The sequence below is a fragment of the Sphingomonas sp. Leaf412 genome (genome assembly GCF_001425405.1).
Taxonomy (GTDB): Bacteria; Pseudomonadota; Alphaproteobacteria; order Sphingomonadales; family Sphingomonadaceae; genus Sphingomonas.
This window is the reverse complement of record NZ_LMQP01000001.1, coordinates 325,652-381,903: the sequence shown is the minus strand read 5'-3', so window position 1 is coordinate 381,903 and position 56,252 is coordinate 325,652. Positions and strand designations below refer to the sequence as shown.

At 71.0% G+C, this 56,252-nt stretch carries 53 protein-coding genes and 1 tRNA gene (1 of these 54 cut by a window edge); 19 read left to right on the top strand and 35 right to left on the bottom strand.

Annotated features, from left to right (window positions below; all coding sequences use genetic code 11):
* Positions 1-1,134, top strand: the 3' portion of a protein-coding gene (gene pepN, locus ASG29_RS01695) for an aminopeptidase N (RefSeq protein ID WP_055979259.1). Its footprint begins 1,467 nt before the window's first position; the window shows 1,134 of its 2,601 coding nt (coding positions 1,468-2,601); its start codon lies off the left edge, out of view; its stop codon occupies positions 1,132-1,134.
* Between the two features lie 104 nt (positions 1,135-1,238).
* Here pepN and ASG29_RS01690 read toward each other — a convergent pair.
* The 16 genes from ASG29_RS01690 to hisG all read right to left on the bottom strand — a co-directional run bounded on the left by ASG29_RS01690 (position 1,239) and on the right by hisG (position 15,254).
* A tRNA-Phe gene (locus tag ASG29_RS01690) sits at positions 1,239-1,313 on the bottom strand.
* A 30-nt stretch (positions 1,314-1,343) separates the two neighbouring features.
* Positions 1,344-1,514 carry a DNA gyrase inhibitor YacG gene (locus tag ASG29_RS16255; RefSeq protein WP_082515550.1) on the bottom strand — a complete coding sequence of 57 codons (171 nt, stop codon included), beginning with the start codon at positions 1,512-1,514 and terminating at the stop codon, positions 1,344-1,346.
* On the bottom strand, positions 1,511-2,437 hold the full coding sequence (locus tag ASG29_RS01685; RefSeq protein ID WP_055979256.1) for a ribonuclease E/G: 927 nt from the start codon (positions 2,435-2,437) through the stop codon (positions 1,511-1,513). Before ASG29_RS01685 ends, ASG29_RS16255 begins: the two co-directional genes overlap by 4 nt.
* Positions 2,434-3,012, bottom strand: a complete 579-nt coding sequence (locus ASG29_RS01680; protein ID WP_055979253.1) for a Maf family protein — start codon at positions 3,010-3,012, stop codon at positions 2,434-2,436. Before ASG29_RS01680 ends, ASG29_RS01685 begins: the two co-directional genes overlap by 4 nt.
* Complete coding sequence (gene infA, locus ASG29_RS01675) at positions 3,012-3,257, bottom strand: translation initiation factor IF-1 (protein ID WP_022685627.1); 246 nt, start codon at positions 3,255-3,257, stop codon at positions 3,012-3,014. The genes ASG29_RS01680 and infA overlap by 1 nt, the downstream gene beginning before the upstream one ends.
* A gap of 65 nt (positions 3,258-3,322) precedes the next feature.
* On the bottom strand, positions 3,323-4,555 hold the full coding sequence (locus ASG29_RS01670; RefSeq protein ID WP_082515614.1) for a dicarboxylate/amino acid:cation symporter: 1,233 nt from the start codon (positions 4,553-4,555) through the stop codon (positions 3,323-3,325).
* A 134-nt stretch (positions 4,556-4,689) separates the two neighbouring features.
* Positions 4,690-6,426, bottom strand: a complete 1,737-nt coding sequence (locus ASG29_RS01665; protein ID WP_055979247.1) for a DNA methyltransferase — start codon at positions 6,424-6,426, stop codon at positions 4,690-4,692.
* Positions 6,427-6,545: 119 nt separating this feature from the next.
* Positions 6,546-7,199, bottom strand: coding sequence for a PEPxxWA-CTERM sorting domain-containing protein (locus ASG29_RS17335; RefSeq protein WP_055979245.1), 654 nt, complete (start codon positions 7,197-7,199; stop codon positions 6,546-6,548).
* Positions 7,200-7,374: 175 nt separating this feature from the next.
* Entirely contained in the window at positions 7,375-9,561 is a 2,187-nt protein-coding gene (locus ASG29_RS01655) for a sodium-translocating pyrophosphatase (protein ID WP_055979242.1), read from the bottom strand.
* Between the two features lie 83 nt (positions 9,562-9,644).
* Positions 9,645-10,541: a thiamine-phosphate kinase gene (gene thiL / locus ASG29_RS01650; RefSeq protein WP_055979239.1), complete on the bottom strand. Its 897-nt coding sequence runs from the start codon at positions 10,539-10,541 to the stop codon at positions 9,645-9,647.
* A gap of 97 nt (positions 10,542-10,638) precedes the next feature.
* Positions 10,639-11,022, bottom strand: a complete 384-nt coding sequence (locus ASG29_RS01645; RefSeq protein ID WP_055979236.1) for a GGDEF domain-containing protein — start codon at positions 11,020-11,022, stop codon at positions 10,639-10,641.
* Positions 11,019-12,401 carry an MASE1 domain-containing protein gene (locus tag ASG29_RS01640; protein ID WP_055979231.1) on the bottom strand — a complete coding sequence of 461 codons (1,383 nt, stop codon included), beginning with the start codon at positions 12,399-12,401 and terminating at the stop codon, positions 11,019-11,021. Before ASG29_RS01640 ends, ASG29_RS01645 begins: the two co-directional genes overlap by 4 nt.
* A gap of 58 nt (positions 12,402-12,459) precedes the next feature.
* A complete protein-coding gene (locus ASG29_RS01635; RefSeq protein ID WP_055979229.1) occupies positions 12,460-12,651 on the bottom strand; it encodes a DUF4169 family protein in 192 nt (63 codons plus the stop codon).
* Between the two features lie 2 nt (positions 12,652-12,653).
* Positions 12,654-13,121 carry a transcription antitermination factor NusB gene (nusB, locus tag ASG29_RS01630; protein WP_055979227.1) on the bottom strand — a complete coding sequence of 156 codons (468 nt, stop codon included), beginning with the start codon at positions 13,119-13,121 and terminating at the stop codon, positions 12,654-12,656.
* Positions 13,122-13,222: 101 nt separating this feature from the next.
* A complete protein-coding gene (hisD, locus tag ASG29_RS01625; RefSeq protein WP_055979224.1) occupies positions 13,223-14,524 on the bottom strand; it encodes a histidinol dehydrogenase in 1,302 nt (433 codons plus the stop codon).
* Positions 14,525-14,606: 82 nt separating this feature from the next.
* Entirely contained in the window at positions 14,607-15,254 is a 648-nt protein-coding gene (gene hisG / locus ASG29_RS01620) for an ATP phosphoribosyltransferase (protein ID WP_055979221.1), read from the bottom strand.
* A 62-nt stretch (positions 15,255-15,316) separates the two neighbouring features.
* Here hisG and ASG29_RS01615 point away from each other — a divergent pair, with 62 nt between their 5' ends.
* From ASG29_RS01615 to ASG29_RS01595, 5 genes are all read left to right on the top strand, one after another.
* On the top strand, positions 15,317-16,387 hold the full coding sequence (locus ASG29_RS01615) for a DUF2332 domain-containing protein (protein ID WP_055979218.1): 1,071 nt from the start codon (positions 15,317-15,319) through the stop codon (positions 16,385-16,387).
* Positions 16,388-16,478: 91 nt separating this feature from the next.
* Positions 16,479-17,129: a GntR family transcriptional regulator gene (locus ASG29_RS01610; RefSeq protein ID WP_055979215.1), complete on the top strand. Its 651-nt coding sequence runs from the start codon at positions 16,479-16,481 to the stop codon at positions 17,127-17,129.
* An 18-nt stretch (positions 17,130-17,147) separates the two neighbouring features.
* Complete coding sequence (locus ASG29_RS01605; RefSeq protein ID WP_055979212.1) at positions 17,148-18,914, top strand: DUF885 domain-containing protein; 1,767 nt, start codon at positions 17,148-17,150, stop codon at positions 18,912-18,914.
* Positions 18,915-19,110: 196 nt separating this feature from the next.
* Positions 19,111-20,421 carry a sugar MFS transporter gene (locus ASG29_RS01600; protein ID WP_055979209.1) on the top strand — a complete coding sequence of 437 codons (1,311 nt, stop codon included), beginning with the start codon at positions 19,111-19,113 and terminating at the stop codon, positions 20,419-20,421.
* Between the two features lie 88 nt (positions 20,422-20,509).
* Complete coding sequence (locus ASG29_RS01595) at positions 20,510-22,051, top strand: aldehyde dehydrogenase (NADP(+)) (RefSeq protein WP_055980681.1); 1,542 nt, start codon at positions 20,510-20,512, stop codon at positions 22,049-22,051.
* Positions 22,052-22,106: 55 nt separating this feature from the next.
* Here ASG29_RS01595 and ASG29_RS01590 read toward each other — a convergent pair whose 3' ends face one another.
* The 7 genes from ASG29_RS01590 to ASG29_RS01560 all read right to left on the bottom strand — a co-directional run bounded on the left by ASG29_RS01590 (position 22,107) and on the right by ASG29_RS01560 (position 28,784).
* Positions 22,107-23,477 (bottom strand): cytochrome P450, encoded by a 1,371-nt coding sequence (locus tag ASG29_RS01590; RefSeq protein ID WP_055979206.1) that lies wholly within the window; start codon positions 23,475-23,477, stop codon positions 22,107-22,109.
* A 299-nt stretch (positions 23,478-23,776) separates the two neighbouring features.
* Positions 23,777-24,190 carry a 6,7-dimethyl-8-ribityllumazine synthase gene (ribH, locus tag ASG29_RS01585; RefSeq protein WP_055979202.1) on the bottom strand — a complete coding sequence of 138 codons (414 nt, stop codon included), beginning with the start codon at positions 24,188-24,190 and terminating at the stop codon, positions 23,777-23,779.
* 129 nt (positions 24,191-24,319) lie between these two features.
* Positions 24,320-25,456: a 3,4-dihydroxy-2-butanone-4-phosphate synthase gene (gene ribB, locus ASG29_RS01580; RefSeq protein ID WP_055979200.1), complete on the bottom strand. Its 1,137-nt coding sequence runs from the start codon at positions 25,454-25,456 to the stop codon at positions 24,320-24,322.
* A complete protein-coding gene (locus ASG29_RS01575) occupies positions 25,443-26,066 on the bottom strand; it encodes a riboflavin synthase (RefSeq protein WP_055979197.1) in 624 nt (207 codons plus the stop codon). Before ASG29_RS01575 ends, ribB begins: the two co-directional genes overlap by 14 nt.
* Positions 26,066-27,058 carry a bifunctional diaminohydroxyphosphoribosylaminopyrimidine deaminase/5-amino-6-(5-phosphoribosylamino)uracil reductase RibD gene (ribD, locus tag ASG29_RS01570; RefSeq protein ID WP_055979194.1) on the bottom strand — a complete coding sequence of 331 codons (993 nt, stop codon included), beginning with the start codon at positions 27,056-27,058 and terminating at the stop codon, positions 26,066-26,068. The genes ASG29_RS01575 and ribD overlap by 1 nt, the downstream gene beginning before the upstream one ends.
* A 29-nt stretch (positions 27,059-27,087) precedes the next feature.
* Positions 27,088-27,438, bottom strand: coding sequence for a hypothetical protein (locus tag ASG29_RS01565; protein WP_055980678.1), 351 nt, complete (start codon positions 27,436-27,438; stop codon positions 27,088-27,090).
* A gap of 5 nt (positions 27,439-27,443) precedes the next feature.
* On the bottom strand, positions 27,444-28,784 hold the full coding sequence (locus tag ASG29_RS01560; protein ID WP_055979191.1) for a glutamate--tRNA ligase: 1,341 nt from the start codon (positions 28,782-28,784) through the stop codon (positions 27,444-27,446).
* Between the two features lie 74 nt (positions 28,785-28,858).
* Between ASG29_RS01560 and ASG29_RS01555 the strand changes: the two genes are divergently transcribed.
* Positions 28,859-29,794, top strand: coding sequence for a ribose-phosphate pyrophosphokinase (locus ASG29_RS01555; RefSeq protein ID WP_055979187.1), 936 nt, complete (start codon positions 28,859-28,861; stop codon positions 29,792-29,794).
* Positions 29,795-29,954: 160 nt separating this feature from the next.
* Here the strand turns inward: ASG29_RS01555 and ASG29_RS01550 are convergent, their stop codons facing one another.
* Both ASG29_RS01550 and ASG29_RS01545 read right to left on the bottom strand, forming a co-directional pair.
* Entirely contained in the window at positions 29,955-30,281 is a 327-nt protein-coding gene (locus ASG29_RS01550) for a pilus assembly protein PilZ (RefSeq protein ID WP_055979184.1), read from the bottom strand.
* A 24-nt stretch (positions 30,282-30,305) separates the two neighbouring features.
* A complete protein-coding gene (locus ASG29_RS01545; protein WP_082515613.1) occupies positions 30,306-30,821 on the bottom strand; it encodes a sterol desaturase family protein in 516 nt (171 codons plus the stop codon).
* 49 nt (positions 30,822-30,870) lie between these two features.
* Here ASG29_RS01545 and ASG29_RS01540 point away from each other — a divergent pair, with 49 nt between their 5' ends.
* From ASG29_RS01540 to ASG29_RS01530, 3 genes are all read left to right on the top strand, one after another.
* Positions 30,871-32,451 (top strand): lysine--tRNA ligase, encoded by a 1,581-nt coding sequence (locus ASG29_RS01540; protein ID WP_055979178.1) that lies wholly within the window; start codon positions 30,871-30,873, stop codon positions 32,449-32,451.
* A gap of 82 nt (positions 32,452-32,533) precedes the next feature.
* Positions 32,534-33,730 (top strand): Na+/H+ antiporter NhaA, encoded by a 1,197-nt coding sequence (gene nhaA, locus ASG29_RS01535; RefSeq protein WP_055979175.1) that lies wholly within the window; start codon positions 32,534-32,536, stop codon positions 33,728-33,730.
* Positions 33,727-34,731, top strand: coding sequence for a histone deacetylase family protein (locus ASG29_RS01530; protein WP_055979171.1), 1,005 nt, complete (start codon positions 33,727-33,729; stop codon positions 34,729-34,731). Before nhaA ends, ASG29_RS01530 begins: the two co-directional genes overlap by 4 nt.
* Before the next feature lie 108 nt (positions 34,732-34,839).
* Here ASG29_RS01530 and ASG29_RS01525 read toward each other — a convergent pair whose 3' ends face one another.
* From ASG29_RS01525 to ASG29_RS01520, 3 genes are all read right to left on the bottom strand, one after another.
* A complete protein-coding gene (locus ASG29_RS01525) occupies positions 34,840-36,072 on the bottom strand; it encodes a dipeptidase (RefSeq protein ID WP_200932337.1) in 1,233 nt (410 codons plus the stop codon).
* A gap of 389 nt (positions 36,073-36,461) precedes the next feature.
* On the bottom strand, positions 36,462-36,611 hold the full coding sequence (locus ASG29_RS16570) for a hypothetical protein (protein ID WP_156457830.1): 150 nt from the start codon (positions 36,609-36,611) through the stop codon (positions 36,462-36,464).
* Between the two features lie 44 nt (positions 36,612-36,655).
* The gene (locus tag ASG29_RS01520; RefSeq protein WP_055979166.1) at positions 36,656-37,306 is read right to left on the bottom strand and encodes a peptidylprolyl isomerase; all 651 of its coding nucleotides are present in this window, start codon (positions 37,304-37,306) and stop codon (positions 36,656-36,658) included.
* A gap of 69 nt (positions 37,307-37,375) precedes the next feature.
* On the opposite strand from ASG29_RS01520, the gene ASG29_RS01515 reads away from it, so the two are divergent.
* Both ASG29_RS01515 and ASG29_RS16565 read left to right on the top strand, forming a co-directional pair.
* Positions 37,376-38,899 (top strand): carboxylesterase/lipase family protein, encoded by a 1,524-nt coding sequence (locus tag ASG29_RS01515; protein ID WP_156457829.1) that lies wholly within the window; start codon positions 37,376-37,378, stop codon positions 38,897-38,899.
* Entirely contained in the window at positions 38,896-39,387 is a 492-nt protein-coding gene (locus ASG29_RS16565) for a YybH family protein (protein WP_235532725.1), read from the top strand. The genes ASG29_RS01515 and ASG29_RS16565 overlap by 4 nt, the downstream gene beginning before the upstream one ends.
* Here the strand turns inward: ASG29_RS16565 and ASG29_RS01505 are convergent.
* The 6 genes from ASG29_RS01505 to sucC form a co-directional block, all read right to left on the bottom strand.
* The gene (locus ASG29_RS01505) at positions 39,341-40,441 is read right to left on the bottom strand and encodes an alpha/beta fold hydrolase (RefSeq protein WP_055979159.1); all 1,101 of its coding nucleotides are present in this window, start codon (positions 40,439-40,441) and stop codon (positions 39,341-39,343) included. The two genes, ASG29_RS16565 and ASG29_RS01505, sit on opposite strands and share 47 nt — an antisense overlap.
* 46 nt (positions 40,442-40,487) lie before the next feature.
* The gene (locus ASG29_RS01500) at positions 40,488-41,039 is read right to left on the bottom strand and encodes a phytanoyl-CoA dioxygenase family protein (protein ID WP_321163173.1); all 552 of its coding nucleotides are present in this window, start codon (positions 41,037-41,039) and stop codon (positions 40,488-40,490) included.
* A gap of 213 nt (positions 41,040-41,252) precedes the next feature.
* Positions 41,253-42,182, bottom strand: coding sequence for an electron transfer flavoprotein subunit alpha/FixB family protein (locus tag ASG29_RS01495; protein WP_055979156.1), 930 nt, complete (start codon positions 42,180-42,182; stop codon positions 41,253-41,255).
* Positions 42,183-42,304: 122 nt separating this feature from the next.
* Positions 42,305-43,051 (bottom strand): electron transfer flavoprotein subunit beta/FixA family protein, encoded by a 747-nt coding sequence (locus ASG29_RS01490; protein ID WP_055979154.1) that lies wholly within the window; start codon positions 43,049-43,051, stop codon positions 42,305-42,307.
* A gap of 45 nt (positions 43,052-43,096) precedes the next feature.
* On the bottom strand, positions 43,097-43,339 hold the full coding sequence (locus tag ASG29_RS01485) for a hypothetical protein (protein WP_055979151.1): 243 nt from the start codon (positions 43,337-43,339) through the stop codon (positions 43,097-43,099).
* A gap of 9 nt (positions 43,340-43,348) precedes the next feature.
* The gene (gene sucC / locus ASG29_RS01480; RefSeq protein WP_055979147.1) at positions 43,349-44,548 is read right to left on the bottom strand and encodes an ADP-forming succinate--CoA ligase subunit beta; all 1,200 of its coding nucleotides are present in this window, start codon (positions 44,546-44,548) and stop codon (positions 43,349-43,351) included.
* A gap of 106 nt (positions 44,549-44,654) precedes the next feature.
* Here sucC and ASG29_RS01475 point away from each other — a divergent pair, with 106 nt between their 5' ends.
* From ASG29_RS01475 to ASG29_RS01455, 5 genes are all read left to right on the top strand, one after another.
* The gene (locus ASG29_RS01475) at positions 44,655-45,806 is read left to right on the top strand and encodes an AAA family ATPase (RefSeq protein ID WP_055979144.1); all 1,152 of its coding nucleotides are present in this window, start codon (positions 44,655-44,657) and stop codon (positions 45,804-45,806) included.
* Entirely contained in the window at positions 45,791-48,571 is a 2,781-nt protein-coding gene (locus ASG29_RS01470; RefSeq protein ID WP_082515547.1) for an ATP-dependent DNA helicase, read from the top strand. Before ASG29_RS01475 ends, ASG29_RS01470 begins: the two co-directional genes overlap by 16 nt.
* On the top strand, positions 48,568-49,047 hold the full coding sequence (locus tag ASG29_RS01465) for an NUDIX hydrolase (RefSeq protein WP_055979141.1): 480 nt from the start codon (positions 48,568-48,570) through the stop codon (positions 49,045-49,047). The genes ASG29_RS01470 and ASG29_RS01465 overlap by 4 nt, the downstream gene beginning before the upstream one ends.
* On the top strand, positions 49,029-49,931 hold the full coding sequence (locus ASG29_RS01460; RefSeq protein ID WP_055979138.1) for a pirin family protein: 903 nt from the start codon (positions 49,029-49,031) through the stop codon (positions 49,929-49,931). The genes ASG29_RS01465 and ASG29_RS01460 overlap by 19 nt, the downstream gene beginning before the upstream one ends.
* A 92-nt stretch (positions 49,932-50,023) precedes the next feature.
* Positions 50,024-51,670, top strand: a complete 1,647-nt coding sequence (locus ASG29_RS01455) for an ATP-binding protein (RefSeq protein ID WP_055979135.1) — start codon at positions 50,024-50,026, stop codon at positions 51,668-51,670.
* A gap of 139 nt (positions 51,671-51,809) precedes the next feature.
* Here the strand turns inward: ASG29_RS01455 and ASG29_RS01450 are convergent, their stop codons facing one another.
* Positions 51,810-53,288, bottom strand: a complete 1,479-nt coding sequence (locus ASG29_RS01450; protein ID WP_055979133.1) for a M23 family metallopeptidase — start codon at positions 53,286-53,288, stop codon at positions 51,810-51,812.
* 214 nt (positions 53,289-53,502) lie between these two features.
* On the opposite strand from ASG29_RS01450, the gene ASG29_RS01445 reads away from it, so the two are divergent.
* Together ASG29_RS01445 and ASG29_RS01440 are read left to right on the top strand one after the other, a co-directional pair.
* The gene (locus ASG29_RS01445) at positions 53,503-55,974 is read left to right on the top strand and encodes a helicase-related protein (RefSeq protein WP_055979130.1); all 2,472 of its coding nucleotides are present in this window, start codon (positions 53,503-53,505) and stop codon (positions 55,972-55,974) included.
* Positions 55,971-56,225, top strand: coding sequence for an RNA-binding S4 domain-containing protein (locus ASG29_RS01440; protein WP_055979127.1), 255 nt, complete (start codon positions 55,971-55,973; stop codon positions 56,223-56,225). The genes ASG29_RS01445 and ASG29_RS01440 overlap by 4 nt, the downstream gene beginning before the upstream one ends.
* Positions 56,226-56,252 lie beyond the last annotated feature (27 nt).

Below are 56,252 nucleotides of genomic sequence, written 5' to 3'. Positions count from 1 at the left end.
CTGCCGCTGAAGGTCCGGTTGTTCGGGGCGGAGACGGGCAGGCCGCTGTCGGACGAGCAACTGGTGCTGCTGACCGAACCCAGCATGCGCGTGACGTTCGAGACCGTGACGGAGCGGCCGGTCGTCTCGCTCAACCGCGGGTTCAGCGCGCCCGTGGTGATCGAAAGCGACCGCAGCGCCGCGGACCTCGCCTTCCTGGCGCGGCACGACGACGATCCGTTCGCGCGCTACGAAGCGATGCAGCAACTGATGCTCGATACCCTGGTCGCCGCCGCGGTGGAGGGCGCAGCGGATCACGAGGGCGTGATCGCGGCGGTGGCGGATACGCTGGACGATCCGGGGCTGGACCCCGCCTTCGTCGCGGAGGCGGTGCTGCTGCCGTCGGAGGCGTTCGTCGGCGACCAATTGTCCGTCGTGGATCCCGATGCGGTGTTCCGCGCGCGCGAATCGCTGCGCCGCGACCTGGGTCGCCGGCTGGAGGACCGCTGGCGCCTGTCCCTGACGGCAGAGGCGGGCGCACCGTACGCCTACACCCCGCAGGCGAAGGGGGCGCGGCGATTGCGCAACGTCGCGCTCGGTTACGTCGCGGCGTCGCAGGCGGTGGATGCGGCGGCGCTGGCCTATGCGCAGTTCGCGGGCGCGGACAACATGACCGACCGGCAGGGAGCGCTGACCGCGCTGGTCGGCGGCACGTCGGACGAGCGCGAGACCGCGCTGGACGTGTTCTACAATCGCTACGCGGGCAACGGCCTCGTGCTCGACAAGTGGTTCCAGACGCAGGCGCTGTCGTCGCGCGACGATACCGCGGCGCTGGTGGCGCAGCTGGCGCGGCATCCCGATTTCAGTCTGGCGAACCCCAATCGCGCGCGCGCGCTGGTCGGGGCATTCGGGGTGAACCAGCGCGCGTTCCACGTGGCGGGCGGCGCGGGCTATCGCTGGCTGGTGGACCAGTTGCTGGCGCTGGACGCGCTCAACCCGCAGACCGCGGCGAAGCTGCTGCCCCCGCTCGGCCGCTGGCGCCGCTTCACCCCGGATCGCGCCGCGCTGATGCGCGCGGAGCTGGAACGGATCGTGGCGCGGCCGGGGATTTCGAAGGATTTGTTCGAGCAGGCGTCGAAGAGCCTGGAGGGATAGGGGCCGGCCTCGCCGTGGAAGTATCGCGATCCGTCCGTCGTCGTCCGACGGGCTCCCCGGCTCTCGTCGCGGAGGCATCAGGACGAAACGGTGATAAAGGGGTGTGGTGCCCAGGGGCGGAGTCGAACCACCGACACGACGATTTTCAGTCGTCTGCTCTACCACTGAGCTACCCGGGCGCACCGCGCGAACGCGATGGAGCGGCGTCCTTAGTCGGCGTTTTCGGGCCTGTCCAGCGCTTCCGTGTCGATCGACGGGCCGGGCAGGCGATAGCCCTCGCCGAGCCAGGCGAGCAGGTCGCGGTCGCGGCAGCGCGGGCTGCAAAAGGGGGCGTGGGGGGCGGCGACGGGGCCGTCGCAGATCGGGCAGCTGGCGGTCATGAGTCGAACATAGGCATCCGGCCCGTGCGTTGCACGAGGGCGTCGCACCAGTCCGGCGTCCCCTCGATCCGCGCGCGGACGGCGGGGGAAAGGCGGTGGCGGTTGGGCGCGCCGGCGGGGACGCGCGCGATCATGCGCAGCGCGGCACGCGCCATGGCGGCGACGGTGTCCGCGCGCAGCAGTTCGGGCAGCGACGCGCGCGGGCGCGGGCGGACGATCTGCAAGAAGCCGAAGCCGTTGACCGCGGTCCGCTCGAACGGTGCGGCCAGCGCGGCGTCGAGCGCGGCGGCGACCGCCTGTCGCGGCGCCTTTCCCGCCAGCGTCGGGAAATCGATGCCGATCGAGCCGCCGATCCCGTGGCGGCGGATCGCGTGCGCCACCGCGGTGGCGGCGCGGACCGACAGCGTTTCCAGGTCCCCGTCGCCGTCGACATCGAACAAGGTCATCGCGGGCGTCGGGGTCATCCGCAACGCGCCGCCGGGAAAGGCGATCTCGCCCGTCGTCGCCTCCTCCAGCACCTCGGACCAGCCCGCGCGTTCGAGCGAATCGGGCTCGTGCGCGGCGGGGAAGCGGACCGGATGGCCGGTCGCGGCGATGCGCGCGAGGAGGTCGGGCCCGGGGCACGGCACGCCATCGCACGGGCGCGCCTTCGCGCGCTTGGCGCGGCCGGGCTCCGGGATCGCTTCCCGCGTCACCACCACGGTCAGCCGTGCGCCGAGCGTCAGGCCGGGCGGGGGCCGATCGAGCGCGGCTTCGCTGCCGTCGTCGAGCGTGGCGATGGTCCGATCGGTCAGCCGCGCCATGGCGACTGTGCCGACGCGCAGGGTGCCGGGAAGCTCGATCCGCGCCGCGACGATGCGATCGTCCCGTACCAGCGCGGCGCGCGCCTCACCGATGCCGTCCTCGTACAGCCAGTGGATCACAGCACGCCGGCGGTCGCCAGCAAGGCGCGCGTCTCGAACAGCGGCAGGCCGATGACGCCCGAATGGCTGCCCGCTAGGAAGCGCACCCACGCCTCCGCCCGCCCCTGGATCGCGTAGCCGCCCGCCTTGCCCAGCCCTTCGCCGCAGGCGACATAGGCGTCGATGTCGCGCGCGGTCAGCGGCCTGAAGGCGACGATCGTGTCGGCGAGGCGGGTGCGGACGATGCCGTCGGGGGCGACGACGCACACCGCCGACAATGCATGGTGGCGGCGGCCCGACAGCGACGCCAGCAGGTCGCGCTGCGTCGCCTCGTCGTCCGCGGGGGGCAGGATGCGCCGCCCGAGCGCGATGGTGGTGTCGCCCGCGATCACCGCCTCGCCGTCGCGGCGCGCGACCGCCGCGGCCTTTTCCCGCGCCAGCCGCAGCGCATAGGCGCGCGGCAGTTCGCGCGGGTGCGGCGTCTCGTCGATGTCGGGGCTGTCGATCCGCGCGGGCACGACGCCGATCCGCGCGAGCAGATCGAGGCGGCGGGGCGAGGAGGAAGCGAGGACGAGCGGAACGGCCGCTCGATCCATTACGACGGTCCGGGGCCGCCGCGGCCGGGCATGAAGCGATAGGTGATGCGACCCTTGGTCAGGTCGTAGGGGGTCAGTTCGACCAGAACCTCGTCGCCCACGAGCACGCGGATGCGGTTCTTGCGCATCTTGCCCGCGGTGTGGCCGAGGATTTCGTGATCGTTCTCGAGCCGGACGCGGAACATGGCGTTGGGCAGCAGCTCGACCACCTGGCCGCGCATCTCGAGGAGTTCTTCTTTCGCCAAACGGGTTCTCTTTCGGGTTGGATGGCGCGCCCTTAGCCGAAGGGCGGGGAAAAGTGAAGCTGGCGCTATTCCTCCGCGCGGCCCGCGACCATCGTCGCGATGGCAAGGTCGCCCGACACGTTCAGCGTCGTGCGGCACATGTCGAGGAAGCGGTCGACGCCCAGCACGATGCCGATCGCGGCGGGGGGAACGCCCACCATGCCCAGGATCAGCGCGATGACGGGAAGCGAACCGGCGGGCACGCCCGCGGTGCCGATGCCGCCCAGGATGCAGACGCCCATGACCGTCGCCTGCTGCCACAAGCTGAGGTCGACGCCGAAGAATTGCGCGAGGAACAGGACGGTCACGCCTTCGAACATCGCGGTCCCGTTCTGGTTCGCGGTCGCGCCGATCGTGAGGACGAAGCGCGCGACCTGGCGCGGCAGTTTCAGCGTCCGTTCGGCGACGTCCAGCGACGTCGGCAACGTGGCGTTGGAGGACGACGTGGAGAAGGCCATGACCATCGCGGGCTGGATCGCGCGGAAGAAGGCGAGCGGGTTGCGTCCCGTCGCGAGCCAGATCGACGCGGAATAGACCACGACCAGCTGGAACAGCAGCGCCGCCAGCACGGTGCCGACGAAGGCGCTCAACCGCACCAGCAGGTCGACGCCGAACAGGGCGGTGAGGTTGAACATGAAACATGCGACCGCGATCGGGGCCAGCCGGATGACGAGGCCGATCAGCCGCAGGACGATATCCAGCAGCCCCTCGATCGCGCGCTCGAACGCCGCGGTCCGCTCGTTCCTGACCAGCACCAGCCCGACGCCGATTGCCAGCGCGAAGACCATGAAGGCCAGGATGTCGCCGTCCGCCGCGGCGCGGACCGGGTTGTCGGGGACGATCGCCAGGACCGCCGCCACCCCGCCCGGCTGCGCCGGCCGCTCGCGCAGGATCGCGCCCGCGCCGTCGCCCGCCTGCGCCAGCATCTGCCGCGCCAGCGCGGGGTCGATGCCGCCGCCGGGTTGCAGCAGGTTCACCAGCACGATCGCGACGACCACCGATATGGTCGACAGCACCAGCGTGTAGCCGAGCGTCCGCAAGCCGATGCGGCGCAATTGCGCCAGATCCTTCATCTCCGCCACGCCGGTCACCAGCGCGGCGAACAGCAGCGGGATGACCAGCATGAACAGGAGCCGCAGGAACAATTGCCCGAACGGGCCGGTGACGTAGGTGGTGACCGCGGTGACCCAAGCGGCGTCGCCCGCGGTCAGATTCACCACCAGCCCGCCGACCAATCCCAGCGCGAAGCCCGCCAGCATCCGGTAGGCCAGCGGGAAGCGGGAGGTGTCGGTCGTTTCGCTCACCACAAGCAAGCGTCGGGGTGGCGCGGTTGTTCCTCCGCCTCGTCACCGGAAGGACCGAAGGGACGGTTCCGGCGCCGCGACCCGCCCGCCTACAGCAGCGCGCCCTGCCGCCCCGTATCCTCGCGCGCGGCGCGGCGGAAGGCGGCGCCCGGGTCGACGTAGGGGATGTCGGGGCGCTTCCCGCGGAACAGCTCCGCCAGCGTGACGATCTGGAGCCGGGGGTAGCTCCTGCCCGTCGCGGGGGCATGGAAGCGGCCGACCGCGGCGGCCTCCTTCATCATCGCGGCGGTCGGCAGCGCCTTCGTCACGAATACCCCGATCGGCGCCTTCTCCCGCTCCATCGCGGAATGCAGGTCGCGGATCATCTGCACCCCGACGTTCTCGCCGCCCTTCACCGATACCAGCGCCCGCTCGGTCCGTTTCCCGTCGGGCTTGAAATAGATGATGCCGTCGATGCCGCCGTCGGCGCCCTTCTTTCGCCCGCCGTAGGGCATGGCGTCGACCATCGACACCGCCCACCACTGGAACTGGTATTTGTCGCGCCGCGCCAGATCCTCCGCGCTGGCGAGGTCCTTGGGCGTCCCCTCCACGGTGAAGGCGACGCCGGGAAAGGCGGCCTGCATCCGCTTCTCGATCAGGCTGATGGCGAGATGGGTGACGTCGATCCCGATCCATCGTCGTCCCAGCTTCTGCGCCGCATGGACCGCGGTGCCGCAGCCGCAGAAGGGGTCGAGCACCACGTCGCCCTCGTCGGAGGAGGCGGCGACGATCCGTTCGAGCAGGCCGACCGGCTTCTGCGTCGGATAGCCCAGCCGCTCGCTGTCGCCCTGCGCGGTCAGCCACCGCACGTCCTCGTCGATCGCCAAGGGGGAATCGTGCAGCGTCCCGCGACTGTGCGGCTGGTACGACCAGATGTCCTGGAGCAGCAGGCCCGGGCTGCGGTCGAGATACTGGCGATAGGTCGGCAGGCCGCCGCTGTCGGGCGGGGGGAAGTCGATCACGCCCGCATCGGCCAGCGCGTCCAGCTTCACATGCTGCGGCAGGTCGGGATCGATCCCCAGCGCGGCGACCAGATCCCCGGGCACCGCCCAATGGCGTTTCGCCGCGGTGGGATCGAAACCGCGCCACGGCCGTCCCGAATCACCCTGCCGTACCCCGGCGCCGTGGATCGCGTTGGTCCAGTAGCGCCCGCGTGCGTCGGACTTGCGGAAATAGGCGTCGACATGGCCCCTGGAATAGGGGCGGAACACGGGGCGGTGGCGATAGGCGGGGCCGCGGCGGACGAAGTGGATCACGTCGTGGATAGGGCCGAAGCGGCGGGCGTTGTTGTGCGCACCGGTGCGGCGCCAGACGATCTCGTTCAAATAGTTCTCCGGTCCGAACACGCCGTCCAGCAGCAGCTTCAGGTAATGCGACGCGGTGGGATCGCAGTGCAGATACAGGCTGCCGGTGGGTTTCAGCACGCGGTGCAGTTCGATCAGGCGGACCGCCATCATGGCCAGATACGCCATCATGTCGTTGTCGCCCAGGAAGGCGCGCATCGCGTTGAGCAGGTCGAACGCCTTCGTATTCCCGCTGCGCGCCACGTCGTCGAAGGCGCGTTCCGCCGTGTCGTTCCAGTGCCAGCTGTCCTCGAACGCCGCGATCTGCGCATCCGATTGCGCGCCGGTGGGGGAGCGGAAGAGGATGTTGTAGGTGGCGTTGGAATTGAACGGCGGGTCGAGATAGACGAGGTCGACGCTGGCGTCGCCGATGTCGCGGCGCAGGACGTCGAGATTGTCGCCGTAGTGCAGGTGGTTGGCGGGGCGGTTCGGATTGCTGGGCATGCGCGCGATTGGATCGCGGCGTCACGGCGGCGTCGCGCGCAGTCCGCTCCGTTCCGGCATCATCGCGGGGCGGGGGAGACGGCCGATGCTCCGTTATGGACGCATCGGCCGCCGATGGGTCACGCCGCGGCGGGGGCGATGCGCCGACGACGCATCCTCGCGCCGACCGCGCCCAGCCCGACGATCATCAGCGCCCATGTCGCGGGCTCGGGCACGCCCGCGGCGAGGCGGATGTCGTCGAATTGCAGGAAGCCGCTGGTGCCCGCGCCGGGACGCCAGGCGACCGACGTCAGCGGCTGCGCGGGGAAGGACAGGTCGTTGATCGTCAGCCGCTGGCCCGGCGTGTTCGCCAGCGTCCGCGCCTCGGTCGCGATGGTGCCGTCGGCGAAGGTGTAGGTGAAAGTGACGCCGAGCGTGGGCGCGCCGAAGCCGCTGAAATTGCCGTAATTGCCCGCCATTTCCATGCCGAGCAGGCGGAAGGCGCCGCCGTCCGCGCGCGACAGCGTGGTGACCGCACCGCCCAGGAAGTTGGTCAGCGCGGCGCCGGTGCGGTCGAGACTGGTCAGCGCGGTGCCGGTGGTGACGAAACACGTGCCCGCGGGCGAGGAGCAGCGATCGGCGGCGACGCGATAACCCTCTTCCGCCCAGGCGCCGTAGACGTAGCCGGTACGACCGTTGCGCCCGCGCGCGGCGTCGAAATCGAGTGTCGTGATCGCGGCGGCGGGAACCGCGGAAAGAAGCGCGGCGGTGGCGATGAACGTGAGCTTGAACATGGAGGCGACCCTTTTTCCCTTCTGGAACAAGGCGGTCGCTACGCGCGTCGCGCGGCAGTTCGGTTACCGGAAGGTTACGTCCCCGCGTCGGCGGACGTTCCGGCCGACGCGGGGACGCGATCCGGGCCGGTGCGAACGGCCCCGGGATCGCGTCGTCCGCCCGGTGCGGCGGGGATCACCCCCCGCCGTTCGCCGCCAGCGCCGCCAGCAGCAGCAGCGCGACGATGTTCGTGATCTTTATCATCGGGTTCACCGCCGGACCCGCGGTGTCCTTGTACGGATCGCCCACGGTGTCGCCGGTCACCGCGGCCTTGTGCGCCTCGCTGCCCTTGCCGCCGTGGTTGCCGTCCTCGATATATTTCTTGGCATTGTCCCACGCGCCGCCGCCGCTGGTCATCGACAATGCGACGAACAGGCCCGACACGATGACGCCCAGCAGCATCGCGCCCAGCGCGGCGAAGCCCGATGCCTGACCGTCGACCGCGGTGACGATGAAATACAATGCGATCGGGGACACGACCGGCAGCAGCGAGGGGATGATCATCTCCTTGATCGCGGCGCGGGTGACGAGGTCGACGGTGCGGGCGTAGTTCGGGCGGCTGGTCCCTTCCATGATGCCCGGATTGTCGCGGAACTGCCCGCGCACCTCTTCCACCACCGCGCCCGCCGCGCGGCCGACCGCGGTCATGCCGAACGCGCCGAACAGGTACGGCAGCAGCGCGCCGAGCAGCAGCCCGACGATGACGTATGGGTTGGACAGGCTGAAATCGACGGTCAGGTCGGGGAAGTATGTCTGCAAGTCGGTGGTGTACGCGCCGAACAGCACCAGTGCGGCAAGGCCCGCCGAGGCGATGGCATAGCCTTTCGTCACCGCCTTGGTCGTGTTGCCCACGGCGTCGAGCGCGTCGGTGCGATGGCGCACGTCGTCGGGCAGGCCCGCCATTTCGGCGATCCCGCCCGCATTGTCGGTGACGGGGCCGTAGGCGTCGAGCGCGACGACCATGCCGGCCAGCGCCAGCATCGCGGTCGCGGCGAAGGCGATGCCGATCACGCCCGCCAGTTTGTACGTCGCGACGACCGCGATCACGATCACCAGCGTGGGCAGCGCGGTCGCCTCAAGGCTGATGGCGAGGCCCTGGATGACGTTGGTGCCGTGGCCGGTTTCGCTCGCCTTCGCGATCGACTTCACCGGGCGATAGTTGGTGCCGGTGTAATATTCGGTGATCCACACGATCAGGCCGGTGACCGCGAGGCCGATGAGCATGCACCAGAACAGGTCCATGCCGGTGAAGGCGGTGGCCGCCGGAACGCCCGCGACCGCGCTGTCCAGCGGCGTGGTGCTGAGCGCGTCGGGCGCCGCATTGGCGCCCGCGTCGAGGAAGCCCGCGCCGCCGATGACCGCGTTCATGTCGCCCAGCGTATATTGCGTGGCGAGGTAGATGGCGGGGATCGACAGCAGCGCGGAGGTCCAGAACCCCTTGTACAGCGCGCCCATGATGCTGCCCTTGCCGAGCCGGACCATGTACGTGCCGATGATGGAGGTGATGATGCACACGCCGCCGACGATCAGCGGCAGGCTCATCAGCCGCAGCAGTTCCGCCGCGCTCGCCTGGATCAGCAGCGCGATCGAGATCATCGTGACGCCCAGCGTCACGACATAGGTTTCGAACAGATCGGCGGCCATGCCCGCGCAGTCGCCGACGTTGTCGCCGACGTTGTCCGCGATGACCGCGGGGTTGCGGGGGTCGTCCTCCGGGATGCCGGCCTCCACCTTGCCGACCAGGTCGGCGCCGACGTCCGCGGCCTTCGTGAAGATGCCGCCGCCGAGACGCGCGAAGATGGAGATGAGCGAGGCGCCGAAGGCGAGCGCGGTCAGCGCCTCCACGATCTCGCGGTCGTTGGGCGCGCGGCCCTCGACCGAGACGAGATACCAGAAGAAGCCCGCGATCGCGAGCAGGCCGAGGCCCGCGACCAGCATGCCCGTGACCGCGCCCGATCGGAACGCGGTGGTCAGGCCGCCCTGCAACGAGGTGCGCGCCGCCTCCGCCGTGCGCACGTTCGCGCGGACGGAGATGTTCATGCCGACATAGCCCGCCACGCCCGACAGGACCGCGCCGATGACGAAGGCGATGGTGGAGAGAACGCCGAGGGTGAGCAGGAGGACGAGGGCGACGACGACGCCGACGATCGCGATGGTGGTATATTGCCGGCCGAGGTACGCCTTCGCGCCCTCCTGGATGGCGCTGGCGATATCCTGCATCCGTTCGTTGCCGGCGGGTTGCCGCAGCACCTGCTGACTGGTGACGATGCCATAGAGTACGGCGATCAGGCCGCAGACCATGGCGATATAGACCGTCGTCATTATCGCGTCTCTCCCCTTGTGACGCCCCGCCGGCCTTTGGCCGGTCCTGGCATCGGAACGGTCAGGCTATGCAAGCGCGCGGGTCAGCGCAAGCCGTGCTGGAACCCGAGCGATGCGGGGAGGGGAACGGGGGCGCCGTCGTGGGTGAGGGCCAGGCCCGCGCCGGGAGCGAAGGTGCCGACGCGGGTGGCGGCGACCGCGGGGTGCGCGTCGGTGGCGAAGAGCAGTTCGTAATCGTCGCCCGCGGTGGCGGCGGCGAGGCGGGTCGCAAGCCCGTCGCCCGCCTGCGCGACCAGTTCGAGGGACAGCGGCACGCGGGCCAGGTCGATCGTCGCGCTCAGCCCGCTCGCCGCCGCCATCCGCGCGGCATCGATCAGCAGGCCGTCGCTGACGTCCATCATCGCGTGGACATGAGCGGCGAGCGCGCGCCCCTCCACAAGCCGGGGTGTCGGGCGGCGATAGCGGGCGAGCAGCGTGGCGGGGCCGGGGCAGCCGCGCGCGATCGCCAGCCCCGCGCCCGCGTCGCCGATCGTGCCCGTCACCCACAGCCCGTCGCCCGGGCGCGCGCCGGATCGCGGCGGAGCGGGGGCGTCGCGGCCGATCGCGGTGCACGTCAGGACACGCGCCGCGCCGGGCGGAAGGCTCACCGTATCGCCGCCGAGGATGGGGCAATCGAACGCGGCGAGCACCCCGGCCAGCCCGTCGAGAAACGCGCCATCCCAGGCCGGATCGGTCAGCGGCAGGTTGAGCAGCACGCCTTCGACCAGCGCACCCTTGGCGGCAAGATCGGACAGGTTGGTCGCGACCAGCTTCCATGCCACGTCCTGCGGCGGGTCGGTGGGGAGGAAGTGAATGCCCTCCACCATCGTATCGGTGGTGAGGATATAGGGGCCGAGCGTGGCGGTGTCGTCGCCCAGGCCGTGCGCGCCGGGGTGGAGCGGAAGGGTGCGCAGGCGGGCGAGGAACGCGGCTTCGGTCATGCGCGGGCAGGGTTAGCGCCGGGAACGCCCCCTGTCTCGCCCGCCCCGTGTCTCGCCCGCCCCGTGTCTCGCCCGCCCCTGTCTCGCCCGTCCCGTGTCACCCCGTCGCGGCGCGGACGCAGTTCCGGCCGCCGCGCTTGGCGGCGTACAGCGCCAGGTCGGCGGCGCCGATCAGGTCGGCGGGGGCCATGCCGGGGCGCCACGGCGCGATGCCGCAGCTGAGCGAGGTCAGGACCGCGACGTTGCCGTCGTGGTGGACCGGACGGCGGGCGACCGTGTCGGCGATGCGTTCGCAGGCGCGCTGCGCGTCGGGATGGTCGGAGGCGAAGAGGATGACGAATTCGTCCCCGCCCAGCCGCGCGACCACGTCGTCGCCGCGCACGCCCGCGGCCAGCCGGCGCGCGATCTCGACCAGGACGGCATCGCCGACCTGATGCCCGTTGGCGTCGTTGACCGCCTTGAACCGGTCGACGTCGATCATCGCCAGCGTCGCCGGACCGTGGCCGCGGCCAGCCGTGCGGCCAGGCGCTTGTCGAACCCGCCGCGGTTGAGCAGGCCGGTCAGCCCGTCGGTATCGGCGGCGTGGCGCAACGCGGCCTCCGCCTGCGTGCGGGCGGTGACGTCGCGGACGGTGGCGACGACCGAGGTCGCATGGCCGTCGTCGATCACCGCCTTGAACGCGGCCTCCAGCGTCACGCCCGGACGGTGCGGCAGCACCAGTTCGGCGGTGCGGACCGCGCCCGACGACAGTGCGGCGGCGAACGCCTCCACCGCGGCGGGTTCCACCCGCGCGCCGGGGCGCGACAGCGACGAGCCGACCATCCGTCGCGCGCCGATCCCCAAAAGGTCGTTGATCGGGCCGTGCGCCGACAGGCACACGCCCGCGGGATCGAACCGCAGCAGCACGTCGGTCGAATGCGCCATCAGCAGCCGCAGCGTCTCTTCGCGTTCGTGCAGCCGCAGCAGCGCGTCGTGGCGCGCGCCGACCACTGCGGCGACGGGCAGCGCCGTCAGCGTCAGCGCGGCCAGATAGAATTGGAACGCGTAGGTCTGCACCAGGACATCGCCCGACAAGGTCGCGAACGGCCCCGAATCGAGCAGCGTCGCCAGCGCGCCGACCAGCGCGATGACCAGCACGCCCGCCTGCACCCCCAGCCGCCCGACGCGGAACGCCGAGACGATCAGCGGGATGAAGGTGGCGAACAGGATCGGCAGCGGGGGGCCGGTGAAGACGAACAGCGCCACCGCGGCGGTCAGCGCGACCAAGGCGGCGCGTTCCGCACGGCCCGCCCAGCTGCGCGAGCGGAAGCAGCGCTGGTACTCGCCCGACACCATGTCGGCCAGGAACGGCGTCAGGATCAGCAGGCCCAGCGCGCTGCTGGCGAACCAGCGCAGCGCCGAGGGAGCGAGCGGTGTGCCGAAATTGATCGCGCCCGCGATCGCCCCCAGCGTCCCGCCCATCGCGGGCGCGGCCAGGCCGGCCCAGAGAATGAAGCGCGTCAGGCTGGCGCCGTCGGCCAGCAGCCCGCCCTCCCACCGGTGGCGGCGCAGCATGTGCGCGGCGAACAGCACCTGCGCCATGTTGATCGCGCCGTACAGCACCAGCCACGGACCCCAGCCCCGGGTGGCGATGTTCGCGGCCAGATTGGCCAGCCATCCCGCCCACAGGATCGCCGGCCATGTCGCGCGCGGACGCGTCAGCAGCAGCGCCAGCACGACCGCATCGGCGGGCCAGACGGTCGCGTGGCTGCGACCGTCGCTGGTCAGCACGATCGTGGCGGTCGCCAGCGCGAAATAGCCGAGCGCCGCGCCCAGTGGCGCGGTCCAGGCGTTCGCATGCTCCCTCCACCGGCTCGTCATCGCGCAACCGTAGACGAAAGAAGGTAAATCACCCGCAAACGAACCGGCGCGCCGCGCATCACGCGTCGCGCTTTTCCCCATCGAGCCTGGCCCCGTCGAGCAAGGCGGCGCGGCGCGCCTCCACCGCGGCATCGGCCGCTCGTTGCGCCTTCGTGCGGCCGTGGAGCGCGCGATTCGCCGCGGCTTTCGACGCCTTGTCGTCGCGCGCCTTCGCCTTTCGAAGGCGGTTGAGATTCACGACGTCGCCCATCGTCAGCCGTGCACGTCCTTCGCGATGGCATCGAGCAGACCGTTGACGAAGCCCGATTCGCGGCGTTCGTAGAAGGCGTGGGCGACGTCGACATATTCGCTGATCGCCGCCGCGGCGGGCACGTCCGCGCGCGCGATCAGCTCGTACGTGCCCGCACGCAGGATCGCCTTCATCGGCCGGTCGAGCCGGTCGAGTGCCCAGCCCTTCGCCAGCTTCGCCGCGATCAGCGCGTCGATCTCCGCCGCGCGGGCATGGGCGCCGGTCACGATGTCGTCGAAGAACTGGATGTCGGCCTCCGCATATTCGACGTCCTCGATCGTCGCGCCGATGCGGTGGTTGTGGAATTCGTGGAGCAGCGCGGGGATCGCGGTCCCCTCCATGTCGTGCTGGTACAACGCCTGGACGGCGGCGAGCCGCGCGGCGGCGCGGGCGCGCGAGCGGGCGGGAGAGCGGGGTGCGGAACGGGCCATAGCCGCCGCCCTGTAGGCGCAAGGGGCGGGGTCGTCACCCCTGCGTGGTGGTTCGGGGTGGCTTCCTCCCCCCGTGCGGGGAGAGGAACTGGGTAGACGCCCTACCGGTTCGTCCGCAGCCGCAGCGCCACGGAGCGCGCGTGCGCGGGCAGGCCCTCCGCCTCCGCCAGTGCGATCGTGGCGGGGCCGAGTTCGGCGAGCGCGGTCTCGTCCAGTTGCAGGAAGCTGGTCCGCTTCATGAAGTCCGTCACGCCCAGGCCGCTGGCGAAGCGCGCGCGCCGGCCGGTGGGCAGGACGTGGTTTGGACCGGCGACGTAATCCCCGATCGCCTCGGGCGTGTGCCGTCCCAGGAAGGCGGAGCCGGCGTGGCGGAGCCGGTCGAACAGCGACTGCGCGCGATCCGCGTCGCAGGCGAACTGCACGTGTTCGGGGGCCAGGCGGTCGACCAGCGGGATCGCGTCCTCCAGCGTCGGCACGATCACGATCGCGCCATTGTCCGCCCAGGCGACGCGCGCGACTTCGCGCGTCGGCAGGTCGACGAGCTGGCGGTCCACCGCGGCGGCGACGCGGTCGGCGAAGGCGGCGTCGTCGGTCAGCAGGATCGATTGCGTCGTGGGATCGTGCTCGGCCTGGCTCAGCAGGTCGGCGGCGGTCCATTCGGGATCGTTCGCGCCGTCCGCGACGACGACGATCTCGCTCGGCCCCGCGACCATGTCGATGCCGACGACGCCGTACACCTGCCGCTTCGCCTCCGCGACCCAGGCGTTGCCGGGGCCGGTGACGACGTCGACGCGCGCGATTCGTTTGGTGCCGTAGGCGAGCGCGGCGATCGCCTGCGCGCCGCCGATGCGCCACACCTCGTCCGCGCGCGCCACATGCGCGGCGGCCAGGACGAGGGGGTTGATCTGTCCGTCGGGCGTCGGCGTGACCACGACCAGCCGCTCCACCCCCGCGACGCGCGCGGGGATGGCGTTCATCAGCAACGTCGACGGATAGGCCGCACGTCCGCCGGGGACGTAGATCCCGGCCGCATCGACCGCGCGCCAGCGCGCGCCCAGCCGCACGCCGGCGGCGTCGGTATAGGCGGTATCCACCGGCCGCTGTCGTTCATGATAGGCGCGGATGCGCGATGCGGCGAGGTCGAGCGCGGTGCGCAGGCCGGGTTCCAGCGCCTCGAAGGCGGCGGCGCAGGCCGCGGCGTCGACGCGCCAGCCGGTGTCGTCGAGGTCGTGGCGGTCCAGCTTCGTCGTGAAGGCGCGCACCGCGGCATCGCCCTCGTCCCGCACGCTGCGGATGATCGTCGACACGTCGCGCGCGACGTCAGTCGCGGTCTCGCGGCGGTCGTCGACCAGCGTGGCGAACCGCGTCTCGAAGTCCGGGTCGGAGGCGTCGAGCTTCATCATTCGTCGGTCCCAATACATCATTTGTGTCCCCGCGAAGGCGGGGACCCAGACTGGGCTCCCGCCTTCGCGGGAGCACATCGGACTATGCAACCGCCCCGCGAAACGCCTCGACCAGCGGGAAGACATGCGCGCGGGTCTTCATCGCGGCGCGGTTCACAACGAGGCGCGCGGACACGTCCATGATCCGTTCCACCTCCACCAGCCCGTTCTCCTTCAGCGTGCGGCCCGACGACACCAGGTCGACGATCCGCGCGGCGAGGCCGAGCGTGGGGGCCAACTCCATCGCGCCGTTCAGCTTGATGCATTCCGCCTGCACCCCGCGGCGCGCGAAATGCTCCGCCGTCACGTGCGGATATTTGGTCGCGACGCGCACGTGGCTCCAGCCGCGGGGATCGTCCTGCGCCGCCATGTCGACCGGCTCGGCGACCGACAGGCGGCAATGGCCGATGCCCAGGTCCACGGGCGCGTACAGTTCGGGATAGGCGAATTCGGCTAGCACGTCCGACCCGACGATCCCGAGTTGCGCGGCGCCGTGCGCGACGAACGTGGCGACGTCGAAGGCGCGGACGCGGATCAGCTCGATCGCGGCATCCTGCGTGGCGAAGCGCAAGGCGCGGCTGTCCTCGTCGCCGAACGCCGCCTCCGGCACGATGCCGGCGCGGGCGAGGAGCGGGAGCGCCTCTTTCAGGATGCGGCCCTTGGGCACCGCGATGACGATCGTATCGGCCATGTCGCCGCGGGCTTTACGAGGCGGGGGGTGGGCGCGCAATGATCCGTGGCAGGGAGGCGCACATGGCGGACGAATCGACCAATCGCGCGGCGTTCGCGGTGCAGGCGGGCTATTGCGACGCCATGGCCGCGCCCGTCACCGCCGCGATCGCGCGCGCTCTGGGGACCGGCATCACGCGGGCGAGCGCGACCGGGCGGCGCGTGCTGGACTGGCCGGGGGAGCCGGTGGCGGATGCCCTGGTCCTGCGGCTGATCGGCGGGTTGCACGCGCTGCACCGCGCGGGCGGGGATGCGGACCTGGCGCGGATGTTCGGGGGCGATCCGGGGGATGTCGATGCGGTGCTGGTGCGGCACGACGCCGCGCTGCTGCCGTGGCTGGACGGGCCGCCGCAGACGAACGAGGCTGCGCGGTCGGCCGGATTGATGACGGGCCTGCTCCACGTCGTCGCGCGGACGGCGCAGCCCGTGGCGGTGCTGGAGATCGGGTCCAGCGCGGGGTTGAACCTGCTGATCGGGCGGATGCGCTTCGACCTGGGCGGGGTGAAAACCGGGCCGGTCGGGTCGCCGCTGGTCATCCGGCCCGACTGGAAGGGGCCGCCGCCGCCCGCCGCATCGGTGACGGTCGCGTCGGCGCGGGGGGTTGATATCGCGCCGGTCGACGTGCGCGACGCGGCGCAGGCGGCGCGGCTGGCGGGATATGTGTGGGTCGATGCGGCGGAGCGGCTCGACCGGCTGGAGACGGGGATCGCGATGATCCGCGCCGATCCCGTCGCGCTCGATGCGGGCGATGCGGCGGACTGGGTCGAGGCGCGGCTGGCGGAACCGCAGGCGGACGGGGTGACGCGCGTGCTGATGCATTCGGTCGTGTGGCAATATCTGCCGCCCGCGACGCAGGCGCGCATCCGCGAGGCGATGGCGGCGGCGGGGGCACGCGCCACGGCCGCGCGGCCGCTGGCGTGGGTGATGATGGAGCCCAATCGCGACCTGCACCGGCACGAGGTCCGCGTGCGGCTGTGGCCGGGGGATCGTCCGATGGAACTGGTCGCGCTGACCCATGCGCACGGGGCGTGGGTGGAGGGGCTGGCCCCGCCGTACGAGACGCGGGATTATGTGATGCGGCAGCCGTCCTACTGACCGAAGCGCCGCCCGATCGCGGCGCGACCGGCGTTCCGCGGTTGCACGCCCGGCATGCGTGGGGCACAGCCGGTACGAAGGGGCGCAACCCATGGGCGGCATCATCATCCGCAACCTGTCGGACCAGCTGGTCGATCTGGTCCGCGATCGCATCCTGGCAGGGACGGTGGCGGGCGATCGCGCGATCCGGCAGGATGCGCTGGCGGCCGAGCTTGGCGTCAGCAAGATCCCGCTGCGCGAGGCGCTGACCCGGCTGGAGCAGGAAGGGCTGGTCCGGTCGGAGGCCAATCGCGGCTATTTCGTGCGCGACCTGTCCGCCGCGGAGGCGGAAGAAGTCTATGCCTTGCGGCTGAAGCTGGAGCCCGAGATGGTCGGCCTGGCGGCGACGCGCGCGGACGAGGCGGAGCGGCGCCACGCGATCGAAACGCTGGGGCAGCTGGACGAGGTGACCGACGCGCACGGCGACGGGGTGGGCGCGTTCAACCGCGCCTTCCATCTGGCGCTGATCCGTCCGGCGCGGCAACCGATCACGGCGACGGTGCTGGAACGGTTGCACGTGATGGGCGAGCGGTACGTCCGCAAGCATCTGGAGCCGCTGGGCCGCGACCGGCGCGCCAACGACGAACATGCCGAACTGCTCCACAGCTGGCTGGCGCGCGACGTGGCGCATGTCGCGTTGCTGATGCGCGCGCATGTGGCGAAGACGATGGCCGACCTGCGGCGGCAGCTGGCGCAGGAATGACATGACGAAGGGGCGGGCATGACGATCGCGACGGCGCTGGCGATGCTGCTGGCGGGGGCGGCACAGGCCGCGCCGGTGCGTGCCCCCGCCGCGGCGCAGGCGGGCACGTCCGCCGACGCGCGCTTCCGCGGGCTGGCGGACGCGGAATATGCGTGGCGCAAGACCCTGCGCGGCGCGGACGAGGATGCGCCCGTGCGGGAGCGATCCGGCCTGCCCGACGTCGGCCCCCGGGCGCAGGCGGCGAAGCTGGCGCGCTGGACCGCCACGATCGCCGCGCTGGACGCGATCGATCCGCGCGCCCTGTCGCCCTCGGCGCGCGAGGATTACGTGGTCTATCGCACGCAGGTGGAGGCGCTGCTGGCCGAGCAGCGCTTCCGCGACTACGAAAAGCCGCTGAACGCGGACACCAGCTTCTGGATGGGCATCGCGGGCATGGCGCGCGAGACGTATCGCGACGAGCCCGCGCTGCGCCGCTATTTGTCGCGACTGGCGCAATTGCCGCGCTATTACGACCAGCAGATCGTGAACATGCGCGCCGGGCTGGCGCGCGGGTTCACGCCGCCGAAGGTGACGCTGCAAGGGCGCGACGCGGGCGTGGCGGAGATCGTGGCCGCGGGGGCGGGCAACACATCCCCCTTCTACGCGCCCTTCGTCGACCTGCCCGCGACCATCCCCGCGGCCCGGCAGGCGGCGTTGCGCGACGAGGCGCGGCGCGTGATCGCGTCCGCCGCGGTCCCCGCGCATGCGACGTTGCTGGCGTTCCTGCGCGACACCTACATCCCCGGCGCGCGCGCGACGCTGGCGGCGCGCGACCTGCCCGACGGGCGCGCCTATTACGATTCGAAGGTCCGCGAATACGTCACCCGCGACATGACCGCGGAGCAGGTGCATGCGCTGGGCCTGCGCGAGGTCGCTGCGATCCAGGCGCGGATGCGCACGGTGATGGCACAGGTGAAGTGGAAGGGCGACCTGCCGTCGTTCCTGACGCATCTGCGCACCGATCCGCGCTTCTACGCCACCTCGCCGCAGGACCTGCTGAACCGCGCGGCGTGGATCGCCAAGACGTTCGACGGGAAGGCGGCGGACTGGTTCGGGCGGCTGCCGCGCGGGCGGTTCGCCATCCGGCCGGTGCCCGCGGACATCGCGCCCTTCTACACCAGCGGGCGCGGCGGGCCGGGGGTGTATCTGGTCAACACCTACAATCTGCCCGCGCGCGGCCTGTATTCGCTGCCCGCGCTGACGCTGCACGAAAGCGCGCCGGGCCATTCGTGGCAGATGTCGTTCGCCGCGGAGCTGGAGGGCCTGCCCGATTATCGTCGCGACACGTACATCTCGGCGTACGGGGAAGGATGGGCGCTGTATTGCGAGGCGCTGGGCGAGGACATGGGCATGTACGAGACGCCGTACGAGGTGTTCGGGATGCTCAGCTACCAGATGTGGCGCGCCGCGCGGCTGGTGATCGACACCGGCATCCATGCGAAGGGATGGTCGCGCGACCGGGCGCAGGCCTATCTGCGCGACAATACGGCGCTGTCCGACCACGAGGTGACGACCGAGGTCGATCGCTACATCGGCTGGCCGGGGCAGGCGCTGAGCTATTACATGGGCGAGCTGGCGTTCCTGTCCGCGCGCGACCGGGCGAAAAAGGCGCTGGGCGGGAAGTTCGACATCCGCGCCTTCCACGATGCGATGCTGAGCCTGGGATCGGTGCCGTTGCCGCTGGTCGATGCGCGCGCGGACCGCTTCATTGCCGAAGGTGGCAAGGGGCCGTACCCCCTGCCTTAGGAAGGGACGGCTGCATCATCGGGATGCGCCGCGGCCCTGCGCCTTCTTCCGCCGCCCGCGACCGCCGCGGGCGGGTGGTCGAGCGAATGTCGATGCGGGTAGCGGGGCGACTGGACCCGGCGATCCGGCCGTTATATCATCGGACAAATCCGACGCGTCGGCAGGGATCGCCGCGTCTCGACAGGAAGGATGATCGATGGCGCTACCCAGTCAGCCGGCACCGCATGCCGCAGCCCCCTTGCCGGGTGGAGGCTATGGCCGGGCGCTGGGCCTGCTGGCCAGCCTGTTCTTCATGTGGGGCTTCATCACCGTCATCAACAACACGCTGCTGCCCCACCTGCGCAGCGTGTTCGACCTGAACTATACGCAGACGACGCTGATCGAAAGCGTGTGGTTCATCGCCTATTTCTTCGCGTCGATCCCCTCGGCGAAGCTGATCGAGCGGATCGGGTATCAGAAATCGCTGGTCATCGGCCTGCTCGTCATGGCGGCGGGCGCGGCGGGGATGACGCTGGCGGCGAGCATCCCGTCCTACGGGGTGACGTTGGTGATGCTGTTCGTGATCGCCAGCGGCATCACGCTGTTGCAGGTCGCGGCCAACCCCTATGTCGCGGTCATCGGTCCGCCCGCCACCGCCTCGTCGCGGCTGAACCTGGTGCAGGCGATGAATTCGGCGGGCACGATGCTGGCGCCGCTGTTCGGCGCGTATCTGATCCTCGGCCGCTCCAAGGGCGGCACCGCGCAGGGCGACGTCGTGCTGACGCAGGCGGAGCGGCTGGCGGATGCGCAGTCGGTGATCCTGCCGTACGTCCTCGTCGCGATCGTGCTGGTCGTCCTGGCCTTCGTGATCGCGCGCTTTCCGCTTCCGGCCATGGGGACGGCGACCAGCCGCGTGGCGAAAGCGGATCGCAAGAACCATTCGCTGTGGAAGCATCGCAACCTGGTGTTCGGCATCCCCGCGATCTTCATCTACCTGATCGCGGAGATCGGGGTCGCGAACCTGTTCGTGAATTTCGTCAGCCAGCCCGACATCGCCAGCCTGACGCACGAGCAGGCGGGGCGGTACCTGACGTTCCTGTGGGGCGGGATGATGGTCGGCCGCTTCGCGGGGTCCGCGATCATGCAGAAGATCCCGGCGGAAACGGTCCTGGCGGCATTTTCGGTCGGCGCGTTCGTCGTCATGCTGGTGGCGGTCTTCACCACCGGGCCGGTGGCGATGTGGGCCTTGATCTCGGTCGGGCTGTTCCACTCGATCATGTTCCCCACGATCTTCACGCTGGGCATCCGCGGCCTGGGCCCGCTGACCGAGGAGGGGTCGGGGCTGCTCATCATGGCGATCGCGGGCGGTGCGCTGGTGGTCGTGCAGGGCTGGCTGGCGGATCGCTACGGATTGCAGACGTCCTTCCTGCTGACCGCGGTGTGCGAATTGTACATCCTGTTCTACGCGCTGTGGGGGGCGAAGCCGACCAACGCGCTGCCCGACCCGGAACCGGTCGCGGCGGCCTGATCCCGGCGCGCGACGGGTGGTCGCAAACGCCCCCTGTTGCGCTCATGGGACCGCTACCATATTCGATCCACAGGATCAGGAGCCGATGATGACCGACACCAGCACTCTCGCACGCGACGCGCTGCGATCGATCGATGCCGCCTCCGGGGAGCCCGTGGGCGAACCGCTTCCCACGCACACCGCCGCCGACGTCGCCGCGGTATGTGCCGCGGCGGAGGCCGCGTTCGACGCCTATCGCGCGACCGACGCGGAAAGCCGGGCCGCGTTTCTGGAGCGGATCGGGGCGGAAATCGTCGCGCTGGGCGATCCCCTGATCGAGGCGGGGTGCCGCGAGAGCGGCCTGCCGCGCGCGCGGATCGAGGGCGAGCGCGGGCGCACCGTGGGACAGCTGAAACTGTTCGCCACCGTCCTGCGCCGCGGCGACTGGATGGGCCTGCGCATCGATCCCGCGATGCCCGATCGCGCGCCGCTGCCGCGTCCCGACCTGCGGCTGCGCATGGTGCCGCTCGGCCCCGTGGCGGTGTTCGGTGCGTCGAACTTCCCGCTCGCCTTCTCCACCGCGGGCGGCGACACCGCCTCGGCGCTGGCGGCGGGCTGCCCCGTGGTCGTGAAGCAGCATCCCGCGCATCCGCAGACCGCCGCCCTGGTGGCGCAGGCGATCCGCGCGGCGGTGAAGGCGTGCGATCTGCCCGCGGGCGTGTTCGGCGAACTGACGGGCGCGAGCAACGACCTGGGCGGCGCGCTGGTGCGCGATCCGCGCATCGCCGCGGTCGGGTTCACGGGATCGCGCGGTGGCGGGCTGGCGCTGGTGAAGATCGCGCAGGAGCGCGACGTGCCGATCCCGGTCTATGCCGAGATGTCGAGCATCAACCCCGTCGTCCTGTGCCCCGCCGCGCTGGCGGCGCGCGGCGCGGCGCTGGGCACCGCCTTCGTCGGATCGCTGACGATGGGTGCGGGGCAGTTCTGCACCAACCCCGGTCTGGTACTGGCGATCGAGGGCGAGGGGCTGGACGCGTTCACCGACGCCGCCGCGACCGCGCTGGCGGAGGCGGGGGCGCAGGTGATGCTGACGCAGGGCATCCACGCCGCCTATGAAAAGGGCGTCGACGCGCTGGCGGGCCGGGCCGAGACGATCGCGCGCGGCAAGATCGGGGAGGGAGTCGCCCGCGGGCAGGCGGCGTTCTTCTCCACCACGGCGCAGGCGTTCCTGGCCGATGCGGCGCTGGGGCATGAGGTGTTCGGCGCGTCGTCGCTGCTGGTCCGCTGCCGCGACGAGGCCGAGCTGACCGCGGTGCTCGCGGCGGCGGAGGGGCAGCTGACCGCGACGCTGCACATGGACGACGGCGACACCGAGCTTGCCGCGCGGCTCGTGCCGGTGCTGGAGAGGAAGGCGGGGCGCATCCTCGCCAACGGCTGGCCCACCGGCGTCGAGGTCGCGGACGCGATGGTCCATGGCGGGCCGTTCCCCGCGACGTCGGACGCGCGGACGACCTCGGTCGGCAGCCTCGCGATCGACCGCTTCCTGCGCCCGGTATCGTACCAGAACCTGCCGCAGGCGCTGCTGCCCGCGGTGCTGCGCGACGGCGGACAGGACGCCGCGCCGGTTCTGCGCAACGGCGCCTGGGCGTAAGGCCGATGTCGCGGCGGGGGCGTGTGTCCCCCGCCGCGGCGATCGGATCGGGGGCCTAGCCGAGCGGGACCATCCGCACCGGCAGGCCGTCCTTGGGACGCGGGATCGGGAAGATCGCCCAGTCGCGTCCGGCGTCATCGTCCAGTTCGATGCGGTAATGGCGCAGGACATGCGCCATCAGCATCTTAATCTGCATCGTCGCGAAGTGCAGCCCGATGCACATATGCGCGCCGCCGCCGAACGGCACCCAGGCGAAACGGTGCCGCCCCTTCGCATTCTCCGGCGCGAACCGCATCGGATCGAACCGTTCGGAATCGGGCCAATGCTCCGCCATGTGGTGCGTGTAGCTGACGTTGACGCCGACGAACGTGCCCGCGGGAATGTCGTACCCGCCGAAGGAGAAGTCGCGCATCGCGCGGCGCGGGATCGACGGCACCGGCGGCATGATCCGTAACGATTCCTTGAAGGCGTATTCGGTCAGGACCAGTTTATCGAGGTCCCCGTGCCCGACATGGTCGTCGTTGCGGCCCAGCGACAGTACCTCCTCGCGCAGCCGTTCCTGCCATTCCCTGTTGCGGCCCAGCATCATCACCATGCTGGTCGCCGACGACGTGATCGTGTCGTGCGCGGCCATCATCAGGAAGTTCATGTGGTCGACGATCGCCTGGTCCGACAGCGGCTCCCCCGCCTCGTCGGTGGCGCGGCAAAATTGCGAGAAGAAATCCTGGCCGTCGCCGGTGCGGCGCGCGGGGATCTCGCGGCTGAACCAGTCGACCAGATACGCGCGCGCCTCCACGCCCTTGCGCATCATGGTGCCGGGCAGGGGCGAGCGCACGACCGACACCGAGGCGCGGACTTCGTCCACGAACGCCTGGTTGATCTTCGCCGCCTCCGGCCCCAGCGGCACGCCCAAGAAGCTGGCGGCGGCGAGATCGAGGCTGAGCGCCTTTATCGCATCGTAGAATTTGATCGGCTGGCCCGACCAGTCGCGGATCGCGGCGGCGATGCCGCGGTCCAGTTCGGCGGCGTAATGGCGCATCGGTTCGGGCTTGAACGCGACCGACAGCGCCTTTCGATCCTGCCGGTGCTTCTCGAAATCCATCAGCATCAGGCCGCGGGGAAAGACGAGGTTCAACACCGGTCCCCAGCCCTGCTCGCTGGAGAAATTCCGGTCCTTGTCGAACAGGACCAGTTCGTTCGCGTCCGGCCCCAGCAGAACGACCGAGTCGCCGCCGAAGCTGTTGCTGCGATAGACCGGGCCGTGCCGGGCGACCATCTTGCGCTGGAACGCCAGCGGGTCCTTCAGGATCTCCAGCGTGTTGCCGACGAAGGGCCAGCCGCGCTGCCCCGGAATGTGGCTCAGGGTCCTGCGGGGATTGAGCGGGAGCCAGTGCGGATTGGCTTCGATCGTGTGCGCATGCGGCATCGGCGGCTCCCGTGGCTTACTGACACGGGTATAAGTAAGCGCGGCGGGATTGACCAGTGGTTACGGGTCGGGTGGCATCGGGAGCGATTTACCGGGCGCACGCACCCCTCCCCGTTCGGGCTGAGCGACGTCGAAGCCCATGTTCGACCCTTGGGCGCGCGCCCTTCGACTTCGCTCAGGGCGAACGGAGGGTTCGTGGTGAGGAGGGGATGAGCGTAGCCGACGTCCCGTCCCGAAGCACGGGCACGGTCCTTCGAGACGCCGCTTCGCGGCTCCTCAGGACGAACGGCTGGTTCGCGTCACCCCAGTCGCGTGCGCAGGTCCAACATCGCCAGTGCCGCCTTCGCCGCGCCGCCGCCCTTGTCGAGCTGCGCGGGATCGGCGCGCGCGATCGCTTGCGCCTCGTCCTCGGTCGTCAGGATGCCGTTGCCGATCGCGATGCCGTCCATCGTCAGCGCCATGATGCCGCGCGCGCTTTCGTTCGCGACGATCTCGAAATGGTACGTCTCGCCGCGGATCACGACGCCCAGCGCCACGAACGCGTCGTAGCGGCCGCCCTCGACCGCCAGCGCGATCGCGCCGGGCACTTCCAGCGCGCCGGGGACGGTGACGACGTCGACCTCATGCCCCGCCAGCGCCGCCTTCGCGCCCGCGACCAGCATGTCGTTCAGATGGTCGTAGAAGCGCGCTTCGACGATGAGGACGCGGGCCATGGGTTACTCCTGAAATCGACTGGCCTCACCCTTCCGGCGCTTCGCGCCTCCCTCCATCTCCCGACGGGAGAGGGAAGGGGCCCGCCGCCGAAGGCGGTGGGAAGGGTGAGGTCAGATATTACTTGCGGCTCAATCCACCGCGCGCTCGCCGACGATCGACAGGCCGTAGCCGTCGAGGCCGACGAGCGTGTGATGGGTGTTCGTCAGCAGGATCATGTCGTGGACGCCGAGTTCGGCCAGGATCATCGCGCCGACGCCATAGTCGCGCAATTCCTCCATCTCGATCTCCACCTTCTCCCCCGCCTTGCGCTTCACCGCGGTGGTGAAGGCGTCGGCGCGCTGGCGATTGATGACGACGACGACGCCCGCCCCGTCGTCCGCGATGATCTCCATCGAGCGCGACAGCATGCGGCTGCGCTCCGAATCCTCGCCGAAGATGTCCGCGAAGGGGGACAGAGCGTGCATCCGCACCAGCGTGGGCTTCGTCGGGTCGACGCGCCCCTTGACCAGGGCGACCTGTTCCGTGCCCGTCGCCTTGTTGCGATAGGCGCGGACGGTCCAGTCGCCGCCCCAGCGGCTCTTGAACGGCGCCTCGCTGACCAGCTGCACCAGATGGTCGTGGCGACGGCGATAGGCGATGAGGTCGCGGATCGTGCCGATCTTCAGGCTGTGGAGCTGCGCGAACGACACCAGATCGTCGAGCCGCGCCATCGTCCCGTCCTCGTTCATGATCTCGCAGATCACGCCCGAGGGGTTGAGGCCGGCGAGCCGCGATACGTCCACCGCCGCCTCGGTATGGCCCGCGCGCACCAGCACGCCGCCGTCGCGCGCCACCAATGGGAAGACGTGGCCCGGCGTCACGATGTCGGCGCGGCCCTTCGTCGCGTCGACCGCCACGGCCACGGTGCGCGCACGATCCGCGGCGGAGATGCCGGTCGTGACGCCCTCGCGCGCCTCGATCGAGACGGTGAAGGCGGTTTCGTGCCGGGTGCCGTTGTTGCGGCTCATCAGTTCGAGGCCGAGCGTCTCGACCCGGTCCTTCGTCATGGCGAGGCAGATCAGCCCGCGGCCGTGACGCGCCATGAAATTGATCTTCTCCGGCGTCGCCATCTGCGCCGGGATGACCAGGTCGCCCTCGTTCTCGCGATCCTCGTCGTCGACCAGGATGAACATGCGCCCGTTGCGCGCCTCGTCGATGATCTCCTCCGGGCTGGACAGATAGCCGTGCCGCAGGCGCGAGAGTTCGGCGGGTTTATTGGCGGCCACGATAATGCTCCATCCGTTGGAGGTAGCGGGCGAGCACGTCGATCTCGACGTGCACGGCCTGTCCGGTGGTCAGGTCGCCCAGCGTCGTGACGGCCTGCGTATGCGGGATGAGGTTGATCGCGAAGACGCTGGCGTCCGATGCGTCGTCGACCTCGTTGACGGTCAGCGATACGCCGTCGATCGTCACCGACCCCTTGGGCGCGAGGAAGGGGGCAAGATCGGTCGGCACGCGGAAGGCGATGCGCTTCGAATCGCCGTCGGCGCGGATATCGACGACCTCGGCGACACCGTCGACATGGCCGGTGACGATATGCCCGCCCAGTTCGTCGCCCAGCTTCATCGCGCGTTCCAGGTTCAGGCGACGACCCTGGCGCCACAGCCCCGGCGCGGTGCGGCGAATCGTCTCGCCCGACACGTCGACCGCGAACCAGCCCGCGCCCCCCGCGTCCACGCCCTTGTCGACGACGGTCAGGCAGACGCCCGAGCAGGCGATCGACGCGCCGAGGTCGATCCCGGCGGTGTCGTAGCCGGTGGAGACGACGACACGCGTGTCCCCGCGCGCCTCGACACGCGCGACCGTTCCCACGTCGCTGACGATCCCGGTAAACATCAGCCGCGCTCGTACACCTCCACCCGGTCCACGCCAAGCATGCGTGAATCGAGCAGCGTCCAGCGTCCATGCGCGCCCGACAGATCGGCCAGGCCGATATCCGGCAGGGCGCGCCCACCCCCGACGAACACGGGCGCGCGATACAATAGCAGCCGGTCAACGAGGTCCGCGGCGAGGAAGGCGGCGGCGGTCCGCGCGCCGCCCTCGATCAGCAGGTGGTCGCCGGGCAGGGCGGCGATGGATTGGGGGGACATGATCCACAACTGCCCGCCCTCATCCTTGCGCGCCGCTTCGCGTCGCCCCTTCCCTTTCCCGTCGGGAGAGGGAAGGGGCCCGCCCGCCGACAGAATGACCCGCACCGGCGACCGCCCCTCCAGCCCCGGCAACCGCACGTCGAGGCGCGGCGAGTCCGCATCCCATGTGCCGCGCCCGACCAGGATAAGCTCGTGCCGGCTGCGTTCGAGGTGCGCATGGGCGCGTGCTTCCGGGCCGGTGATCCATGTCGAGCGCCCGTCCGCCATGGCCACCGCGCCGTCGAGCGACAGCGCCAGTTTCAGCGTGACGTGCGGGCGGTCGAATCGTCGCCGGATCAGGAAGCCGGCCATGCTGCGCGCCGCCTCCGCCGCGCGCGTGCCGACGTCGGTCGCGATTCCCGCGGCGGCGAGCCGTGCCAGGCCCGCGCCGTCGGTGCGCGGATCGGGATCGCGCAGCGCCGCGACGACGCGCGCGACGCCCGCGGCGACGAGCAGGTCCGCGCAGGCGGGGCCCCGCGCGCTGTCGTGGGCGCAGGGTTCCAGCGTGACATAGGCGATCGCCCCCCGCGCCGCGTCCCCGGCCTGCGCCAGCGCCATCGCCTCGGCATGCGGACGCCCGCCCGGCTGCGTCCAGCCGCGCCCGACGACGCGGCCATCGCGCACGATCACGCAGCCGACATTGGGATTGGGCGCGGTCCGCCCCCTCGCGCGGTCGCCGAGCGCCAGCGCGGCGCCCATCCAGCGCGCGTCATCCGGTGCGTCGTGGTTCAGAGGCCCATGCTCGACAATTGATCGTCGAGCTTCTTGAACTGCGCCCGTACCGCGTCCTGCTGCTTCTTCAGCTGGGCCTCGTCCCGGTCGCGCTGGACCTGGTCGATCTTCTGCTGCGCCACGATCTCGGCATCGGTGCGATCCAGCTTCCACTGCTTCACGTACGTGATCTGGGGGCGATAGACCTTCTCGAAATGCGAATCCTTGACGAAGGCGAAGATCAGGAAAGCGGTGATCGCGATCGCGGCGGCGAGGAACCACAATTCCTGCGGGCCCCGGCCGACGACATGGTCGCGCAGGTCGCGCCAGGCGCGAAAGGGTGACATGCGGGCGAAGAAACCGGTCATGGACATTACATAGGCGCTTGGGCGCGCGCATTCGAGTCCAGTCGCGTCAGCGCGCGGTCGCGCCCGATCAGCGGCAGCAACGCCGCCATGTCCGGCCCGTGATCGCGCCCCGTCAGTGCGCGGCGCAGCGGCAGGAACAGCGCCTTGCCCTTTCGCCCCGTCTGCGCCTTCAGCGTTTCGGTCAGCGCGTGCCAGGGATCGGCCGACCAGTCGATCGCGCGCGCCGCGGCGGCGGCCTGCGCAACATAGTCGGCTTCCTCGCCCGTCGCTGCGACATCGCCGTCGATCACCGCCCACCAGTCCGCCGCTTCCGCGACGGTCGACAGGTTCGGCCGCACCGCCTCCCACGCCGCGGCGTCCATGCCCGCGGGCAGTCGCCCCGCCACCGCCTCGAACGGCAGCTGGTGGACGATCCGCGCATTGACCTGCGCCAGCTCGCGCTCGTCGAACCGCGCCGGGGCGCGGCCGAAGCGCGCCAGGTCGAACGCGGCGACCAGCGGGGCCGGATCGGCGGTCGGCACGACCGGGTCGCTGGTGCCCAGCCGGGCCAGCAGCGACACGATCGCGGCGGGCTCGACGCCGGCGTCGCGCATGTCATGCACCCCCAGCGAGCCCAGCCGCTTCGACAGTTTTCCCTCCGCCCCGGTCAGCAATGCGGCATGCGCGAAGCGCGGCGGCGCGGCGTCCAGCGCGGCGAACATCTGCGTCTGCACCGCCGTATTGGCGACATGGTCCTCGCCGCGCACGACGTCGGTCACGCCCATGTCGACGTCGTCGATGACGCTGGGCAGCAGGTACAGCCACGATCCGTCGGCACGACGGATGACGGGGTCGCCGATCGTGCGCGGATCGAACGACTGGGCGCCGCGGATCGCATCGTCCCACGTGATCGGCGCATCATGGTCGAGCCGGAAGCGCCAGTGCGGCGCCACCCCCTCGGCGGCGAAACGGGCATGATCCGCATCGGTCAGCGCCAGCGCCGCGCGGTCGTAGATCGGCGGCAGCCCGCGGCCCAGCAGCACCTTGCGCCTGAGATCCAGCTCGCCCTGCGTCTCATACGCGGGATAGATGCGGCCCGCGGTGCGCAGGGCGTCGAACACGGCCTCGTACCGGTCGAACCGCGCCGACTGCCGCTCCTCGCCATCCGGATGCAGCCCCAGCCAGGCGAGGTCGGCGCGGATCGCCTCGACATATCGCTCCTCGCTGCGCGCCGCGTCGGTATCGTCGATCCGCAACAGGAAGCGCCCGCCGTCGCGCCGCGCGAGCATCCAGTTGTGCAGCGCCGCGCGCACGTTGCCGACGTGGAGCAGGCCGGTCGGAGAGGGGGCGAAACGGGTGACGGTCATGCCGCTGCTTAAGCCTCGGGTCTTCCGCTCGCCACCCTTTGCGTTCTAAGGCGGCCCGCGAAAGGGTCCCGTCCATGAAATTGATGACCGGCAATTCCAACCTGCCGCTGGCCAAGGCGATCTCCGACTATCTGGAGACGCCGCTGACCGAGGCGCTGGTGCGGCGGTTCGCGGACGAGGAGATCTTCGTCGAGATCATGGAGAACGTGCGCGGGGAGGACGTCTTCATCCTCCAGTCGACCAGCTACCCGGTCAACGACAACCTGATGGAATTGCTGATCTGCATCGACGCGCTGAAGCGTGCGTCGGCGAAGCGGATCACCGCGGTCGTGCCGTATTTCGGCTATGCGCGGCAGGACCGGAAGCCCGGCCCGCGCACCCCCATCTCGGCCAAGCTGGTCGCGGACCTCATCACCACCGCGGGCGCGCACCGCGTCCTGTCGGTCGACCTGCATGCCGGGCAGATCCAGGGATTCTTCGACATCCCGACCGACAATCTGTTCGCCGCGCCCGTCATGTCGCACGACATCCGCGCGCGATTCGGGACGCAGAACCTGACCGTCGTCTCCCCCGACGTCGGCGGCGTGGTGCGCGCGCGCGCGCTGTCGAAGCGGCTCGACAACGCCCCCCTCGCGATCGTCGACAAAAGGCGCGAGCGTGCGGGCGAATCGGAGGTGATGAACATCATCGGCGAGGTCGAGGGGCGGTTCTGCATCCTGATCGACGATATCGTCGATTCGGCCGGCACCCTGTGCAACGCCGCGGCGGCGCTGCGCGAGGCGGGGGCGCAGGACGTGGTCGCCTATGTCAGCCACGGCGTCCTGTCGGGCGGCGCGATCGCGCGGGTCGAAGGATCGGTGCTGACCGAGCTGGTCGTGACCGATTCGATCGGCAACCAGGACATGGTCCGCGATTCGGGCAAGCTGCGCCACCTGACCATCGCCCCGCTGCTGGCGGAGGCGATCCGGCGGATCGCGGACGAATCGAGCGTGTCCAGCCTGTTCGACTGATTCCGTTCGCCACAGCCGTTGGGCCTGAGCGACGTCGACGGCTACGGCAGGTCAGTGGCCGCACGCCGCGGCCAAGCCGCGTCGTCGAACGGGTTCGGCGTCGCCGACTCGCCGGCCGGGCCGCCGGTTCGCTGCGCGACCGGCGCGAGCGTGGTCGCGCCTACCGGCGGCTCAGCGCCACGATATGGTCGAACACCGCGGGGTGCAGCGGCTTGGCGAAGGCGCAGCCGTAGCGGGTCTTGTCGCGCCAGGCGACGACCGCCTCCAGCGCGGCGAGGCCCGGCATCGTCAGCCACACGGTCGTCCCGGGCCACAAGGTGAAGCCGGTATTGGCGCGAAAGCCGGTCACCGACAGGTCGACGACCTCGATTTCGAACCGCGTCGTGCCGCGGTCGCGCAGCTGCGCGCGCATCGTGACCGCCTTGCGCAGCGCGCGGCGGCTTTCATCCTCCTCGGACGGGATCGGGAACGGGACCGCGTTTTCCATGGGTCCCGTCTTGCGCCGCGAAGGTTAATCTTCCGCAAACATCGGTTTGCGTGGCGCGCGCACGCCGCTGCGCCCGCGACGCTTCAGTTCGGCCTTCAAAACTTCCGGCTTCGGCGCGACGAGGAAGCCGAAGCTGACCGTCCCCGCCTTCGTCTCGACCGCGTGATGGAGGCGATGCGCCTGGACGATCCGCTTCATGTAGCGCGATTTCGGCAGGTAGCGCGTCCGGACGCGTTCGTGGACGATCACGTCGTGGAAGCCGAAATAGATCGCGCCGTAGGCCGCGATGCCCGCCCCGATCCACGCGAAGCCGGGCCACCAGCCCAGCTGCACCCCGCCCAGCAGCAGCACGATCGACGGCACCGCGAAGATCACGCCGTACAGGTCGTTCAGCTCGAACCGCCCGGTGCGCGCGCGGTGGTGGCTTTCGTGCAGGAACCAGCCCGGCCCATGCATCACCCAGCGGTGCATGACATAGGCGAATCCCTCCATGAACGCGACGGTGGCGAGGAACAGCGCGGATCCGGCAAGCCATGACATGCCCGCCATATAGCCATCGTGCCCCCCGCCCGCTACGTCGCACCGCATCATGACCGACGACATTCGCACCGCCGCTCTCGAATCCAAGGCCTGGCCGTACGAGGAGGCGCGCAAGCTGCTGAAGCGCTGGCCCGACGGAAAGCCGGGCGGGGCGCCGATGCTGTTCGAAACCGGCTACGGCCCGTCGGGCCTGCCGCATATCGGCACGTTCCAGGAAGTGCTGCGCACCACGATGGTGCGGCGCGCGTACGAGGAGATGACCGGGAGGCCGACGCGGCTGATCGCGTTCAGCGACGACATGGACGGGCTGCGCAAGGTGCCCGACAACGTGCCGGAGAAGGAGATGCTGACCGCGCATCTGGGCAAGCCGTTGTCGCGCATCCCCGATCCGTTCGGGAAGTTCGACAGTTTCGCGGCGCACAACAACGCCATGCTGCGCGCCTTCCTCGACCGGTTCGGCTTCGATTACGAATTCGCGTCCTCGACCGATTATTATGCGTCGGGCCGGTTCGACGACAAGCTGCGCGACGTGCTGCGCCAGTATGACGCGATCATGGCGGTGATGCTGCCGACGCTGCGCAGCGAGCGGCAGGCGACCTACTCGCCGGTCCTGCCGATCAGCGCGAAGAGCGGCATCGTTCTTCAGGTGCCGGTCGCGGTCGTCGATGCCGACGCGGGCATCGTCCGCTTCGTCGATACCAGCGTGGCGGGGGGCGAGACGGTCGAACAGTCGATCCTGGGCGGGCGGGCGAAGCTGCAATGGAAGCCCGACTGGGGCCTGCGCTGGGCCGCGCTGGGCGTCGATTACGAGATGTACGGCAAGGACCTGATCGATTCGGCGATCCTGAGCGGCAAGATCGCGCAGATCCTGGGCGGGCGACGGCCGGAGGGTTTGATCGCCGAGCTGTTCCTCGACGCCAATGGCGAGAAGATCAGCAAGTCCAAGGGCAACGGCCTCAGCATCGAGGAATGGCTGACCTACGGCCCCGACGAAAGCCTGGCCTTCTACATCTATCGCGAGCCGAAGAAGGCGAAGTCGCTCCACCTCGGCCTGATCCCGCGGGCGGTGGACGATTACTGGCAGTTCCGCGGCAATTATGCGGGGCAGGCGGACAAGGAGCGGCTGGGCAATCCGGTCCACCACGTCCATTCCGGCCCCCCGCCCGAGGGCGCGTTGCCGGTGACGTTCGGGCTGCTGCTGAACCTCGTCGGCGTGATGGGGGAGGCGTCGAAGGAGCAGGTGTGGGGATATCTGGGCAATTACGTCGCGGATGCCACGGCGGCGCGGCACCCCGACCTCGATCGCCTGATCGATCACGCGCTGGCGTACCATCGCGATTTCGTCGCGCCGACGCTGAACCGCCGCGCGCCGGACGCGACCGAGCGCGCCGCGCTGGAGCGGCTGGACGCGGCGCTCGCCACGCTGGACGCCGACGCGAGCGCGGAGGACATCCAGAACCACGTGTACGAGATCGGCAAGACCGGCGGCTTCGCCGAGCTGCGCGACTGGTTCAGGGCGCTGTACGAGACGTTGCTGGGCACCAGCCAGGGGCCGCGGATGGGCAGTTTCATCAAGCTGTACGGCGTGGAGAATTCCCGCCGGCTGATCGCGGAGGCGCTAGCGCGGTGAGCGAGCAGCATTCGTGTCCCCGCGAAGGCGGGGACCCAGGCGGGGCCTCCGCCTTCGCGGCGGCACAAGGGTAGTGGTACGGATGCCTTCCCCCCGCCCGCGCCTCCACGTGCTGCGCGCCTTCCTTCGCAACGAGGCGGCGGGCGGGGTCGTGCTGATCGCGGCGACGGTATTGGCCTTGCTGGCGGCGAACCTGCCCGTCACCGCGGCGCTGTACGACCATGCGATCCATGCCCGGACCGGGCCGGTCCTGTCGCCCGCACTGGGGCCGATGACGGTGCACCTGTGGATCAACGACGCGGCGATGGCGCTGTTCTTCCTGGTCGTGGGGCTGGAGATCAAGCGCGAGATCGTCGACGGGCGGCTGTCGAGCGCGGACCGGCGGCGGTTGCCGTTCATCGCCGCGGCGGCGGGGATGGCGGTGCCCGCGCTGGCCTATCTGGCGGTCGCGGGCGACGATCCGGGGTTGCAGCGCGGGTGGGCGATCCCGGCGGCGACCGACATCGCCTTCGCCATCGGTGTCCTCGCGCTGCTGGGGCGGCGGGTGCCGTCCGCGCTGAAGCTGCTGCTGGCCACGATCGCGATCGTCGACGACATGGGGGCGGTGGCGATCATCGCGGTCGCCTATACCGAGGCGATCGACGTCGCCGCGCTGGCGGGGGCGGGCGCCGCGCTGGTCGTCCTGTACGTCCTGAACCGTCGCGGGGTGATGGCGCTGTGGCCGTACCTGGCCGTCGGCGCGGCCTTGTGGCTGCTCGTCCTGCGATCGGGCATCCATGCCACGATCGCGGGCGTGCTGCTGGCGGCGCTGATCCCGATCCGCGTCTCCCCCGCCGCGCCCGACGATGCGACCTCCCCGCTGCATCGGCTGGAACATGCGCTGCACCCCTGGTCCGCCTTCGCCATCGTCCCCCTGTTCGCCTTCGCCAATGCGGGGGTCGCGCTGGCGGGCGTGACGTGGTCGGTCCTGCGCGAACCGCTCGTACTGGGCGTTGCGATCGGGCTGGCCGTCGGCAAGCCGGTGGGGATATTCGGCGCGATCGCGCTGGCGGAACGGCTGGGCATCGCGGCGCGGCCGCACGGCGTGACGTGGCGGCAGGTGCTGGGCCTGTCGCTGGTCGCGGGCATCGGCTTCACGATGAGCCTGTTCATCGGCGGCCTGGCGTTTCCGGGAGACGCGCCGTTGATCGAACAGGTGAAGCTGGGCGTGCTGACGGGATCGGTCGTGTCCGCGCTGGCCGGGGTCATGGTGCTGCTGGGCGCGGGGCGGGCGCGATGAAGCGCTTCCACGCCCCGGCGCAGGCGACCCACGCGCCGCAGCGCGAATTGCACAACGGCGGCTTCGCCCCCTATGCCGAGGTGCCCGCGCGGATCGATGCGATCCTGTCCGCGATCGGCGGCGCGGACCTGCCCGCGGACCGCGGGATCGATCCGATCGCGGCGGTGCACGATCCGGCGTATCTGGCCTTCCTTCGCGACGCGCCCGCCCTGTGGCGCGACGCGGGGCGGCCGGGGGATGCGATCCCCTACGCCTTTCCGATCCGCGGGCGGCGCCCGCTGACGCTGTCGCGGATCGACGCGTTGCTGGGCGCGCACGCCTTCGACGCGACGACGCCGATCACCGCGCAGGCGTGGACCGCCAGCTACTGGAGCGCGCAGTCGGCGCTGGCGGCGACGCAGGCGGTCCTGGACGGCGACCGCGCCGCCTTCGCCCTGTGCCGGCCGCCGGGGCACCATGCGGGGCGCGATTATTGCGGCGGATATTGCCACCTGAACGCCGCCGCCATCGCGGCGCAGGCGGCGCGCGACGCGGGGGTGGCGCGGGTCGCGATCCTCGACATCGACTATCACCACGGCAACGGGACGCAGGACATCTTCTGGCGGCGCGGCGACGTGTTCTACGCCAGCGTCCATGCCGATCCGGCGACCGATTATCCCTTCTACTGGGGCCATGCGGACGAGCGCGGGGAAGGGGCGGGCGCGGGCGCGACGCTGAACCGTCCGTTGCCGCAGGGGACCGCGATCGACCCCTTCCGCCGGGCGCAGAACGACCTGCTGACGGCGATCGCGGCGTTCGGCGCGGACATGCTGATCGTCAGCTTCGGCGCGGACACGTGGGAGGGCGATCCGATCAGCCATTTCGCGCTGACGACCGCGGATTATGCGGTGCTGGCGCGCGATATCGCGGCGCTGGGGCTGCCCACCGTCGTGGCGATGGAGGGCGGCTATGCGGTCGCGGCGCTGGGCGCGAACGTGGCGTCGTTCCTGTCGGGGTTCTGACGGTCCGTCGCGTCCCACGCAGGCGGGAACCCGGAGCCGGGCAGAACAACGAACGATGGCGCGCGTAACCCTGGGCTCCCGCCTGCGCGGGAGCACGAGGGGCCGCGACTATCGTATCGTCGTCGGGACCACCGCGGGCGGCTCGTCCTTCATCGCGCGCGCGACCGCCTCGACGCGTTCCATCACGCGCAGGACGTTGCCCTGCGACAGGCCGGCGAGGTCCGCGTCGCTCCAGCCGCGGCGCGCCAGTTCGGCGAAGATGGCGGGATAGCCCTCGACGCCCTTCAATCCTACCGGGCCGGTGCCGCTGATCCCGTCGAAATCGCCGCCGAGGCCCACCGATGCGCGACCCGCGACCTTCGCCACATGCTCGATATGGTCGGCCACGTCCGCCACGGTCACCGCGGGTTCGGGGTGAGTCCGCTGCCATGCCAGCAGCGGGGCGGGGGCGCGATCGTCGTAGACGTCGTTGTCCACGCCCGCGCCCTTCGCGAAGGCGCCGCGCTCGCGATCCCACGCGCGCCATTTGGCGGAGACGAAGGCGGGGTAGAAATTGACCATCACCACGCCGCCCGTCGCGCCGATGCGGCGCAGCAGGTCGTCGGGGATGTTGCGCGGCGCGTCCGCGATCGCGCGCGCGCCGGAATGACTGGCGATGACGGGCGCCTTCGACACGTCCAGCGCCTGCGCCATCGTGGTGTCCGCGACGTGGCTGACGTCCACGATCATGCCCAGGCGGTTCATTTCCGCCACCACCTGCCGCCCGAACGGCGACAGCCCGCCCGCGCGGACGGTGCCGGTGGAACTGTCGGCCCATTCCAGCGACTGCGAATGCGTCAGCGTCATATAGGCGACGCCCAGCGCGCGATACTGGCGCAGGACGGCGAGATTCGCGTCGATCTGGTGCCCGCCCTCCACCCCGATCAGCGAGGCGATGCGCCCCGCCTTCATCGCGGCGCGCACGTCGGCGGCGGTGCCGGCCAGGCGGAAGGCGTCGGGATGCGCCGCGACCATGCGGCGAACGAGGTCGATCTGCTCCACCGTCATCTCCACCGCGCGCGGCCCCTGCGCGGTGGCGGGGATCCACACCGACCAGAATTGCGCGCCGACATGGCCCTTCCTCAGGCGCGCGATATCGGTCTGCAACGGCCAGGCGGCGCGGGTGGTGTCGCCCGCGATCGCATCGGTCAGCGAGCCGTAGCGCTCGCGCAATTCCCACGGCAGGTCGTTGTGCCCGTCGATCACCGGCGCACGATCGAGCAGGCGCTCGATCCGGGGCGGCACGGGGGCGGGGGCGGCGGCGGGCGCGGCCTGGGCGATGGCGAGGGCGATCAGGATCATGACGGACATAGTGCGCAGTTGTCGCGGCGTCGCAAGCCGATACGGGCGATCGCCGCCCGTCGCCGCCCGCGAAAGGTCACGAAAGGTCGCATGGTCGCCGGGGGCGTGCGCGCGGCGGCGCGGCGGGTGGGAGCGGGACGATCGGCCATGATCGCGGGAGGATGACAGGTCAGGGGCGTGTAGGACAGCGGGGTCGTGATCCCGGTTTCGAGGAGCCTCTCGCGAGTCTCGATGCCATCGCCGCTCTCGCGCCGTCACCCCGGACTTGTTCCGGGGTCCACCGTGCCGAGTTATCAACGGCTTATGGTTATGGGGCACGGTGGATGCCGGGACAGGCCCGGCATGACGGAGAGGGCCTTCGCAGCGATCCCCGGTCACATCCGGGGCCGTCAGCCCTGATCCTTCCCCGACGCCTTCAGCGGATAGTCCTCCGGCGATACCTCGCCCTGGTTCCTCACCGCCTGGTCGTCCTCCACCTTCGGCGGCGTGCCGTTCGCGTCGGCGCCGCCGGCGGGCTTGTTCGGCTGTTCCTCGGGCATCGTCATTCTCCTCCACCGCCCAACGATCCGGGGAGGCGCGAGGTTCAGCCGTCCTTGCGCCGTTCGATCAGCCACGGGCGCGGGCGGCCGGTCGGCTTGCCGACGCCGTCCAGCCGCACCGCGCGGTTCACGCGCACCGGCTTCAGCATCAGCGTGCCGTTCATCTGCTGACCCGTCGGTTCGGCCAGGATGCGGCGGACGGTGTCCTGCCCGCCGACGACGCGGCCGAAGGCGGCATAGCCCGGATTGGCGGGGGTCCAGTCCATCGACGGGATCGGGCCGACGGTGATGAACCAATTGCCGTTGGCGGACCCCGGCGGCCCCTTGCGCGCCATGGATATGGTCATGTCGAGGTGCTTCATCCCCGTCCGCTTCGTCGATTCGTGCGGGATCATGTCCAGGAAGCGGCGTGCGTCGGTGCGGATGCCCGACTGGATGAAGCCGAAGCGGGGCGAGCGCTTGTTGCGCGCGGTGCGATAGAAACTGACGCCGTCGAAGCGCCCGTCGTCGACGTAGCGCAGGAAGTTGGCGGTCGTGACCGGCGCCCGGCGCGCGTTGAGCGCCAGCACCATGTTCCCGTCCGCCGTCTCCAGCCGGACGCGCACCCAGCCCGGGGTCGCGCGATCCGCGCGTTGCGCCGCCGCAGGGACGGCGAGGAGGGCGAGGAGGGCGAGGAGCAGGAACAGGATACGCATTCCCGCGCGCTACCGGTCGTCGCGGTCCGCGGCAAGTTGCCCCGCCGGGCACGCATGATAGGCTGCGGCATGAAAACGCTGTTGCTTATTCCCGCGCTCCTGCCCGCCGTCGCCGCGGCGCAGGCCCCCCCGGTCGCCGCCACCGGACAGGGGCGCGTCCGCGGCACCGTCTCCGCGGGCGTGGAGGCGTTCCGCGGCATCCCCTTCGCCGCGCCGCCGGTGGGGGCGAACCGCTGGCGCGCGCCGCAGCCCGCGGCGGCATGGACGGGCGTGCGCGACGCCACGCGGTTCGGCGCGGATTGCATGCAGAAACCGTTCCCCAGCGATGCCGCGCCGCTGGGCACGACGCCGGCGGAAGACTGCCTGTTCGTCAACGTCTGGCGCCCCGCGGGGGTGAAGGCGGGGGCGAGGCTGCCGGTGGTGGTGTGGATCTACGGCGGCGGGTTCGTGAACGGGGGCGCCTCGCCCGCGGTGTACGACGGCGCGGCGTTCGCGACGGCGGGGACGGTGTTCGTGTCGTTCAACTATCGGCTGGGTCGCTTCGGGTTCTTCGCGCACCCCGCCTTGGCGGCGGAGGGGCGGGTCGCGAACTGGGGGTTGCTGGACCAGCAGGCGGCGCTGCGCTGGGTCCGGCGCAACATCGCCGCGTTCGGGGGCGATGCCGCGAACGTGACGGTGATGGGGGAATCGGCGGGCGGGCGATCGGTGCTGGCGCTGCTGGGCGCGCCTGCCGCCCGCGGGCTGTTCGCGCGCGCGGTCGTGATGTCGGGCGGCGGGCGGACGCTGCTCGACAGTCCGGCGGATGCGGCGGCGGCGGCGGCGGTCGCCTTCGCGCGCGGGGCGGGGGTGGACGGGACGGACGCCGCAGCGCTCGCCCGGCTGCGCGCGCTGCCCGCGGACGCGGTGGTCGACGACCTGAACCTCGCCACGCTGGGCGGATCGGCCGCGACGTTCGCGGGCGCGGCGGTCGACGGCGTGACGGTGACGGGCACGGCGGAGGCGATGCTGGGCGCGGGGACGCAGGCGCGGGTGCCGGTGATGGTCGGGGCGACGAGCAACGACATCGGCTGGACCGCCGCGCCGACGAAGGACGCGCTGTTCGCCGGGTTCGGCGCGGATGCCGCGGCGGCGCGGGCGGCGTACGATCCCGCGGGGACGGTGCCGCTGCCCGCCCTGTCGGCGGCGACGGGGGCGGATCGCACGATGGTGGAGCCCGCGCGCTTCGTCGCCGCGCGCGTGGCGGCGGGGGGGCAGCCGGCGTATCACTATCGCTTCGGCTATGTCGCCGCGTCGATGCGCGACGAATGGCCCGGCGCCCCCCATGCCACCGACATCCCCTATTTCCTCGACACCGTGGCGACGAAATACGGCGCCGCGCTGACCCCCGCCGATGCGGCGATGGCGCGCGCGGTGAACGCCTATGTCGTGGCGTTCGCGAAGACGGGGGTGCCCGCGGTGGCGGGGTTGCCGGCGTGGGGGCGGTTCGCGGGGAAGGGGCCGCTGATGGACTTTACTGCGTCCGGCGTGCCGGTCGCGGGGCCGGACCCGTGGCGGGCGCGGCTCGACCTGACCGAGCGGGCGGCGGGCAAGTGAGCGCGCGGATCGGCCTGCCGTTCGTCGCGCTGGCGGTCCTCGCCGCCCCCGCCGCGGCGACCCCGGCGCAGGAGCGTGCCGCGATCCTGGCGACCGTGGCGCGGATGGAGGCGGCGTGGAACCGCGGCGACTTTCGCGGCTACATGGCCGGGTTCGCCGACCCGGACGTCATCTTCGCCTCCGGCGGGGTGGTGCAGGACGGGTGGCAGGGGACGCTGGACCATTATGTGCGCGATTACGGCGCGTCGGCGGCGGCGCGCGGGACCCTGCATTTCCACGACATGGCGGTCGATATCCTGGCGCCCGATGCGGCGATGCTGGTCGGGCGCTATCGCCTGATCCGCGGCGCGCGCGTGACCGAAGGGATCAACACGCGGCTGTGGCGCAAGCGGGCGGGGCGGTGGGTGGTGACGGTCAACCACGTGTCCGCCCGCGACGTCGCTACTGCGTCCGCGCCAGCAGTTTCGTCAGGTCGTCCGTCCAGTTGACCGCCCACGTATGCGTCCCGTGGCCGCGCGTGTCCGCGGTTTCGGGGATCATCCGGAACGTGGCGTCGTGCATCCGCTTCACCGCGCGCGCGGGATAGTCCAGCCCGCGCGGATTGATGAAGTCGTCCGCCGAATTGACCCAGGCGACGGGCGCCGTGATCGCCTCCAGCCGCGGCCACGGATCGTAGGTGCGCGACGAATCGAGCGCCCGGATCAGGTCGTTGGCGTCCAGCCCCGCGATCGACGCGGCGACCCGCTGGCGCGCATAGCCCTCCGCCGCGTCGCGGGTCGGGAATTGCGCCTGCAACCACAAGGGCGCGCCGCCGGCGACGAACAGCAGCGACGCGGCGGCGCGCAGGCCCTGCACCGGCTGCGTTGTGTAGCGCCCGCCCGCCCACGCCGGATCGGCCCGGATCGCGTCGATCGCCAGTTGCCGCCACATGCGGTTCAGCCCCGCGATCTCCACCGGCTCGCACGCCAGCGGCATCAGCGCGCGCGCGAAATCGGGATAGGTCTCGCCCCACACGAACGCGTGCATGCACCCCATCGACGTGCCCATGACGAGGCGCATCTTCGCGATGCCGAGGCCGTCGGTCAGCAGCGCGTGCTGCGCCGCGACCATGTCGTCGTAGGTGTAGCGCGGGAAGGCGGGGCCGAGGCCGTCGGACGGCTTCGACGAGGCGCCGTGGCCGATATTGTCGGGCAGGATGATGAAATAGCGGCGGATGTCGAGCGGCTGGCCCGGGCCGTAGAGGCGGTCGGCGAATTGCGGGCTGAGGAACTGCTTTCCCGTGCCGCCGGTGCCGTGGAGGACCATCACCGCATTGTCGATCCTGCCCGCCTTGTCCCGATGCGGCGAGCCGAGCGTGGTGTAGTGGATCTTCAGCGCGGGCAGTTTCTCGCCCGAGCGGAACGCGAAATTGCGGATCGTGAAGTCCGCTTCCTTCGTCGGCCAGCGCGACGTGGGCGGCGTGGGCGTGCTGGCGTTGGCGGGCGGGGTGGCCTGACCCGTGGCGGGGGCCTGGGCGAGAAGGGCGATGAGGGGGAGGATCATGGGGCGCGAGACTACACGGGTGAGGGCGGGATGCCAGTGGCGTCCCTCACACGCCGAGCCATTCCAGGCCGCCGGGTAGATCGGCCGCCGCATAGTCGACCTGCAATACACGTCGCCGGCGCGGACGCGCCGCGGCGGCGGACGCGTGAAGGATCGGCGTTGCATAGGCCCAGACGTCGCCGCGGGTGGCCAGACAGGTGGCGGTCCCGCACTGCATGACGGCATCGGCGATCTTCGGTTCCGCGATCAACCCCAGTCGATGCGATCCCGGCGCGATCAGCAGCGGCGAATTGTCGTCGTCGACATCGTCGAGATGGATGCGCAGCGTCGCCATTCCGGCTATGATGTCGAACGGTGGGGCGACGTGCAGGATGCCCTGCTTGACCGTCCACGGACCGAAGCCGGGGGTTTCCAGCCGTGCACGAACAGCGATCGTGCGATCCTGATGCCAGCCCAGCGACCAGTTGACGGTCGCGGATTTGTCGAACAGCACTGCGCGTACCGGGCGCGCCGCCGGGCCGATGTGATGCGTCGCGACGGACGCGATCGGGCCGTCCGTCAGCAGTGCGGATAACTCCGCGACCCCGGTGAGCCGCACACCGGCCCGGTCCGACTCCGCGACTGTCGCATGGATATCCGCGAGGAGGGAAAGTGAGACGCCGGGATGGAATGCCGCGCCGTCGGCACCAAACCGCAGGGCCGACGCGGGAGTTAATCCCGCGTCGTCGAACGCCGCCGTAGCGGCGCCGGCCGGCCGTGGCTGTGTGCCGTCGCTTCGCTCCGGCACCGGGTTGGAGCTACGCTCCATTCCTCACAGCTTCTGCGTCAGCTCCGGCACCAGCTTGAACAGGTCGCCGACCAGGCCGATGTCCGCGACCTGGAAGATCGGGGCGTCCTCGTCCTTGTTGATCGCGATGATGGTCTTGCTGTCCTTCATTCCCGCCAGGTGCTGGATCGCGCCGGAGATGCCGACCGCGATATAGACCTCGGGGGCGACGATCTTGCCGGTCTGGCCGACCTGATAGTCGTTGGGGACGTAGCCCGCGTCGACCGCGGCGCGGCTGGCGCCGACGCCCGCGCCGAGCTTGTCGGCCAGCGGCTCGATCAGCTCGACGAACTTCTCGCCCGAACCCAGCGCGCGGCCGCCCGACACGATGATCTTCGCGCTGGTCAGCTCGGGGCGTGTCATCTCCGCGATCTCCTGCCCCTCGAACGTCGACAGGCCCTTGTCGCCGGTGGAGGCGACCGCCTCGATCGTGCCCGAGCCGCCCTCGGTCGCGGCCTTGTCGAACGCGGTGCCGCGGATGGTGATTACCTTCTTCGCATCCGACGACTGGACCGTCGCGATCGCGTTGCCGGCGTAGATCGGGCGCGTGAACGTGTCCTCGCCCTCCACCGACAGGATCTCGCTGATCTGCATCACGTCCAGCATCGCCGCGACGCGCGGCGCGATCGATTTCGCGGTCGTCGTCGCGGGCGCGACGAAGGCGTCGTGGTGGCCCATCAGTTCCACGATCAGCGGCGCGACATTCTCCGCCAGCGCATGCGCGTAGGCGGCGTCGTCGGCGACGTGGACCTTGCCCACGCCCGCGATCTTCGCCGCCGCCTGCGCGACCGCGTCGACGCCCTGCCCGACGACCAGCAGATGGACCTCGCCGAGTTTCGATGCCGCGGTGACCGCGGAAAGCGTGGCGTCCTTGACGGCCGAACCGTCGTGCTCGACCCAAACGAGAGTCTTCATCTGTCTATCCTCTCAATCCCGCGATTCGTTCGCCCTGAGCGACGTCGAAGGGCTCGTCCGAACGGCGGTGCGTGGGCTTCGCCTGCGCTCAGCCCGAACGGGGGTGGGGCGGATGCCCCGTGCTACTTCGCGATGCCCATGGCCTTCAGCTTGCCGACCAGCTCGTCGACGTCCGCGACCTTCACGCCCGCGGTGCGCTTGGCCGGTTCGACGACCTTCAGCGTCTTCAGGCGCGGCGTCACGTCGACGCCGTAGTCGGCGGGCGTCTTCTGCGCGAGCGGCTTCGACTTCGCCTTCATGATGTTGGGCAGCGAGGCGTAGCGCGGCTCGTTCAGGCGCAGGTCGGTGGTGACGATCGCGGGCAGCTTGAAGCTGTCCGTCTCCAGACCGCCGTCGACCTCGCGCGTCACCTTCACGGTGTCGGCGGACAGTTCGACCTTCGACGCGAAGGTTGCCTGGCCCCAGCCGAGCAGCCCCGCGAGCATCTGCCCGGTTTGATTATTGTCGTCGTCGATCGCCTGCTTGCCGAGGATCACCAGGTGCGGCTGTTCCTCCTCGACGATCTTGGCGAGCAGCTTGGCGACGCCCAGCGGCTCCACCTTCTCCTCCGACGTCACCAGGATGGCGCGGTCGGCGCCCATCGCCAGCGCGGTGCGCAGCGTCTCCTGCGCCTTCGCCTCGCCGATCGAGACGACGACGATCTCGGTCACGCCCTTGTCCTTCAGGCGGATCGCCTCCTCGACCGCGATCTCGTCGAAAGGGTTCATCGACATCTTGACGTTGGCCAGGTCGACGCCCGACCCGTCCGCCTTCACGCGGGGCTTCACGTTATAGTCAAGCACGCGCTTGACCGGCACGATTACCTTCATTGCTCTCTCCAAAAGACCTGTGCGCGCTTTTCCCGGGGAGGAAGATCAGCTCGCCAGTTCGAGCCGTCGTTCGATCCGGTCGAGCCGGTCGCTGATATTGTCGATCGTCAGTTGCTGGGCCGCGTCCGCCGCCGAGAAATGGGCGAGATGCTGGATGATCGACGCCTGGCCGCCCTCAAGGTTGGCCACGCGCCCCTTCACTTCGCGCAGGTCGCGCTCGATCCGGTCGAGCGTTCCCTGGAAGCGCTTGAGATGCTCCGGCATCAGCTTCTCGACGTTGTCGCTCATGCCCTTGTCCTACGCCGCCTTCTGCACCTCGGCCACGATCTTCTTCGCCGCGTCGCCCAGGTCGTTGGCGGGGACGATGGCGAGGCCCGAGGTGGAGAGGATTTCCTTGCCCTTCTCCACGTTCGTGCCTTCGAGACGAACCACCAGCGGCACCGAAAGGTTCACTTCCTTCGCCGCGGCGACGATGCCCTCCGCGATGATGTCGCACTTCATGATGCCGCCGAAGATGTTGACCAGGATGCCCTTCACCGCGGGATCGGCGAGGATGATCTTGAACGCCGCGGTCACCTTCTCCTTGCTCGCGCCGCCGCCGACGTCGAGGAAGTTGGCGGGGAACATGCCGTTCAGCTTGATGATGTCCATCGTCGCCATGGCGAGGCCCGCGCCGTTGACCATGCAGCCGATGTCGCCGTCCAGCTTGATATAGGCCAGGTCGTACTTGCTGGCCTCCAGCTCCGCGGGATCCTCCTCGGTCTCGTCGCGCAGCTCCATCAGGTCCTTGTGGCGGAACAGGGCGTTGCCGTCGAAGCCGACCTTGGCGTCGAGTACCAGCAGCTTGCCGTCGTCCGTCACCGCCAGCGGGTTGATCTCGATCTGCTCCGCATCGGTGCCCAGGAACGCGTCGTACAGCTTCGCCGCGACGTTCGCCGCCTGCTTGGCCAGGTCGCCGGTCAGCCCCAGCGCGGCGGCGACCGCGCGGCCGTGGTGCGGCATCAGGCCGGTGGCGGGATCGATGTCGATCGACACGATCTTCTCCGGCGTGTCGTGCGCGACGGTTTCGATGTCCATCCCGCCCTCGGTCGAGACGACCATGGAAATGCGGCTGGTGGCGCGGTTGACGAGGAGTGCGAGGTAGAATTCCTTCGCGATGTCGACGCCGTCGGTCACGTACAGGCGATTGACCTGCTTGCCCGCGTCGCCGGTCTGGATCGTCACCAATGTGTTGCCCAGCATGTCGGCGGCGGCGGCGCGGACCTCGTCCTCGCTCCTGGCCAGCCGGACGCCGCCCTTGGCGTCGGGACCCAGTTCCTTGAACTTGCCCTTGCCGCGCCCGCCGGCGTGGATCTGCGCCTTCACCACGTACAGCGGCCCGGGCAGCTTCTTCGACGCCGCGACGGCTTCCTCGACGCTCAGCGCGGCGAAGCCGGCCGGAACGGGTACACCGAACTTGGCCAGCAATTCCTTGGCCTGATATTCGTGGATGTTCATGGGGGCGCTACCTCAGGATAACGGGAGTTATCCGGGCCTAAAGCACATGGGGGAGGGCGAATCCACCCCCACGGCGCGATGCGGCGGAAGCGGGCGGGGACGGGCGATGATCGAACAACTGGCCATATCGGGATATCGCTCGCTCAGGGACATCGCGCTGCCGCTCGGCCGGCTGACGATCGTCACCGGGGCGAACGGGACGGGAAAGTCGAGCATCTACCGCGCGCTGCGCCTGCTGGGCGACGTGGCGCAGGGGCGGCTGGTCAACTCGCTGGCGCGCGAGGGCGGGCTGCCGTCGACGCTGTGGGCGGGGCCGGAACGGATCAGCCGGGAAATGCGCGCGGGCGACGTGCCGATCCAGGGAATTGTTCGGTCCGGCCCGGTCAGCCTGCGGCTGGGATTCGCGGGTGCTGACCTGGGCTATGCCATCGACCTCGGCCTGCCCAGCGGCGGCGGCGCCTTCGCGCTCGATCCGGAAATAAAGGTGGAGGCGATGTGGTCGGGCGGTGCCCTGGGCCGCGCCAACCTGTTCGCGGAGCGGCGCGACCGCATGGTGCGGGTGCGCAGCGCGGCAACGGGCGAATGGAAAACCGGGCTGACCGACCTGCTCCCGTTCGACAGCATGGTGACGCATTCGGCCGATCGCGAGGACGGCCTGGAACTGCTGCTGATGCGCGAGCGGATGCGCGGGTGGCGGTTCTACGACAACCTCCGGACCGACGCGGGTGCGCCGGCGCGGCGGCCGCAGGTGCTGACCTATACCCCCGCGCTCGCGGACGACGGCGCCGATCTGGCCGCGGCGATCGCGACGATCGACGCGATCGGGGAGGCCGATGCGTTCCACGACGCGATCGCGGACGCCTTCCCCGATTCGTCGATCGCGCCGGGCGACGACGGCAGCGTCGCGATGCGGCAGCGGGGATTGCTGCGCCCGCTGCGCGCGGGCGAGCTGTCCGACGGTACGTTGCGGTACATCCTGCTGTGCGCCGCGTTGCTCGCGCCGAGCCGGCCCGAACTGCTGATCCTGAACGAACCGGAATCCAGCCTGCACCCGTCGCTGATCGATCCGCTGGCGCGATTGCTGGCGACAGCGGCGCGGAGGTGCCAGATCGTCGTGGTGTCGCATAGCGAGGCGCTGGTCGACGCGCTGGCGTCGGATCGCGATGCGCGCCGTTTCCGGCTGGACAAGGATTGCGGCGAGACCGTCGTGCGCGGCGACGTCGATCCGCCGTATCGCTGGACATGGCCGACGCGCTGACGCCGCGCCACTTACCTGTTGCCAATCCGTTCCCGCTCGCGCACCTCCCGGCGGTGCCGCCGTTCCCCCATCCCGCGCTCCACGCCAGCCATTCGGGCATCTGGATCGCCCGCGACGGGGAGACGCGCGCGGTGTCGCGGGGGGAGGCGATCCGGATCGCGGCGGACACGCCCGTCGTGCTGATGAACGCGCCGCTGATCGGACAGCGGCTGGGCTATGCCGACATTTTCGGGCTGGACGTGCTGGAACTGTTCGCCTTCCTGCATCCCGCGCGCTTCATGGTGCCGACCGCGAAGGGGCTGGCGGAGGCAGCGGGATTGCCGGTGCCGGACGCGGAATCGGCGGTCGCTGGGTTCCTGCTGGCGGCGACGCAGCGATTGCTCGCCACCGTCGATGCCGACTGGCCGGAGCGCGAGGGGGCGTGGACCGCGGCGCAATCCTTGCTGCGACTGCGCTGGCCGTGGGCGCCGCAGGTGGCGCAGCGGATCGCGAAGCCGAAGGAGAATGAGCGCTGGCTGTTCTCGCGCCTGCCCGAATGGCAGGAGGGCGCGCCGCGCCCCGCGCCGCGCACGGTCACGCTGGCGGTGGAGGCGATCGGCGAGCGGCTCGACCGGCTGACGGGTGCGGGGGCGGAGGCGCGCGGGGGGCAGCGCGCCTATGCCGCCGCGGCGGCCACCGCGTTCCAGCCGCGAATGATGCGCGACGCGCCGAACCTGATGCTGGCGGAGGCGGGGACGGGCATCGGGAAGACATTGGGCTATCTCGCGCCCGCCAGCCTGTGGGCGGAACAGGCGGGCGGCGCGGTGTGGGTGTCGACCTATACCAAGGCGCTGCAACGCCAGTTGGGGCACGAGACGCGGCGGCTCCACCCCGATCCCGCGGTCCGCAAGGCGAAGGTCGTCACGCGCAAGGGGCGGGAGAACTACCTGTGCCTGCTGAACCTGGAGGATGCGTTGCAGGGCGGGTTCGCGGGGCGCGCGGCGGTGCTGGCGCAGCTGGTCGCGCGCTGGGCGGCGTATAGCGCGGACGGCGACATGGTGGGGGGCGACCTGCCCGGATGGCTGACCACCCTGTTCCGCCGTAACGGCTCCACCGCGCTGACCGACCGGCGCGGGGAGTGCGTCTACGCCGGCTGCCCGCATTATCGCAAATGCTTCATCGAACATGCCGCGCGCGCGTCCGCCGAGGCGGATCTGGTCATCGCCAACCACGCGCTCGTCATGGTCAACGCCGCGCGCGGGCGCGAGACGTCGACGCGGCCGACGCGGTACGTCTTCGACGAGGGGCATCACCTGTTCGATGCCGCCGACGCGATGTTCGGCACTGCGCTGACCGGACAGGAGACGATCGAGCTGCGCCGCTGGATCGTCGGTCCCGAAAGCGGGTCGCGCGGGCGGCGGCGCGGGTTGCAGGCGCGCCTGTCCGACCTGGCCAGTTACGACGAGCAGGGCGGCCTCGCGGTGCAGGAGATCGTGGCGGCGGCGCAGGCGCTGGCGAGCGACGGCTGGCTCGCGCGGCTGGGCGAGGGGGCGCCGTTCGGCGCGGTCGAGCATCTGCTGGCGGCGGTGCGCGGCCTGGTCTTCGCGCGCGCGGAATCGGGGGCGGATGCGGGCTACGGGCTGGAGACCGAGCTGGCCGAGCCGTCGCCCGAGCTGATCGAGGCGGCGGCGGCGTGCGCGCAGGCGCTGGACGCGCTGCTGCGGCCGATGGTCGCGCTGGGGCGGCGGATGGAGGCGGTGCTGGCCGACGCGCCCGACTGGCTCGACGCGCCCGCGCGGGCGCGGGTGGAGGGCGCGATCGCCTCGCTCGGCTGGCGGGCGGAGACGGTGGCGGCGTGGCTGTCGCTGCTGGCGCGGATCGGCGGGCCGGCGGACCCCGCGCATGTCGACTGGCTGGCGGTCGACCGGATCGAGGGGCGGGAGATCGACGCGGGGCTCCACCGCCGCTGGCTCGACCCGACGAAGCCGTTCGCGGAGATCGTGCTGAAGCCCGCGCACGGCGCGCTCGTTACGTCGGCGACGCTGACTGCGGGCGGCGACTGGACGACGGCGGAGGCGCGCGTCGGCGCGCCGCACCTGCCGCGTGGGGCGGGGCATTTCGCGGTCGACAGCCCGTTCGATTACGCTGCGCACGCCGAGGTCATCGTCGTCACCGACGTGAAGCGCGGGGACGTCGCCAGCCTCGCCAACGCCTATGCCCGGCTGGTCGAGGCGGCGGGCGGCGGCGTGCTGGGACTGTTCACCGCGATCCGGCGGCTGCGCGGCGTCCATGCGCGCGTCGCGGACCGGCTGGCGCGCGCGGGCCTGCCGCTGCATGCGCAGCATGTCGATCCGGTCGATACCGGGACCCTCGTCGATATCTTCCGCGACGATGCGCATGCCAGCCTGTTCGGCACCGACGCGCTGCGCGACGGGGTGGACGTGCCGGGCGATTCGCTGCGGCTGGTGGTGATGGAGGGGGTGCCGTGGCCCAAGCCCACCGTGCTGCACGCCGCGCGGCGGCTGGCGGGGGGCGGCAGCGCGTACGACGATCGGATCGTGCGCGCGCGGCTGGCGCAGGCGTTCGGGCGGCTGGTGCGGCGCAACGGCGACGGCGGGGCGTTCGTGCTGCTGTCCGCCGCGATGCCCTCGCGCCTGCTCGACGCCTTCCCGCCGGGGGTGCCCGTGGTGCGCGTGCCGCTGGAGGAAGCGGTGGCGCGGGTCGCGGCGCGGCGGGGGGAACGGGTCGCGGGTCCGACGGCGACCGCGTCGGTCGCGCAGCCGTGACGGCGGCTGGTGGGAATGGACAGGCGGCGCGTACCCCGCGCCCCGCCGCACGGATCCTGCTGGTCGACGCCGCCGGACGCGTGCTCCTGTTCCGCTTCACCCCCGACGATCGTCCGCCGCTGTGGTGCACGCCCGGCGGCGCGGTCGATCCGGGGGAGAGTTACGAGGCGGCGGCGCGGCGCGAATTGTGGGAGGAGACGGGGCTGGACGTCGATTGCGGGCCGCAGGTCGCGCGGCGCGTGGTCGATTTCCTGACCTTCGAGCGGGTGGAGGTGACCGCGGACGAACGCTGGTTCCGGGTCGACGTGGCGGCGCACGACGTGGTCGCCGGGGCGCTGACCGAGCAGGAACGCCGCATCATGGCGGGCGCGCGCTGGTTCGATCGCGCCGAACTGGCGGACTGGCCCGAAACGATCTACCCCGCCGATCTTCCCGACATGCTGGCGGAGACCGACCGGTGCAACGCGACGACCTGATCCTGCAAACGCTCGCCCCCGTCACCCACGACCTGGGCGGGTTCAAGGTCCACCGCACGCTGCCGCATCGCGACCGCACGATGGTGGGGCCGTTCCTGTTCTTCGACCAGATGGGGCCTGCGCACCTGCCCCCCGGCGACGGCGTCGACGTGCGCCCGCACCCCCATATCGGGCTGTCGACCGTGACCTGGCTGTTCGAGGGGGCGTTCCGGCACCGCGATTCGCTGGGCACCGATCAGCGGATCACGCCCGGCGCGGTGAACCTGATGACCGCGGGTACGGGCATCGTCCATTCGGAACGGTCGCCCGACGATGCGCGCCCCGCCGGCCCCAGCCTGTCGGGGATCCAGACCTGGCTCGCCCTGCCCGACGGGAAGGAGGACGTGGCGCCCGCGTTCCAGCATGTCGCGGCCCCCGACATGCCGGTGGTCGAGACGCCCGGCGCGCGCGCGACCGTGGTGATGGGCACGTTGTGGGGCGCGACGTCCCCGGTGACGGCGTGGGCGGACACGATCTATGCCGACATCCTGCTGGAGGCGGGGGGCGCCGCGCCGATCGACGCCAGTACGGACGAGCGCGCGATATACCTGGCCGCCGGGGACGCGTCGCTCGACGGCCTGACGCTGGAACCGCAGCGATTGTACGTCCTGCGTCCCGGCACGCGCGCGACGCTGCGTTCCGCGGCGGGCGGGCGCGTCATGCTGGCGGGCGGCGCGGCGTTCGCGACGCCGCGGCACGTGTGGTGGAATTTCGTCCATTCGGACCGCGAGGCGATCCGCGAGGCACGTCGCGCGTGGAAGGCGGGCGAGTTCGCCACCGTGCCCGGCGACGATGCGGAGCGCATCGACCTGCCCGAGGCGCCCAAGACCGTCAGCTATCCATAGGCACGCACAGGTCCGCTCGTCGCGGGTGCCGACAGGCTTCCCTTAAGGAAAATGCCGTAGGTTCCCCTGCTCGACCAGTACGGGACCGCGCCATGAACGACCTTTCGCCGCACGCCTTCCAGCCCGCCCCCGCACCCGTCGACAGCGCGGGCGAGGCGATCGGCTATGTGGCCGAGATCGCGGGATCGCGCAGCGAGGTGGTGTTCGACCTGGCGGCGCTGAACGCGCTGACGGACAACGTCGATCCGGTCCTGGCCACCGCCGGGCAGGTCGGCGGGCAGATGAAGGTGCGCGTCGGCCAGTCGTGGCTGCTCGCCAGCATCCGCTCGCTGGGCCTGGCCCCGGGGCAGATGGACCGCGTCGCCGCCACGGTCGATTTCCTGGGCGAGGGCGACGAGGAGCGGTTGACGGGCAAATTGTACAATTTCCGCCGCGGCGTGACCCGCTATCCGATGCCGGGGGCGGAGGTCTTCGCAGTGACGGGCGCGGACCTGAAGCAGGTCTATGCCGCGTCGGACAAACCCAATATCGAGGTCGGCCTCGTCTATCCGACGAAGGACGTGCGCGGATCGCTGTTCGTCGATGCGATGCTGGGCCGGCACTTCGCGCTGCTGGGTTCGACCGGCACGGGCAAGTCGACGTCCGCCGCGCTGATCCTGCATCGCATCTGCCAGCTGGCGCCGCAGGGCCATATCGTGATGATCGATCCGCACGGCGAATATAGCGCGGCGTTCCGGACCAACGGCGCGCTGTACGACGTGTCGAACCTGAACATGCCGTACTGGCTGATGAACCTGGAGGAGCATTGCGAGGTCCTGCTGACCTCCACCGGGTCGGACCGGCAGATCGACGCCGACATCCTGGCCAAGTGCCTGCTGGCCGCGCGGGCGAAGAACCGCGTCGCGCAGGACATCCCGAAACTGACCGTCGACGCGCCGATCCCCTACATGCTCAGCGACCTGTCGCAGCTGATCCAGCAGGAGATGGGGAAGATGGACCGCGCGGGCGACACCGCGCCGTACCTGCGGTTGAAGAACAAGATCGACGAGATCAAGGCGGACCCGCGCTTCGGCTTCATGTTCTCCGGCATGCTGGTCGCCGATACGATGGCCAATTTCATCGGCCGCGTCTTCCGCCTTCCGGGCGACGGGAAGCCGATCAGCATCATCGACGTGTCGGGCGTGCCGAGCGAGATCACCAGCGTGGTCGTCGCGATGCTGAGCCGGATGGTGTTCGACTTCGCGATCTGGTCGCGCAACGAGCCGCAGCGGCCCGTCCTCCTGGTGTGCGAGGAGGCGCACCGCTACATCCCGCGCGACGACGCCGGATCGTCGGTCGCGCGCATCCTGGGGCGGATCGCGAAGGAGGGGCGCAAGTACGGCGTGTCGCTGGGCCTCATCACGCAGCGGCCGTCGGACCTGGCCGAAGGCGTGCTGTCGCAATGCGGCACGATCATCTCGATGCGCCTGAACAACGATCGCGACCAGGCGTTCGTGCGCGCCGCGATGCCCGAGGGCGCGCGCGGCTTCCTCGATTCGATCCCCGCGTTGCGCAACCGCGAATGCATCATCTGCGGCGAGGGCGTCGCGATCCCGATCCGCGTCGCGTTCGACGCGCTGGACGACGACAAGCGCCCGGCGTCCGACGATCCGGTCTTCTCGACCCTGTGGAAGCAATCGGGCGACGAGGAGAATATCATCGCGCGCACGATCCAGCGCTGGCGGGCGCAGGGGCGGTAAGTCGGTCTTAGCCCCTCCCTTTCAAGGGAGGGGTTGGGGTGGGTTCGGGCCTGACGATACGGCGCGGTCAGACATGGTCTGTCCGTATCACCCGGACGCCACCCACCCCCGACCCCTCCCTTGAAGGGAGGGGAGGCGACTACCTCGCCGGCGTGCTCAGCAACCGCGCGATCTTCGCGCGCATCGCGCGCAGCGTGTCGCCCGACAGGGTCTGGATGCTGGCGAGCGAGATCGAGCGCGGGTTGACCGGGCGGCCGTTCTTCCACACTTCCCAATGCAGGTGCGGGCCGGTGGAGATGCCGGTGGAGCCGACGTATCCGATCACCTGCCCCCGCCGCACGCGCTGCCCCGCGCGGACCGCGAAGCGGCTCATGTGGCCGTAGCCGCTGGCCAGCCCGCCGGGATGCGCCAGCTTGATGAAATTGCCGTAGCCGCCCGATCGCCCGGCGAAGGCGACGACGCCGTCGACCGCGGCGAGGATCGGCGCGCCGTGCGGAGCGCCGATGTCCATGCCCTTGTGCATCCGCATGAAGCCGAGCAGCGGGTGCAAACGCATCCCGAACGTGGACGTGACGCGTCCCGCGACGGGCATCCCCATCGTGCCGCGCGTCTCGTACCGCCCGTTGGCGTCCCAGAAGGAGCCGCCGTCCCCGTCGGGGTTCCGGCCGTCCCAGCGGACGAGTTGCAGGCGCCTGCCGCCCTGGTCCAGCCCGGCGAACTGCAACGCGCCCGTCTCCACCTCGCCGGTCGCGGCGCGGCGCTGGTCCGCGACCAGGTCGAACGTGTCGGACGCGGCGACGTCCGCGATCGGGATGCGGGTCGCCAGCGCCCTGATATACGCCTCCACCAGCCGCGCGGGCACGCCCGCGGCGCGGGCGGAGCGATACAGGCTGGGCCCGACCACGCCGCGCACGCGCAGCGGTGTACGGTCGATCGCGATCGGGCGGCGGTCGAGCGACAGCGCGTCGCCGGTGCGCGTGACCGCGAGTTCAAGGTCGAAGGCGGCGCGGAAGGCGAGATGGTCCAGCGGGCGCGGCTGCAATTTCGTCGGGCGGCGGCCGAGCGTCAGCGACAGGACGGTGCCGGGTTTCAGCGAATCGACGCGCACCGCGCCGGACACGAGGTTTGCGACCGTCGCGGCCTCGTTCCGGCCGATCCCGGCGCGCTGCAACGCCTGCGGCAGCGTGTCGCCGTCGGCGAGCGCGGCGGTCAGCTCGATCGTCGGACGCTCGGGCGTTTCCTTGAGCTGGCGCACCAGCGAGCCCGCGGCCATGCGGCGGCCGGTGGTGGCGCCATAGGCGAGCGGGGCGATCCCCTGCGTCCGCGTCTCCTCGAACGCCGCGCCGCCGATCGCGGGGGCGGCATAGCCGAGGATCGGGCGCCAGCCGGGCGAGAGCATCCAGGCCGCGCCGCACAGGGCGGTGCAGGTGGCCAGGCCGCGCCACCAGTCGCGCGTACCGATCCGCTGCCCGAGATCGGGGACCCAGTCGGTCTGCAACGCGGCGACGCGCAGGCGTTCGGTCCACGGCCGTTCCGCGATAGGCACCAGTGCGCGGCCGAAGCTGCGCCCACCCGCGGCCCCGGCAAGTTCCAGGCCCTGTTGTTCGCGCAGGAACACGTGTCGGCGACGCCCCCAAAATCTGTCGCCGAATACCCCCCGGCGCCGGGTCGGAGCACTGTGGGGGGCAGATGCTAAAGTCAAATTAACCGAGGGGCCGGCGGAGTCGTGCTGCGGCGAACGGTTGGCGCGGTGCGATGGGCCGCGACCGATCGTCGTGTCCTTCCCGAAACGCATTGCATTGCCCCGCGCCCGGCCCGATGTTCCGTCCATCATGGGCGCACACGACACTCGGGTCACGGCAGTGCTGGGCCCGACCAACACGGGCAAGACCCATCTCGCGATCGAGCGGATGTGCGCGCATTCCAGCGGGATGATCGGCTTCCCGCTCCGCCTGCTGGCGCGCGAGGTGTACGATCGGGTGGTCGCGATCAAGGGGCGGGACAGCGTCGCGCTGGTGACGGGCGAGGAACGCATCGTGCCCAAGGACGCGCGCTGGTTCCTGTGCACCGCCGAATCCATGCCGATGCAGCGCGACCTGGCCTTCGTCGCGGTGGACGAGGCGCAGCTGGGCGCGGATCGCGAGCGCGGGCACGTCTTCACCGACCGGCTGCTCCACGCCCGCGGGCGCGAGGAGACGATGATCCTGGGTTCGGACACGTTGCGCCCCGTCCTGCGCGCGCTGGTGCCCGAGGCGGAGATCGTGCAGCGGCCGCGGTTCTCGACGCTTTCCTATGCGGGTGCGAAGAAGCTGTCGCGGCTGCCGCGGCGGTCCGCGATCGTCGCCTTCTCCGCCGAGGAAGTGTATGCCACCGCGGAAATGCTGCGGCGGTTGCGCGGCGGGGCGGCGGTGGTGATGGGGGCGCTGTCCCCGCGCACGCGCAACGCGCAGGTCGCGATGTTCCAGGCGGGCGAGGTCGACTACCTGGTCGCCACCGACGCGATCGGCATGGGCCTGAACCTGGACGTCGGGCATGTCGCCTTCGCGGGCCTGACCAAGTTCGACGGGCAGCGCCGCCGCCGCCTGACCGTGGCGGAGATGGCGCAGATCGCGGGGCGCGCGGGGCGGCACCAGCGCGACGGGACGTTCGGCGCACTCGCGGAGGAAGGCCCCGACGCGTTCGAGCCGGAGGAGGTGCAGCGGATCGAGGGGCATCGCTTCCCCCCGCTGGAGACGTTGTTCTGGCGCGACGGCGCGCCCGACCTGTCGACGCTGGACGCGCTGGTCGCGTCCTTGTCGCGCAAGCCCGATCACGAGCGGCTGCGCGCGGCGCCCGAGGCGCTGGACCTGAAGGTGCTGCGCCGGCTGGCGGAGGAGCCGGGCGTGGCGGACCGCGCGCGGGGGCAGGTCGACCGGTTGTGGGCGGCGTGCGGCATCCCCGATTTCGAGAAGTCGGGCGTGGACCCGCACGCGCGCTTCGTCGGGCGCGTGTTCGGGCACCTGTCGGCGGGATACCTGCCGCAGCAATGGTTCGCGGACGAGGTCGCGCGGCTGGACCGCGTCGACGGCGATGTGGAGACGATCGCGGGGCGGATCTCCGGCATCCGCAAATGGGCCTATATCGCGCAGCGCCCCGACTGGCTGGCCGATCCCGCGCACTGGGCGGCGCGGACGCAGGCGGTGGAGGAGCGCCTGTCCGACGCGCTGCACGCCAGCCTGACGCAGCGGTTCGTGGACAAGCGCACCAGCGCGCTGATGCGGTCGATCGGCGCGGGCGTCGGCGACCTGCCGGTGACGATCGAGGCGGACGGCGAGGTCGCAATTGCGGGGCACACGATCGGTCGGCTCGACGGCTTCCGCTTCACCGTTGCGCCCGATGCGCGCGGCGCGGACAAGCGGCGGTTGCTGGCGGCGGCGGAGAACCGGCTGGCGGCGGAGCGGCGGCGGCGGGCGGAGGCGTTGGTCGCGGCGGCGGACGATGCCTTCGCGCTGGGCGAGGACGGCGCGGTGCTGGCGGGGGCGGTGACGGTCGCGCGGCTGGCGCGCGGGGCGTCGCTGGCGCGACCGGCTGTCGTGCTGGACGCCGATCTCGACTGCCTCGACGCGCGGATGCGGGAGGCGGTGACGGTGCGCGTGCGGCGCTGGGTCGCGGACGCGATCGCGCGCACGCTGCCGTCGCTGGCCGCGATGGCCGGGGCGACGCGTGCGGCGGAGGCGGGACCGGCGTTGCGCAGCATCGCGGGCGCGGTGGAGGCGGGGGCGGGCTTTGCCGCACGCCTGCCGCTGGCGGCGGCGCTTTTGGACCTGCCCGCGCCCGCGCGCGCATGGTTGCGCAAGCGCGGCGTGACGATCGGCGCGCTGGACCTGTTCGATCCCCGCCTGCTGAAACCCGGCGCGCACGGCTGGCGGCGGGCGCTGCTGGCGGCGCAGGGGGTCGTGGCGCCCGCACCGCCCGCCAGCGCGACGACGCTGCCGCGCGGCACGCCCGGCGCGACCGCCGCGATGGGATTCCGCCCGCTGGCGGCGCAGGCGGTGCGGATCGACCTGGTCGAGCGGATCGCGCGCGGGGCGCATGACGCGCGCGGCACGGACGGCAAGGGGGGCCGCGCGGCGTTCGTGCCCGATCCCGCGCTGGCGGTGTCGATGGGGCTGGAGCCGGAGACGATCGCGCGGTTGATGGCCGAACTGGGCTTCCGCCCCGCGGGCGACGGCTATGTCTGGCGCGGGCGGGCGCGGCCGCGATCCGCGCCGGTGGTGGCGACGGGGGCGTTCGCGGGGCTGGCGGGGTTGATGGGCGGCGGATGAGGCTGGACGTGTTCCTGTGGCATGCGCGGCTGGCCAAGACGCGCGTGCTGGCGCAGGCGATGGCGGTCGACGGCCATTTGCGCATCGACGGGCGCGCGGTCGACCGCTCGCATCATCCGGTGCGCGTCGGCAACGTCCTGACCTTCATGACCGCGGGGCGCGTGCGCGTGCTGCGGATCGAGGCGCTGCCGACGCGGCGCGGGCCGCCGGCGGAGGCGCGGGAATGCTATCAGGAATTGATTGCTGGTTGAGAATCCGTTTGCGCGCCTCACGGGCAT

Bases quoted from the DNA above. Each gene is read 5' to 3' on its own strand.
- ASG29_RS01575 (WP_055979197.1), bottom strand. From the start codon at position 26,066: ATGTTTACCGGGATCGTCAGCGACGTGGGAACGGTCGCGCGTGTCGAG.
- ASG29_RS01525 (WP_200932337.1), bottom strand. From the start codon at position 36,072: ATGATCCTGATCGCCCTCGCCATCGCCCAGGCCGCGCCCGCCGCCGCC.
- ASG29_RS01540 (WP_055979178.1), top strand. From the start codon at position 30,871: ATGACCGACGACATTCGCACCGCCGCTCTCGAATCCAAGGCCTGGCCG.
- ASG29_RS01605 (WP_055979212.1), top strand. From the start codon at position 17,148: ATGACGATCGCGACGGCGCTGGCGATGCTGCTGGCGGGGGCGGCACAG.
- ASG29_RS01475 (WP_055979144.1), top strand. From the start codon at position 44,655: ATGATCGAACAACTGGCCATATCGGGATATCGCTCGCTCAGGGACATC.
- ASG29_RS01555 (WP_055979187.1), top strand. From the start codon at position 28,859: ATGAAATTGATGACCGGCAATTCCAACCTGCCGCTGGCCAAGGCGATC.
- hisD (WP_055979224.1), bottom strand. From the start codon at position 14,524: ATGATGAAGCTCGACGCCTCCGACCCGGACTTCGAGACGCGGTTCGCC.
- ASG29_RS01595 (WP_055980681.1), top strand. From the start codon at position 20,510: ATGACCGACACCAGCACTCTCGCACGCGACGCGCTGCGATCGATCGAT.
- ASG29_RS01560 (WP_055979191.1), bottom strand. From the start codon at position 28,784: ATGACCGTCACCCGTTTCGCCCCCTCTCCGACCGGCCTGCTCCACGTC.
- sucC (WP_055979147.1), bottom strand. From the start codon at position 44,548: ATGAACATCCACGAATATCAGGCCAAGGAATTGCTGGCCAAGTTCGGT.
- ASG29_RS01495 (WP_055979156.1), bottom strand. From the start codon at position 42,182: ATGAAGACTCTCGTTTGGGTCGAGCACGACGGTTCGGCCGTCAAGGAC.
- ASG29_RS01665 (WP_055979247.1), bottom strand. From the start codon at position 6,426: ATGCCCAGCAATCCGAACCGCCCCGCCAACCACCTGCACTACGGCGAC.
- ASG29_RS01640 (WP_055979231.1), bottom strand. From the start codon at position 12,401: ATGACGAGCCGGTGGAGGGAGCATGCGAACGCCTGGACCGCGCCACTG.
- thiL (WP_055979239.1), bottom strand. From the start codon at position 10,541: ATGACCGAAGCCGCGTTCCTCGCCCGCCTGCGCACCCTTCCGCTCCAC.
- ASG29_RS01550 (WP_055979184.1), bottom strand. From the start codon at position 30,281: ATGGAAAACGCGGTCCCGTTCCCGATCCCGTCCGAGGAGGATGAAAGC.
- ASG29_RS01680 (WP_055979253.1), bottom strand. From the start codon at position 3,012: ATGGATCGAGCGGCCGTTCCGCTCGTCCTCGCTTCCTCCTCGCCCCGC.
- ASG29_RS01545 (WP_082515613.1), bottom strand. From the start codon at position 30,821: ATGTCATGGCTTGCCGGATCCGCGCTGTTCCTCGCCACCGTCGCGTTC.
- ASG29_RS01670 (WP_082515614.1), bottom strand. From the start codon at position 4,555: ATGCTGGCGGGCTTCGCGCTGGGATTGGTCGGCGGGCTGGTGGTGAAT.
- ASG29_RS01655 (WP_055979242.1), bottom strand. From the start codon at position 9,561: ATGACGACGGTCTATATCGCCATGGTCTGCGGCCTGATCGCCGTACTC.
- nusB (WP_055979227.1), bottom strand. From the start codon at position 13,121: ATGGCCCGTTCCGCACCCCGCTCTCCCGCCCGCTCGCGCGCCCGCGCC.
- ASG29_RS01470 (WP_082515547.1), top strand. From the start codon at position 45,791: ATGGCCGACGCGCTGACGCCGCGCCACTTACCTGTTGCCAATCCGTTC.
- ASG29_RS01565 (WP_055980678.1), bottom strand. From the start codon at position 27,438: ATGACCGGTTTCTTCGCCCGCATGTCACCCTTTCGCGCCTGGCGCGAC.
- ASG29_RS01645 (WP_055979236.1), bottom strand. From the start codon at position 11,022: ATGATCGACGTCGACCGGTTCAAGGCGGTCAACGACGCCAACGGGCAT.
- ASG29_RS01505 (WP_055979159.1), bottom strand. From the start codon at position 40,441: ATGATCCTCCCCCTCATCGCCCTTCTCGCCCAGGCCCCCGCCACGGGT.
- ASG29_RS01615 (WP_055979218.1), top strand. From the start codon at position 15,317: ATGGCGGACGAATCGACCAATCGCGCGGCGTTCGCGGTGCAGGCGGGC.
- ASG29_RS01590 (WP_055979206.1), bottom strand. From the start codon at position 23,477: ATGCCGCATGCGCACACGATCGAAGCCAATCCGCACTGGCTCCCGCTC.
- ribH (WP_055979202.1), bottom strand. From the start codon at position 24,190: ATGGCCCGCGTCCTCATCGTCGAAGCGCGCTTCTACGACCATCTGAAC.
- ASG29_RS01520 (WP_055979166.1), bottom strand. From the start codon at position 37,306: ATGCGTATCCTGTTCCTGCTCCTCGCCCTCCTCGCCCTCCTCGCCGTC.
- ASG29_RS01485 (WP_055979151.1), bottom strand. From the start codon at position 43,339: ATGAGCGACAACGTCGAGAAGCTGATGCCGGAGCATCTCAAGCGCTTC.
- ASG29_RS16570 (WP_156457830.1), bottom strand. From the start codon at position 36,611: ATGCCCGAGGAACAGCCGAACAAGCCCGCCGGCGGCGCCGACGCGAAC.
- ribD (WP_055979194.1), bottom strand. From the start codon at position 27,058: ATGGGCGCCGCGCTGGCGCTCGGCGACCGCGCGAGGGGGCGGACCGCG.
- ASG29_RS01455 (WP_055979135.1), top strand. From the start codon at position 50,024: ATGAACGACCTTTCGCCGCACGCCTTCCAGCCCGCCCCCGCACCCGTC.
- ASG29_RS01445 (WP_055979130.1), top strand. From the start codon at position 53,503: ATGGGCGCACACGACACTCGGGTCACGGCAGTGCTGGGCCCGACCAAC.
- ASG29_RS01490 (WP_055979154.1), bottom strand. From the start codon at position 43,051: ATGAAGGTAATCGTGCCGGTCAAGCGCGTGCTTGACTATAACGTGAAG.
- nhaA (WP_055979175.1), top strand. From the start codon at position 32,534: ATGCCTTCCCCCCGCCCGCGCCTCCACGTGCTGCGCGCCTTCCTTCGC.
- ASG29_RS01530 (WP_055979171.1), top strand. From the start codon at position 33,727: ATGAAGCGCTTCCACGCCCCGGCGCAGGCGACCCACGCGCCGCAGCGC.
- ASG29_RS01635 (WP_055979229.1), bottom strand. From the start codon at position 12,651: ATGGGCGACGTCGTGAATCTCAACCGCCTTCGAAAGGCGAAGGCGCGC.
- ASG29_RS01600 (WP_055979209.1), top strand. From the start codon at position 19,111: ATGGCGCTACCCAGTCAGCCGGCACCGCATGCCGCAGCCCCCTTGCCG.
- ASG29_RS16255 (WP_082515550.1), bottom strand. From the start codon at position 1,514: ATGACCGCCAGCTGCCCGATCTGCGACGGCCCCGTCGCCGCCCCCCAC.
- ASG29_RS17335 (WP_055979245.1), bottom strand. From the start codon at position 7,199: ATGTTCAAGCTCACGTTCATCGCCACCGCCGCGCTTCTTTCCGCGGTT.
- ASG29_RS01440 (WP_055979127.1), top strand. From the start codon at position 55,971: ATGAGGCTGGACGTGTTCCTGTGGCATGCGCGGCTGGCCAAGACGCGC.
- ASG29_RS01610 (WP_055979215.1), top strand. From the start codon at position 16,479: ATGGGCGGCATCATCATCCGCAACCTGTCGGACCAGCTGGTCGATCTG.
- ASG29_RS01515 (WP_156457829.1), top strand. From the start codon at position 37,376: ATGAAAACGCTGTTGCTTATTCCCGCGCTCCTGCCCGCCGTCGCCGCG.
- hisG (WP_055979221.1), bottom strand. From the start codon at position 15,254: ATGGCCGATACGATCGTCATCGCGGTGCCCAAGGGCCGCATCCTGAAA.